This is a genomic window from Micromonospora sp. Mcm103 (assembly GCF_024519755.1).
GTDB lineage: Bacteria > Actinomycetota > Actinomycetes > Mycobacteriales > Micromonosporaceae > Micromonospora > Micromonospora aurantiaca.
Map to the genome: position 1 here is coordinate 1 of NZ_JALJRJ010000021.1, position 57,298 is coordinate 57,298.

General features: G+C 72.8%; 52 protein-coding genes, 1 tRNA gene and 1 pseudogene (1 of these 54 cut by a window edge). 29 read left to right on the forward strand and 25 right to left on the reverse strand.

Annotated features, from left to right (window positions below):
- Positions 1–215, reverse strand: a pseudogene (locus OC439_RS23470) (phosphatase); the annotation flags it as partial.
- Positions 216–384: 169 nt separating this feature from the next.
- Here OC439_RS23470 and OC439_RS23475 point away from each other — a divergent pair.
- Positions 385–954 (forward strand): sigma-70 family RNA polymerase sigma factor, encoded by a 570-nt coding sequence (locus OC439_RS23475; protein ID WP_013283619.1) that lies wholly within the window; start codon positions 385–387, stop codon positions 952–954.
- On the forward strand, positions 951–1,640 hold the full coding sequence (locus OC439_RS23480; RefSeq protein ID WP_262015326.1) for an anti-sigma factor family protein: 690 nt from the start codon (positions 951–953) through the stop codon (positions 1,638–1,640). Before OC439_RS23475 ends, OC439_RS23480 begins: the two co-directional genes overlap by 4 nt.
- A gap of 84 nt (positions 1,641–1,724) precedes the next feature.
- On the opposite strand, the gene rarD is transcribed toward OC439_RS23480, so the two are convergent.
- The 4 genes from rarD to eccE form a co-directional block, all read right to left on the reverse strand.
- Positions 1,725–2,651 carry an EamA family transporter RarD gene (rarD, locus tag OC439_RS23485; RefSeq protein ID WP_262015327.1) on the reverse strand — a complete coding sequence of 309 codons (927 nt, stop codon included), beginning with the start codon at positions 2,649–2,651 and terminating at the stop codon, positions 1,725–1,727.
- Complete coding sequence (locus OC439_RS23490) at positions 2,648–3,136, reverse strand: GNAT family N-acetyltransferase (RefSeq protein ID WP_262015328.1); 489 nt, start codon at positions 3,134–3,136, stop codon at positions 2,648–2,650. Before OC439_RS23490 ends, rarD begins: the two co-directional genes overlap by 4 nt.
- 104 nt (positions 3,137–3,240) lie before the next feature.
- Entirely contained in the window at positions 3,241–3,627 is a 387-nt protein-coding gene (locus OC439_RS23495; protein ID WP_013283623.1) for a phage holin family protein, read from the reverse strand.
- Positions 3,628–3,694: 67 nt separating this feature from the next.
- Positions 3,695–5,497: a type VII secretion protein EccE gene (gene eccE, locus OC439_RS23500; RefSeq protein ID WP_262015329.1), complete on the reverse strand. Its 1,803-nt coding sequence runs from the start codon at positions 5,495–5,497 to the stop codon at positions 3,695–3,697.
- Between the two features lie 245 nt (positions 5,498–5,742).
- Between eccE and OC439_RS23505 the strand changes: the two genes are divergently transcribed.
- Together OC439_RS23505 and OC439_RS23510 are read left to right on the forward strand one after the other, a co-directional pair.
- Positions 5,743–6,060 carry a WXG100 family type VII secretion target gene (locus OC439_RS23505; protein ID WP_262015330.1) on the forward strand — a complete coding sequence of 106 codons (318 nt, stop codon included), beginning with the start codon at positions 5,743–5,745 and terminating at the stop codon, positions 6,058–6,060.
- A gap of 20 nt (positions 6,061–6,080) precedes the next feature.
- Positions 6,081–6,374, forward strand: coding sequence for a WXG100 family type VII secretion target (locus tag OC439_RS23510; RefSeq protein ID WP_135242906.1), 294 nt, complete (start codon positions 6,081–6,083; stop codon positions 6,372–6,374).
- A 49-nt stretch (positions 6,375–6,423) separates the two neighbouring features.
- Here the strand turns inward: OC439_RS23510 and mycP are convergent, their stop codons facing one another.
- On the reverse strand, positions 6,424–7,647 hold the full coding sequence (mycP, locus tag OC439_RS23515; protein ID WP_262015331.1) for a type VII secretion-associated serine protease mycosin: 1,224 nt from the start codon (positions 7,645–7,647) through the stop codon (positions 6,424–6,426).
- Between the two features lie 152 nt (positions 7,648–7,799).
- Between mycP and OC439_RS23520 the strand changes: the two genes are divergently transcribed.
- Both OC439_RS23520 and OC439_RS23525 read left to right on the forward strand, forming a co-directional pair.
- Positions 7,800–11,114, forward strand: a complete 3,315-nt coding sequence (locus tag OC439_RS23520; RefSeq protein ID WP_262015332.1) for an SseB family protein — start codon at positions 7,800–7,802, stop codon at positions 11,112–11,114.
- Complete coding sequence (locus OC439_RS23525) at positions 11,111–11,476, forward strand: hypothetical protein (RefSeq protein ID WP_013283629.1); 366 nt, start codon at positions 11,111–11,113, stop codon at positions 11,474–11,476. The genes OC439_RS23520 and OC439_RS23525 overlap by 4 nt, the downstream gene beginning before the upstream one ends.
- Before the next feature lies 1 nt (position 11,477).
- On the opposite strand, the gene OC439_RS23530 is transcribed toward OC439_RS23525, so the two are convergent.
- The 5 genes from OC439_RS23530 to acs form a co-directional block, all read right to left on the reverse strand.
- Positions 11,478–12,410 (reverse strand): alpha/beta fold hydrolase, encoded by a 933-nt coding sequence (locus tag OC439_RS23530; RefSeq protein WP_194802020.1) that lies wholly within the window; start codon positions 12,408–12,410, stop codon positions 11,478–11,480.
- Positions 12,411–12,542: 132 nt separating this feature from the next.
- Positions 12,543–12,881 carry a hypothetical protein gene (locus OC439_RS23535; RefSeq protein WP_262015333.1) on the reverse strand — a complete coding sequence of 113 codons (339 nt, stop codon included), beginning with the start codon at positions 12,879–12,881 and terminating at the stop codon, positions 12,543–12,545.
- Between the two features lie 169 nt (positions 12,882–13,050).
- A complete protein-coding gene (locus OC439_RS23540; RefSeq protein ID WP_262015403.1) occupies positions 13,051–15,453 on the reverse strand; it encodes an immune inhibitor A in 2,403 nt (800 codons plus the stop codon).
- 356 nt (positions 15,454–15,809) lie between these two features.
- Positions 15,810–18,593 (reverse strand): immune inhibitor A, encoded by a 2,784-nt coding sequence (locus OC439_RS23545; RefSeq protein ID WP_262015334.1) that lies wholly within the window; start codon positions 18,591–18,593, stop codon positions 15,810–15,812.
- A 233-nt stretch (positions 18,594–18,826) separates the two neighbouring features.
- Positions 18,827–20,815, reverse strand: coding sequence for an acetate--CoA ligase (acs, locus tag OC439_RS23550; protein WP_262015335.1), 1,989 nt, complete (start codon positions 20,813–20,815; stop codon positions 18,827–18,829).
- 201 nt (positions 20,816–21,016) lie between these two features.
- Here acs and OC439_RS23555 point away from each other — a divergent pair, with 201 nt between their 5' ends.
- A complete protein-coding gene (locus tag OC439_RS23555; protein WP_135242913.1) occupies positions 21,017–21,763 on the forward strand; it encodes an oxidoreductase in 747 nt (248 codons plus the stop codon).
- Between the two features lie 13 nt (positions 21,764–21,776).
- Here OC439_RS23555 and OC439_RS23560 read toward each other — a convergent pair whose 3' ends face one another.
- From OC439_RS23560 to OC439_RS23580, 5 genes are all read right to left on the reverse strand, one after another.
- Positions 21,777–22,583 carry an HAD family hydrolase gene (locus OC439_RS23560; protein ID WP_262015336.1) on the reverse strand — a complete coding sequence of 269 codons (807 nt, stop codon included), beginning with the start codon at positions 22,581–22,583 and terminating at the stop codon, positions 21,777–21,779.
- Positions 22,584–22,930: 347 nt separating this feature from the next.
- Positions 22,931–23,395 (reverse strand): hypothetical protein, encoded by a 465-nt coding sequence (locus OC439_RS23565; RefSeq protein WP_262015337.1) that lies wholly within the window; start codon positions 23,393–23,395, stop codon positions 22,931–22,933.
- A gap of 206 nt (positions 23,396–23,601) precedes the next feature.
- Positions 23,602–24,012 carry a hypothetical protein gene (locus tag OC439_RS23570; RefSeq protein WP_262015338.1) on the reverse strand — a complete coding sequence of 137 codons (411 nt, stop codon included), beginning with the start codon at positions 24,010–24,012 and terminating at the stop codon, positions 23,602–23,604.
- 174 nt (positions 24,013–24,186) lie between these two features.
- Complete coding sequence (locus tag OC439_RS23575) at positions 24,187–25,152, reverse strand: phosphotransferase enzyme family protein (RefSeq protein WP_262015339.1); 966 nt, start codon at positions 25,150–25,152, stop codon at positions 24,187–24,189.
- Between the two features lie 42 nt (positions 25,153–25,194).
- Positions 25,195–25,890 carry a hypothetical protein gene (locus OC439_RS23580; RefSeq protein WP_262015340.1) on the reverse strand — a complete coding sequence of 232 codons (696 nt, stop codon included), beginning with the start codon at positions 25,888–25,890 and terminating at the stop codon, positions 25,195–25,197.
- Positions 25,891–26,137: 247 nt separating this feature from the next.
- Between OC439_RS23580 and ssd the strand changes: the two genes are divergently transcribed.
- From ssd to OC439_RS23615, 7 genes are all read left to right on the forward strand, one after another.
- Positions 26,138–27,241 (forward strand): septum site-determining protein Ssd, encoded by a 1,104-nt coding sequence (gene ssd / locus OC439_RS23585; RefSeq protein WP_123109990.1) that lies wholly within the window; start codon positions 26,138–26,140, stop codon positions 27,239–27,241.
- A complete protein-coding gene (locus OC439_RS23590; RefSeq protein ID WP_262015341.1) occupies positions 27,238–28,449 on the forward strand; it encodes a TadA family conjugal transfer-associated ATPase in 1,212 nt (403 codons plus the stop codon). The genes ssd and OC439_RS23590 overlap by 4 nt, the downstream gene beginning before the upstream one ends.
- 335 nt (positions 28,450–28,784) lie before the next feature.
- A complete protein-coding gene (locus tag OC439_RS23595) occupies positions 28,785–29,348 on the forward strand; it encodes a hypothetical protein (protein WP_262015342.1) in 564 nt (187 codons plus the stop codon).
- The gene (locus OC439_RS23600) at positions 29,348–30,076 is read left to right on the forward strand and encodes a type II secretion system F family protein (RefSeq protein ID WP_262015343.1); all 729 of its coding nucleotides are present in this window, start codon (positions 29,348–29,350) and stop codon (positions 30,074–30,076) included. Before OC439_RS23595 ends, OC439_RS23600 begins: the two co-directional genes overlap by 1 nt.
- A 23-nt stretch (positions 30,077–30,099) precedes the next feature.
- A complete protein-coding gene (locus tag OC439_RS23605) occupies positions 30,100–30,267 on the forward strand; it encodes a DUF4244 domain-containing protein (protein WP_013283643.1) in 168 nt (55 codons plus the stop codon).
- Positions 30,268–30,317: 50 nt separating this feature from the next.
- Positions 30,318–30,740 (forward strand): TadE family type IV pilus minor pilin, encoded by a 423-nt coding sequence (locus tag OC439_RS23610; RefSeq protein WP_410054950.1) that lies wholly within the window; start codon positions 30,318–30,320, stop codon positions 30,738–30,740.
- A gap of 44 nt (positions 30,741–30,784) precedes the next feature.
- Positions 30,785–31,216, forward strand: coding sequence for an Rv3654c family TadE-like protein (locus tag OC439_RS23615; protein ID WP_410054951.1), 432 nt, complete (start codon positions 30,785–30,787; stop codon positions 31,214–31,216).
- Between the two features lie 72 nt (positions 31,217–31,288).
- Here OC439_RS23615 and OC439_RS23620 read toward each other — a convergent pair whose 3' ends face one another.
- The 3 genes from OC439_RS23620 to OC439_RS23630 all read right to left on the reverse strand — a co-directional run bounded on the left by OC439_RS23620 (position 31,289) and on the right by OC439_RS23630 (position 34,922).
- Positions 31,289–31,867 (reverse strand): hypothetical protein, encoded by a 579-nt coding sequence (locus tag OC439_RS23620; protein ID WP_091414614.1) that lies wholly within the window; start codon positions 31,865–31,867, stop codon positions 31,289–31,291.
- A gap of 115 nt (positions 31,868–31,982) precedes the next feature.
- The gene (locus OC439_RS23625) at positions 31,983–32,189 is read right to left on the reverse strand and encodes a hypothetical protein (RefSeq protein ID WP_013283647.1); all 207 of its coding nucleotides are present in this window, start codon (positions 32,187–32,189) and stop codon (positions 31,983–31,985) included.
- Between the two features lie 255 nt (positions 32,190–32,444).
- Positions 32,445–34,922 carry a DEAD/DEAH box helicase gene (locus tag OC439_RS23630; RefSeq protein WP_262015345.1) on the reverse strand — a complete coding sequence of 826 codons (2,478 nt, stop codon included), beginning with the start codon at positions 34,920–34,922 and terminating at the stop codon, positions 32,445–32,447.
- Between the two features lie 135 nt (positions 34,923–35,057).
- Here OC439_RS23630 and OC439_RS23635 point away from each other — a divergent pair, with 135 nt between their 5' ends.
- The 6 genes from OC439_RS23635 to topA all read left to right on the forward strand — a co-directional run bounded on the left by OC439_RS23635 (position 35,058) and on the right by topA (position 42,835).
- Positions 35,058–35,408 carry an STAS domain-containing protein gene (locus OC439_RS23635; protein ID WP_013283649.1) on the forward strand — a complete coding sequence of 117 codons (351 nt, stop codon included), beginning with the start codon at positions 35,058–35,060 and terminating at the stop codon, positions 35,406–35,408.
- Positions 35,408–35,845, forward strand: coding sequence for an ATP-binding protein (locus OC439_RS23640; protein WP_262015346.1), 438 nt, complete (start codon positions 35,408–35,410; stop codon positions 35,843–35,845). The genes OC439_RS23635 and OC439_RS23640 overlap by 1 nt, the downstream gene beginning before the upstream one ends.
- 321 nt (positions 35,846–36,166) lie before the next feature.
- Complete coding sequence (locus OC439_RS23645; protein ID WP_262015347.1) at positions 36,167–38,515, forward strand: sodium-translocating pyrophosphatase; 2,349 nt, start codon at positions 36,167–36,169, stop codon at positions 38,513–38,515.
- A gap of 101 nt (positions 38,516–38,616) precedes the next feature.
- Positions 38,617–39,159, forward strand: a complete 543-nt coding sequence (locus OC439_RS23650) for a hypothetical protein (protein ID WP_262015348.1) — start codon at positions 38,617–38,619, stop codon at positions 39,157–39,159.
- Positions 39,150–39,758, forward strand: a complete 609-nt coding sequence (locus OC439_RS23655) for a hypothetical protein (RefSeq protein WP_262015349.1) — start codon at positions 39,150–39,152, stop codon at positions 39,756–39,758. Before OC439_RS23650 ends, OC439_RS23655 begins: the two co-directional genes overlap by 10 nt.
- A gap of 269 nt (positions 39,759–40,027) precedes the next feature.
- Complete coding sequence (topA, locus tag OC439_RS23660) at positions 40,028–42,835, forward strand: type I DNA topoisomerase (protein ID WP_262015350.1); 2,808 nt, start codon at positions 40,028–40,030, stop codon at positions 42,833–42,835.
- Between the two features lie 46 nt (positions 42,836–42,881).
- Here the strand turns inward: topA and OC439_RS23665 are convergent, their stop codons facing one another.
- Entirely contained in the window at positions 42,882–43,802 is a 921-nt protein-coding gene (locus OC439_RS23665; protein ID WP_262015405.1) for an endonuclease domain-containing protein, read from the reverse strand.
- Between the two features lie 112 nt (positions 43,803–43,914).
- Complete coding sequence (locus tag OC439_RS23670) at positions 43,915–45,231, reverse strand: D-arabinono-1,4-lactone oxidase (RefSeq protein WP_262015351.1); 1,317 nt, start codon at positions 45,229–45,231, stop codon at positions 43,915–43,917.
- 219 nt (positions 45,232–45,450) lie between these two features.
- Between OC439_RS23670 and OC439_RS23675 the strand changes: the two genes are divergently transcribed.
- Positions 45,451–46,026: a TetR family transcriptional regulator gene (locus tag OC439_RS23675; RefSeq protein WP_030274442.1), complete on the forward strand. Its 576-nt coding sequence runs from the start codon at positions 45,451–45,453 to the stop codon at positions 46,024–46,026.
- Between the two features lie 77 nt (positions 46,027–46,103).
- On the opposite strand, the gene OC439_RS23680 is transcribed toward OC439_RS23675, so the two are convergent.
- On the reverse strand, positions 46,104–47,312 hold the full coding sequence (locus OC439_RS23680) for an amino acid deaminase/aldolase (RefSeq protein ID WP_262015352.1): 1,209 nt from the start codon (positions 47,310–47,312) through the stop codon (positions 46,104–46,106).
- A 148-nt stretch (positions 47,313–47,460) separates the two neighbouring features.
- Between OC439_RS23680 and tmk the strand changes: the two genes are divergently transcribed.
- The 6 genes from tmk (at position 47,461) to OC439_RS23710 (ending at position 53,485) form a co-directional block, all read left to right on the forward strand.
- On the forward strand, positions 47,461–49,686 hold the full coding sequence (gene tmk, locus OC439_RS23685; RefSeq protein ID WP_262015353.1) for a dTMP kinase: 2,226 nt from the start codon (positions 47,461–47,463) through the stop codon (positions 49,684–49,686).
- Complete coding sequence (locus OC439_RS23690) at positions 49,683–50,951, forward strand: DNA polymerase III subunit delta' (protein WP_262015354.1); 1,269 nt, start codon at positions 49,683–49,685, stop codon at positions 50,949–50,951. Before tmk ends, OC439_RS23690 begins: the two co-directional genes overlap by 4 nt.
- A gap of 128 nt (positions 50,952–51,079) precedes the next feature.
- Positions 51,080–51,409, forward strand: a complete 330-nt coding sequence (locus OC439_RS23695) for a YbaB/EbfC family nucleoid-associated protein (RefSeq protein WP_013473591.1) — start codon at positions 51,080–51,082, stop codon at positions 51,407–51,409.
- Position 51,410: 1 nt separating this feature from the next.
- Positions 51,411–51,716 (forward strand): hypothetical protein, encoded by a 306-nt coding sequence (locus OC439_RS23700; RefSeq protein ID WP_018788783.1) that lies wholly within the window; start codon positions 51,411–51,413, stop codon positions 51,714–51,716.
- Positions 51,716–52,384 carry a hypothetical protein gene (locus OC439_RS23705; RefSeq protein ID WP_262015355.1) on the forward strand — a complete coding sequence of 223 codons (669 nt, stop codon included), beginning with the start codon at positions 51,716–51,718 and terminating at the stop codon, positions 52,382–52,384. The genes OC439_RS23700 and OC439_RS23705 overlap by 1 nt, the downstream gene beginning before the upstream one ends.
- 258 nt (positions 52,385–52,642) lie before the next feature.
- Positions 52,643–53,485 (forward strand): stage 0 sporulation family protein, encoded by an 843-nt coding sequence (locus OC439_RS23710; RefSeq protein ID WP_262015356.1) that lies wholly within the window; start codon positions 52,643–52,645, stop codon positions 53,483–53,485.
- A 126-nt stretch (positions 53,486–53,611) separates the two neighbouring features.
- On the opposite strand, the gene OC439_RS23715 is transcribed toward OC439_RS23710, so the two are convergent.
- On the reverse strand, positions 53,612–55,342 hold the full coding sequence (locus tag OC439_RS23715) for a metallophosphoesterase family protein (RefSeq protein WP_262015357.1): 1,731 nt from the start codon (positions 55,340–55,342) through the stop codon (positions 53,612–53,614).
- A gap of 132 nt (positions 55,343–55,474) precedes the next feature.
- Between OC439_RS23715 and OC439_RS23720 the strand changes: the two genes are divergently transcribed.
- Positions 55,475–55,548: transfer RNA gene (locus OC439_RS23720), tRNA-Thr, on the forward strand.
- Between the two features lie 52 nt (positions 55,549–55,600).
- Here OC439_RS23720 and OC439_RS23725 read toward each other — a convergent pair.
- A complete protein-coding gene (locus OC439_RS23725) occupies positions 55,601–56,257 on the reverse strand; it encodes a hypothetical protein (protein ID WP_262015358.1) in 657 nt (218 codons plus the stop codon).
- Between the two features lie 82 nt (positions 56,258–56,339).
- Complete coding sequence (locus OC439_RS23730; protein WP_262015359.1) at positions 56,340–57,200, reverse strand: helix-turn-helix transcriptional regulator; 861 nt, start codon at positions 57,198–57,200, stop codon at positions 56,340–56,342.
- A gap of 96 nt (positions 57,201–57,296) precedes the next feature.
- Between OC439_RS23730 and OC439_RS23735 the strand changes: the two genes are divergently transcribed.
- Positions 57,297–57,298 carry a 2-nt sliver of an SDR family oxidoreductase gene (locus OC439_RS23735; protein WP_262015360.1) on the forward strand. The gene runs 721 nt beyond the window's last position, so just 2 of its 723 coding nucleotides fall inside the window; only part of the start codon is in view: it crosses the right edge, with 2 bases visible at positions 57,297–57,298; its stop codon lies off the right edge, out of view.

Sequence of the window (57,298 nt, forward strand, 5' to 3'; positions counted from 1 at the left end):
CCGAAGCCGAGCACCAGTGCGCCGACCGCGCCGGCCCGGACCACGCCGCGCCGGGAGATCTCGGTGCCGACCACGTCGCCGAAGTACGGGTTGTCGGTCGGGTTCGGCACCGGGTGGTCGCACGCGTTGCCGCACCGGTACAGACAGGTCATCGCGTCGCGGCTGCCGTGGCGGGTGCCACCCAGCAGCGGAAGCAGGCGAGGCCGGTCGCTCATGAGGTGGAGCCTCCTGATCTCAACGTCGGAAGGCGCGCGGGTGATCGGCTCGCGCGCTCACCCGCCGGACGCTGCCAGGGCACGGTGAGCGGGGATCGGCCCGGACCTGAACCGGACGTGAACAGCTCCGCGTTGACCTGCGGATGAACCGTTCGGCGTCACGGCACGTATGGAAGGGCGAACGCATCGCCGGTTTCCCCGCCGCCGGAAGCGAGGTACCGCCATCAGCGACCACGACGCCCAACTGCTGCGCGCGCTGCACGACGAGCATGCCGACGCGCTGTACGCGCACGCCCTGCGGCTCGTCAACGGCGATCGGCCCCGCGCGGAGGACCTGGTGCAGGAGACGCTTCTGCGCGCCTGGCGGCACCCCGAGTCGCTGGACCCGCGGCGCGGCTCGGTACGCGCCTGGCTGTTCACCACCGCGCGGAACCTCGCGATCGACGCCTGGCGGCGGCGTTCGGCCCGGGTCGGCGAGGTCTACACGGACGAACTGCCCGAGACGGCGGAGACGGTCGACGAGACGGAGCGTGCGGTGGAGGCGTGGACCGTCGCCGAGGCGCTCAACCGGCTCAGCCCGACTCATCGGGAAGTGCTTGTCGAGTGCTTCTACCAGGGGCGTTCGGTGGCGGAGGCGGCGGCGCGGCTGGGCGTTCCACCGGGGACGGTGAAGTCGCGTACCCACTACGCGCTGCGCTCACTACGGTTGGCGCTGGCCGAGATGGGGGTGACCGGGTGACAGGCTGCGAGTTCGCGCACGACGACGGGGCGTACGTGCTCGGTGCCCTCGCCCCGGCGGACCGGGTCGCCTACGAGCGGCACCTGGCCGGGTGCGCGCAGTGCCGGGAGGCGGTGGCCGAGATCGCCGTGCTGCCCGGCCTCCTGGGCCGGCTCGACCCGGCCGGGCTGGAGCAGTTCCTGGAGGTCGGGCCGGAGACGTCACGGGTACCAGCGCTGCTCGACGCCGCGCGCGAGCGCAAGCGCCGCGAGTGGTCCCGCTCCCGCCGACGGTACGCGCTGACGGCGCTCGCCGCCGCCGCGCTCGCGGTGCTGGCGGGCGTCGGCGTGGGGCTCGTGCAGTCGCCGGCTGAACCGTCCAAGCCGCCGGTGGCGCTGGCCTCGATGCGGCCGGTGGCCGGGACGGTGCCGGTGCACGCCGAGGTGGGGCTGACCGAGACGCCGTGGGGCACCGAGGTCACCATGCACTGCGGGTACGACAGGCGGGCCGGGCACCGGGAGGCGTACACGTTCCGGCTGGTGGCGCACGGCCCGGACGGCGCGACGGAGCAGATCGGCTCGTGGCTCGCCGCCCCCGGTGACGACCTGCGCTTCTCCGGCGTCACCCGCTTCACGAAGGGGGAGCTGGTCCGCCTGGAGTTGCTCCGAGGAACGAACGCCCCCGTCCTGGCCTACGACCTCCGCTGACCCTGCCCTTCTCTCCGTTGATCTTGTACTTGTGGCCCTCGGCGCGGGCGATTCACCCCTTTCGCCGGGGCGGAAAGTGCAAGATCAGCGAGACGGGATGGGGGTGGGGGCGGCGTGGGTGCGGGCGGCCTGGCGGGTGCGGTGGGAGTGGCGCAGGGCGTCGGCGGTGAAGACCACCAGCGCGAGCCAGACCAGGGCGAAACCGGCCAGCCGGGCCGGCGGCATCGGCTCGTGGAAGATCAGCACACCGCAGCCGAGCTGGAGGATCGGCGCGAGGTACTGCAGCATGCCGACAGTGGACAGCGGCAGCCGGTTCGCCGCCCCGGCGAACAGCAGCAGCGGGATCGCGGTGGCGGCCCCGGCCAGCACCAGCAGCGCGGTGTGCCCGGCCGACACGTGCCCGAACGTCGAGTCGCCGCGCGCCGACAGCCACCCCAGGTACGCCAGCGCGGGCAGTGCCAGCACCGCCGACTCGACGAACAACCCTTCCGTGGCGGGCAGTGCGAGCCGCTTCTTGACCAGCCCGTACCCGGCGAAGCTGAACGCCAGGGTGAGCGCCAGCCAGGGCAGGCGGCCGTAGTCGACGGTGAGCACCGCCACCGCGAGCGCGCCCACGCCCAGTGCCGCCCACTGCGCCCGGCGCAGCCGTTCCCGCAGCACGAGCACGCCGAACAGCACGGACACCAGCGGATTGATGAAGTAGCCGAGCGCCGTCTCCACCACCCGGTCGGAGTTCACGCCGTAGATGTACGTGCCCCAGTTGACGGCGATCAGCGCGGCGGCGAGCCCGATGCCGGCGAGCGCCCGGGGCCGCCGGGCCAGCTTGCGCAGGAAGCCCGCGTGCCGTGTGGCGGCGAGCAGCAACGCCACGAACGCCACCGACCAGAGGATCCGGTGCGCGAGGATCTCCACCGGCCCGGCCGGGCGCAGCAGCTTCAGGTAGATCGGGAAGAAACCCCAGATCAGGTACGCGCCGACGCCGTACAGGTAGCCGAGCCGGAGCTGGTTCACCGCTCCACCGTAAGTGGTGGATCCTTTTCTTGGTCCTTATCGGTGACCGGCGTCACCCGCTGATCCAGCTCCATCCACCGATCCGCCGCGACCGGCCTGAAGCCGATCTTCGCGTAGACCCCGTGCGCGTCGAGCGTGGCGAGCAGGATCCGGCGTACGCCCAGCTCGTTCAGGTGGTCGCGGACCGCGCCGGTCAGCCAGGTGCCCAGCCCGCCACCCCGCTCGGCCGGGTCCACGTACACGTCGCACAGCCAGGCGAACGTGGCCCCGTCGGTGACCACCCGGGCGACAGCGACCTGCCGGCCGTCACCCGGCCGGTAGACGCCGAAGCCGATCGAGCCGGCGAACGCGCGCGCGACAGTCTCCCGCTCGCGCCCCAGCGCCCAGTACGCGTCGGTGGAGAGCCAGTCATGCACCCGGTCCAGGTCGATCCGGTCCGGGTCGGTGCTGATCTCGTAGCCGTCCGCGCGGGTCACTGTGAACACGCGGCCGAGGCTAGTACCACCGCCCCGCCCTCTCGCCAGCCAATTCCCTCCTGCTGGCCTGGTGAGCCCGGCCGGCCGCCGGGGCGACCGGCCGGGGTCCGGCGTCAGTCGCGGTCGAGGACGGCGCCGAGGATCCAGGTGACGATGCCGACGAACAGCGCGCCCAGCACCGCCTCCGGCCAGAACCCGTCCACGTGGAAGGGCAGCCCGGCCTCACCGGCGATCCAGCTGGTGAGCAGGAAGAGCAGGCCGTTCACCACGAGCGCGATCAGGCCGAGGGTCAGCAGGTAGAAGCCGCACCCCACGGTCTTGATGATCGGCTGGAGCACCGCGTTCACCACGCCGAAGATGACCGCGACGAGCACCAGCGTGATCACCGTCTCGGTGGCCGAGTCGGAGTCGAGCGAGATGCCCGGGATGAGCAGGGTGGCGAGCCAGAACGCCACCGCCGTCGAACCCACGCGAATCAGAAGACCCTTCAGGAAATCCATGGCCGGGATCGTGCCACGGCCGTACCATCAGGGGAAGGCTCGACCTGGTACGCGGCGGCGCGGCTCGTCAGTGCCGGGCCGGGCGACCGACCAGTTGCGACTCGACGGGCGTGGGCGAGAGCAGCGCCCAGCGCAGGGCCCGCCGGTTGACCACCGCCACCATGTCGTCCCGGATCCGGGTCAGCCACTCCGCGGAGCCGCCCAGGCCCAGCGCCGCGCCCGCCAGCGCCGCTTCGTCCGGGTCGAGCGGCTGGAGGATCGCCAGGTCCGCGCGGGCCAGCGCCTGCGTGTCGGCCGGGGTCAGCTCGTCGCGGACCAGCAGGACCGACTGCCAGGCGGCGGCCGGGCCGGCCTCCGGCGGCACCGGGCCGGCGTCCACCACCACCAGCAGCGGGTGCAGCGGCGAACCGGGCGCGCCGCCGACCGGACGACCCGGCGGAAGCAGCGGTACGCCGCCACCGAGCGTCCCGACACCCCGTACGAACGGCTCCCAGAACCGGGGACGACCGGTCTGCACCACCACGCGCGCGCCGAGCGCCAGCGCCCGCAGCACGAGCAGTTGCGCCGCTGCGACGCCGCCGACGAGCAGCACCCGGGTCGTGGCCGGACGGAACAGGCGGACGGTGAGCGCGGCGCCGTGCCGGTTCGCGCCCACCATCAGGCCGGCGGTGGCAGGCGGCAGGTCCAGCGCGGGCGGAGGCGAACCGGCCGGGGACGCGACTCCGCCGGTCACCGCCAGCGGCAGCGTGGCGGCCAGCCCGGCCAGGTGCTCACCGTCGAGCCGGCGCAGTTCGCCGCCGACGTCACCGGCGACCCGGCGCAGCGTGCGCTCCGCGGTCGACAGCTCGGCCGCGCTCCCGGCCGCCACCCGTACCGCCAGCTCGGCCGGGACCGGCGTCGCGCCGACGCGCGGACCGGCGGTGAGCGCGACTGTGGTGGCGGTGGCCGGCAGCGCGAGCAGCCGCCCCACCAGCCCGCGGGCCGCCTCGCCGCGCGGATCCGGCCACCGGCGCAGACGCCAGGTGGCCTGCGCCAAGCCACCGACGGCGAGCAGCGGCCAGGTCTCCCGCACCGGGGCGCCGGGCTCGTGGTGGGCCAGTTCGGCGATCACCCGCAGCGCCGCGTCGCCGCCGAGCGGCCGTGCGGTGAGCGGGCCCAGCCGGCGGACGAGCCGCCGCAAGGTGCCGGACAGCGCCCGCAGCAGATCCTCGTCCGGCCAGCCGTCGGCGCGCAGCACCTGGACGGCCAGCACCACCCGGGTCCGCCCGGCCACCCGGCCGTCGGTGAGCTGACGGTACGACGTACCCGCCGGGCCCCCCGCGACGGCGGGCGCGGGTGCGGGCGACGCCGAGAACACCAGCTGCAACCGGATCGCGGGGGCGTCCGGGCCGGCCGGTGGAAGCAGGTCGAAGGGCGTGGGCAGCTCGGGCGCGTGGTCGCCGAGCAGGTCGTCCGGGTCGCCCAGCTCCAGCAGCGCGGTCAGGCCGGCGGCGTCGTGCACCACCGCCGCGCCGCCGGACGCCTCGGTCGCGCCCACCACCGTGCCCGGCCGGAGCAACTCCAGCAGCGCCGCCGGCTCGGCCGTCGCCGGCAGGGCGCGGCGCCGGGTCAGGTACGCGGCGGCGGTGACGAGCCACTCGTGCAGCCAGCGGCCACGCACCCGCACCCACGCGGCGGGCAGCAGCAGGGCCGCCGCCAGCAGCGAGACGGCCGTCGGCACGACACCTCGACCGGCGGACGCTACCAGTGCCGCCACCGCGACCTGGGTCGCCACGATCTGACCGGCGCGCAGCCGCGCTGCCGACCGGCTCGTCCACTGTGGTGCCCGAACCGGGACGGACGCGGGCCGCTCCGACGTGCTGGCGGTCACCGCACCTCCTCGCCGGGCCTCCGCGTGACGCTGCCGTGGCTCATCGTAGTGGGCGAGTTGTCCACAGGGGAGCCCGAAGGGGTAGCAGAACCGAAGTCGGACGGCTACCGTCAGCGACGAAATCGTCGAGTTGCGTGTCCGCCGCCGCCGGGCTTCCCCCTCCACCGGCCCCGGGCCCCCGCCGACGAGTCCACGGTGGTCACACGGTGGCCAGCCACGACCGAGGAGACGAGGTGACGTCCGGGATGTCCCAGACCCAGGCAGAAGCCGCGGTGATGCAGCAGACCGCCGCGAAGTTCGAGCAGGTCGACCAGTCGCTCCAGAGCATGCTCAGCGGCCTGATGGCCGAGCTGGAGGTGCTGCAGCAGGCCTGGCGGGGCGCCGGTGGGCGCTCGTTCGCGCAGGTCAAGCAACAGTGGGCGCAGGATCAGGCCGCCCTTCAGCGGGCGCTGCGCGAGACCGCCACCGCGATCCGCAGCGCCGGCCGCCACTACGACGTCTCCGACACCGAGGCCGCCGGCCGGGTGGCGGGCACCAACCGCGGCATCCAGCTGCCTCTCTGACAACCGGAAGGATCGAACTTATGGAGCACGGTGTGCTGGTCGTCAACTTCGCCGCCCTGCAACAGGCCGGCGCCGACATCCAACGGGCGCTGTCCACCCTGGAGAGCCAGCTCGGTCAGCTCGAACGCGACGCCGCCCCGCTGGTGGCGAGCTGGAACGGCGAGGCCCGCGAGGCGTACGAGGTGCGGCAGTCCCGGTGGCGGGCCGCCTCGCAGGACCTCCAGGCGATGCTGCGCGACATCAAGCTCGCTGTGGAGGATTCCGCGGCCGACTACCTCGACACCGAGAAGCGCAACGCCAACCTGTTCCAGTGAACCGACGCCGCGCGGCCCGGGCAGGTGACCCGGGCCGCGCGACTCGCCGTCATCTCGGCGCGACAGTGCCGGCCGGGTCGGCCGCCCGCCAGCGTCGCCGCGCGCCGCGCGGCAGCACCAGGGCGAGCGCCGCCACGAGCACCACCGCCCCGCCCGCCACTGCGGCGGCCAGCAGCGCCCGGTCCCGGGCCGAGTCCCGGCGGGACTGGCGGGCCAGTGCGGCCGGATCCGGGCGGTCCTCGGGAAGCGCGGCACCCGGCCGGGTACGGGAATCCGTCGCGCCGGCCGACTCGGTCACCGCCCGGTACGGGTTCAGCACCCCCGCGCCGTAGCCCGCGTCCCGCCCCGGCGCGGGGTCGGCGGCGGCCACGATCCGCCCGGCCACCTCGTCCGCGCTCAGCCGGGGCCGGTACTGGCGCAGCAACGCCGCCGTACCCGCCACGAACGGGGTGGCGTAGCTGGTCCCTTCCGCCCGCTGATGCCCCGACCGGGGCGCCGCCATCAGCACCTCGCTACCCGGGGCGACCACGTCCACGTACGAGCCGGTCTGGGAGAACGCGGAGCGTGTCCCGTCACGCCCGATCGCGCCGACGCCGAGCACCCCGTCGTACGCCGCCGGGTAGGGCCGGGGGTCGCCGTTGTCGTGCAGGTTCCCGGCGGCGGCCACCACCACCACGTCCCGGCGCACCGCGTAGGCGACGGCGGCGCGTACCGCCGGGTCGTCCGCGTACAGGACGACCGAGAGGTTCAGCACGTCGGCGTCGTGGTCCACGGCCCAGCGGATGGCCCGGGCGAACCCGGCCGCGTCGACCGTACGCCCCGACTCCCGTCCCTCGACCACCTGCTGCTCGCTGACCCGTACCGGCAGGATGCGCGCGTCCGGCGCGAGGCCGCGGAACGCGACGCCGGGCTGCGGGGCGGCGGCGATGATGCTGGCCACGCCGGTGCCGTGCCCGGCGCAGTCCCGGGTGCCGTCCCCTCCGCCGTCGAGGAAGTCGGCGCCGTCGAGTACGCGGCCGGCGAGCTGCGGATGGGACCGGTCCACACCCGAGTCGACGACCGCGACCACGACTCCGGCGCCCGTCGCGAGCGGGGTGAGCCGGTCCGGGGCGTACCGCTGCTGCGGCCACGGCTGGTCCGCGACCGGGCGGGCCGGCGCGGGCGGCGAGGCGCAGCCGGCCGGCGCGCGAGCTGCGGCCGCGGCGGCCGGAACCCCGGTGACGAGGAGCGTCGCCAGGGCGGCCACGACGGGGTACGCGACTGGCCGAGACATCGACGACCTCCGTAGCGTGTCGGCTCCGGAACGGGATGTTAGCGCTTCGCTCACTCCGGGGCCGCCCGTCGATGGGCAGAAGTCCTGATCTTGCCGCCACCTTGTAGGTTGTATGCGATGCCTGTGGCCTGTTCGCGGAAGGAGAGGTGGCCGTGACCGGATGGGAGCCGGCCACCGAGGCCGAGGTGGCGATGCGGGATGCGCTGCGCGCGCAGGACCAGCAGCAGTACTTCCGCGTGCTGACCCGCGTCGATCTCCTGCTTCCGATCGCGAGCGGGCCGTCCGCCGGGTGGGGCACCTGGACCGCCGGGGGTCGTACCCACGTCCTGGCCTTCACCTCCGTCGCCGCGCTGCGCGCGAGCCTGGGGGAGAACGCGGGTGCCACCCGCCGCGTCCCCTACCCGGATCTGGCGGCCGGCTGGCCCAACCCCGAGTGGTGGCTGGCGGTCAATCCCGGCCTGCCGATCGAGGGCTACCTGCCCGCCTGGTACGTGGCTCAGCTCTCCCGGGGCGACGTCCGCCTCCCCGGCCGCACCATGGGCGCCCGCGCCCGGCTGGAACGGGTGGAGAACGCCACCCGGGGAGCCCGGAACACGGTGCCCGAGGCCGCGCCCCGCCCGCCTGCCGTCCCCGTCCCCCCGGCCGTCGTCACGCCCGCGACCGTGCCCCATGCCGCCGTCCCGCCGGCCGCTGTTCCGCCCCCGGCCGTGCCGCCGCCCGCGGCGCCGCCCCCGGCCGTGCCGCCGGTCGCCGGTTCGCCCGGCCGGGACGAGCGGCTGACGGAGGCCGGTGAGCCGCCCACGGTGCCGATGCGGGCCGCCTCGGTCCTGGGGCGACGGCTGCCCACCATGCCGCCCCGCCGCCGAGGGCCGGCCGGCGACGTCCGGAGCCGGACCGCTCCCGGCGCCGAGCCGGACACGGACGCCCTCGACGGCTGGCTCACCGACCTGCGCCGCCGCCCGGACGAGCCGGACCCGTTCGCCGCCGCCCCGGCGGCACCCGCCGACGAGCCACCGGCCGCCGCCGCTCCGCCGCCGGCCCGCTCCTTCTTCGAGCCCTCGTCCGGCGGCCGCTCGGCCCGTCGCCCGTCGCCGCTGGACCCGTCGCGCCGGGCCGGTGAGCGTGCCGCCCCGCCGACCCGGTTCGCCGGCGGACAGCCGTTTCCGCGCCGGCGGCCGCTGAACGAGCCGGTACGCGAGGGGCCGACCCAGGCCTTCCCGACACGGACGGACGAGCCGTCGACCGCGCCCCGGTCGGAGGAGGCCACCCAGGCGTTCCGGCCGACCCGCCCGTCCGAGGACGCGACCGAGGCGCTGCCCCGGCGGCACACCGGCCCGGCCCCGGCTGCGCACACCGCACCGGCCGCTGCGGCGCAGGCCGGACCGGCCGCCGCGCACGCCGGACCGGCCACTGCCGACGGGTGGGGAGCCGCGCCGGGCAGCACGGAGGGCGACACCGCGCGGTGGGAGACGATCGACGAGCCGGTGGAGGAACTGCCGCCGTCGATCGCCGAACCGGTGTCCGCGCCGCCCACGTCGCGCCGCGACTTCACACCCATCGTCATCGAGGGCACCGTCATCGAGGCCCGTGACCTGACCGAGCCGGAACCGGTCCGGTCCGCGCAGCCGACCAGCCCGGTGCGTGCGGAACCGGCCGAGGGTGCGCCCTGGGCCGGCACCGCCGACCCGACGATGCCGCTCTCCGTGGACCGGCCGGTCGCCGACGACACGGTGAACCTCGCCGAGCCGGCGCCGACCCACCTCGGCGCGCCGGACCGGAGTTCGGAGCCCGACGACTCGACGGTGTCGCTCGCGTCGGCATCCGAGCCGACGACGTCGCTGTTCGAGCCGTCGTCCTCGGCAGGCGAGGCCACGGCACCGCTGTTCGCGTCGTCGTCGGCCGAGCCGACGGTCTCGTTGTTCGACCGGGTGCCGGCCGAGCCGACAGCGCCGCTGTCCGGTCCGGCTGAGGGCGAGCCGACGGTGTCGCTCGCGTCGGCATCCGAACCCACCACGTCGCTGTTCGAGTCGCCGGCAGCCGAGGCCACGGCACCGCTGTTCGCGTCGTCGTCGGCCGAGCCGACGGTCTCGTTGTTCGACCGGGTGCCGGCCGAGCCGACAGCGCCGCTGTCCGGTCCGGCTGAGGGCGAGCCGACCGCGCCGCTGTCCACGTCGCCGGCTGAGGCCGAGCCGACGGCGCCACTTGCTTCGGCGTCCGAGCCGACCACGTCGCTGTTCGAGCCGTCGTCCTCCGCAGGCGAAGCCACGACGTCGCTGTTCGCGTCGTCGTCGGCTGAGCCGACGGTCTCGCTGTTCGACCCCGCACCGACCACGCCGCTGTCCGATCCCGCTCCGGCAGAGCAGCCGACCGTCTCCCTCTTCGAGCCGCCGACAAGCGACGACGAACCGGTCACCACGTCGCTGTTCGCGTCCAGCGACGCCACCGTCGCGCTGTCCCCGCCGACGGCGGAGCCCGCGGCACCCGCCACGACAGACGACCCGCCGGCCGCCGAGTTCGTACCGGCGAACGACGTCGAGGAGGAGCTGCTGGCCGCCGCGGGCAGCGGCAGCACCGACGGTTTCCTCACCACCCTGCTGCTGGCCCGGGTGCTGCTGCCGGTCGCGCCCGACTCGGTCGCCGGCAGCCGGCCGGGCGACAGCGGCTTCGTCTGGCACGCCGACCAGGTCGACGGCGAGCGGTGCGTCTCGGTCTACACCTCGCCGGAACGCCTGGCCGAGCACACCGAGGGCCAGATCGAGACGGTACGGGTCAAGTTCGTGCAGCTCATCCGCAGATGGCCGGACGTGGCCTGGTCGTTCCGGGTGAACCCGGGCAGCCCGGTCGGCGCGACGTACCCGGGGGAGCAGGTCCTCGCGCTCGCCAACTGGGCGGCCGAGGTGGGCCTCGGCGACGACCCGGAGCCGGCCGCCGCGCCGCAGCCGGCGGAACGACAGCGCCCGGAGGCGCCCACCATCGCCGCGAACCGGCCGGTGACCATGCAGAAGGTGATCGCGGCGAGCCAGCTCGCGTACTACCTGGAGCGAGGCTACGACCGGGTCTCCGGCTTCGTGCACCGGGCCGGGGAGCTGGCGCATCTGCGTACCCCGGCGGAGCTGCACGGCGCGCTCGGGCTCAGCCACCCGGGTTCGCCGTTCTCCCCCGACGACGAGGAGATCTACCTGCTGCGCTGGCCCGCCTACCGGCCGAGCCTCTACCGGATCCCGTACGGCGGACCGAACGAGGCGGCGATGCGGGCGATGGAGGGCTGGGTGATCGAGCGGCCCCCGTTCCGCGGCAACGGCTTCGCGCCGGGGGAGAGCAGCGATGTGATCGCCGAGTTCAAGGTGGACAGCGCCCGGCTTCCGCACGGCGCCGAGCTGTGGCGGGTCGGTGCGGACGGCGACAGCAGGCTGGTCGCGGTCCTGGACACCGACGAGCTGCTGTGGCGCAAGGCGGACGAGGCGTGAGCCGCGACGGCTACGTGGCCCGCTGGCGGGGCCGGGAGTACCAGGCCAGCCCCGACGGCGACGACATCCGCCTGTACCAGCCGGGCCCGGACGAGGGATTCACCGAGGTACGCCCCGGCCGGTACGTCCGGGTGGTGCCGGCCGCCGAGGTCGACGATCTGGCGTACGTGCGGACCACCTGCACCTGGCAGGGGCAGCCGTTCATCGTGCTGGCCGAGCACGAGGGCTGGCTGCGGCTGGAGTACACCGGTGGGCGCTGGCCGGTGGCCGAGGCGATGGGACTGGAGGCGTTCGACTTCGGCGTCTACCAGGGCTGGGCGCCGGCGGCCGAGGTGGCCGACCTGGGCGAGCAGCGGGTCTGAGTCAGGACTTCGCCCAGCGCAGGATCTCGCCGAGCACCAGATCGCGCGCCTCCACGTGCGGGAAGTGACCCACGTCGTCGAGCAGCCGCCACTCGTACGGGGCGGTGACGTAGCGGCCGGAGCCCTGGGCGGTACGGGGAAGTGAGGCCCGGTCGAGGGCGCCGTGCAGTTGCAGGGTCGGCGTGACCAGTGGCTTCTGCATGAGCTTCACGAAGCGGTAGCCGTGCAGCCGCAGCACCGAGCGGAACGCCCAGCGGTAGCCCTCCATCGCGCAGAACGCGGCCTGCGGGATCTGCATCGCCACCCGGCAGCAGTGCGCGTAGTCGGCGAAGTCGGGACCGGACACCCAGCGCGGCCCGCCCCACCGGCGCAGGATCTCCTCCACCTCGGCGGCGTCGTCGCGGGTCAGCACGTGCTCGTAGCGGGGGAGCTGGAACTTCAGCGTCGCGGTGGCCGAGGTGAACTGGCCGCGCGGGTCGGCGAAGATGGCCGCCCGCAGCCGCAGCGGGTGCGGCGCGCCGAGCACCACGAGCCGCCGGACCAGGGTCGGGTGGAAGGAGGCGGCGGTCCAGCCGATCAGCCCGCCCGCGCCGGTGCCGACAACGGTGGCCGACCGTTCACCGAGCGCCCGGATCAGGCCGGCGACGTCGGCGGCGAGCGTGTAGCCGTCGTACCCCCGGGGGGGTTTGTCGCTCGCGCCGTAACCGCGCAGGTCGACCGCGACCGCCCGGAAGCCCGCGTCGGCGACCGCCGGCAGCATCTCGTGCCAGGCGTACCAGTATTCGGGGAAGCCGTGCAGGAAGAGCACCATCGGACCGGTGCCCGCTTCGACGACGTGGAACCGGCTGCCGTTGGCGCCGACGAACCGGTGCGTCCACGGCCCTTCGGGCAGGACGCAGGAGTCGTCGACGGGTCCGCCGCGCTGGTCGGTCATGGGGCACAGCCTAGGGCCGCCGGTCACCCACCGGACCCGCAGGTGACGAGGATCAGGGATTTCTCCGGGCGGTCACCCGGAACCGCGCACCCGGGCCGACTCCCGGCGTCGTGAGCGGCCTGCCACCGGCTGTCACTCCTCGATGATCCGCATGGGGATGCCCGGTCCGCAGTCGACGGAGCGGTCCCGCGCGGTGAGCCGCAGCGTGACCAGGTCGCCCTTGCGCAGCTCACCGGCGTTCGGGCCGTACACCGCGTACTCCGTGCCGTTCTCGTCGATCAGGCCGTAGCACGGCCCGGAGCCGCCCCGGGTGATCCAGCCGGCGACGACGCCCGTCGGCCGGTTGTCGGTCGGCGTCTTCGGCGGCCCGGTGGGCCGCCGAAGCGTCGGCAGGTCGGTGGCGGACGAAGGCGTGGGGCGATCGGCGGGCGAGGCGGGGCCGCTCGCGGCCGGCTGGTGGTCGTCGGACACGGATCCTCCGTCTCGGCCGCGCCGGCGATCAGCGCCCTCGCGGGGCGCCCGCCGGCGTGGTGCGGGTGTCGAACGGATGGGACGCGGGCGGGGTACGCCGGGTTCCCGGAAAGGGCGATGCCCGGGCGGGTGAACCGCCCGGGCATCGTGTGGTGCGTCGATCAGTGGATCAGGAGAAGCGGACCTTCAGCGAGGTGCCGTTCTGCTCCAGAACCTTGATCTTGGTGCCGGTGGCCGGGAGCTTCACGCCGTGGTTCGGCAGCTCCGGGAACCAGTACTGCTTGGTGTCGTCGAACAGCGGCTGCGCCGCCTGGCCGCGGATGTACTGCGGCTGGCTGTTGAGGTGCAGCGTGAACGAGTCGGCCTTCTTCAGGCTGAACGGCGCGTCGTAGACCTGGACGCGGGCCCGCCAGGGCGCCCCGGTCAGGTTGTAGATCGGCCGCGGGTGCGCGTCGATGATCATGTTCCGACCCTCACCCGGGTGCGCGAACGTGTCGTTGTCCGCGAACCGGAGGTTCCAGTAGGAGATCAGCAGACCCTCCTGGTACGCGTAGTGGTCCACGTAGTCCGGGCGGGTGTTCGCGTAGCCGAAGAAGTACGGGCCGGTCTTGAGGTACTTGTCGTACGAGACGTACGACCGGTTGCCGGCGATGTAGTAGTTGTCGAACTTACGGGTGTAGGTCTCCTCGACGATGCTGTAGCCGCTGAGGGTCCAGCCGTTGGCACCGGCCTCGGCGCCGTCGGTGAGGAGGGTCTGACCGTCGGCGGTCACGGTGATCGCGTCACCGTAGAAGCCGCCCTCGGAGACACCGCCGTCCGTCTGGTAGCGCAGCCGGAACTGCACGACGTTTCCGGCGACCGCGTCCATCGGGATGTTGACGTCGACCCACTGGTCGTTGCTGGAGCCGTCCAGGGCGTAGCGCCCGGGGGAGATCTCCTTCAGCGGGGTGCCGTTGGCCGTACCGGGCAGCGAGGTCCAGGTCTGGCCACCGTCGGTGGACGCCTCGAAGAACAGGTAGTCGTAGTCCGCCTCGATGCTGTAGCGACCCTTCATCGACAGCGCGGCGCTGGTCTTCCCGGTGAGGTCGACAGTGCGCGTCATCGTGGTGTTCAGGTCGTCGTCGTTGCCCGAGAAGAACTGCTTCGTACCCTCGAACGGCTTGCCGTTCTGGAACGTGTACTCCCGCTGCGGCAGCACCACCACGGCGCCCTGGGCCTTGTTGGAGTTGTACTCCTGCGGGCCCAGCTCCAGGGTGCGCTTCTGGCCGGCCACGACGACCTCGTAGTCGAGCCAGCCGAGCTGGAGCTTGTTCCAGGCGCCGAGGTCGCCACCGCGCTCGCCGATGCCGCCGTCGTTCTTGGCGCCGAGCCGGCTCTGGGCCATCAGGGTCCAGTGCTCGTTGTTGTTGTCCCCACCGCTGACCACGTTGTAGTCGTCCGGCAGACCGAGGTCGTGGCCGTACTCGTGGTAGAAGACGCTCCGGCCACCGTTCTCCGGCTGGATGGTGTAGTCACCGATCCAGACGCCGGTGTTGCCGATCTGGGTGCCGCCGGCCGGGAAGTTCTCCGGGCCGGTGTTGCCCTGGTCGCTGGCGAAGGCGTACCACCGGTGGCTCCAGATGGCGTCCTCACCCTGGTACGGGTCACCGTCGGCCTGGTCGCCGCCGGCGTGGACGATCTGGAAGTGGTCGATGTAGCCGTCCGGCTCGTTGAAGTTGCCGTCGCCGTCGAAGTCGTACCGGTCCCACTCGTCCATCGCCTTGACGTCCGCGGCGATCTCCGCGTCGGAGCGGCCCTGCGCCTTCTGGTCGGCGACCCACTGGTTGGCGGCGTCGCGGACCAGCGCCCAGGTGTTGGTGCAGACGTTCGAGGCGCACGGGTAGCCGTCGGAACGGCCGTAGCGGGCCTCGTTGTACCGCACCTTCACCCAGTTGGTGACCTCGCCGTCGACGCTGTACCGACCCGAGGACTGGGCCTCGTAGTACTGCTTCAGCGACTCGTCACCCGGGTTGGTGCCGAAGTACAGCTGCCGGAAGTGGTCGGCGCTGTAGTCGGCCTGCCACACGGTGGAGTTGTCCACCGCCCGGTTGGGCTGCGGGATCTGGTTGCGGAGCGGACCGTCGAACCGGGTCGGGCCCGGGGTGTCCGGGTCGGTGTCCTGGTCCGGGTAGTTCGGGTGCCGCTCGTCGCCGAACTCCGCGAGGATGACGAAGATCTTGTCGGTCCGCTCGCGGGAGAGTTCGACGTACTGGTCCTTGGTCGGACCCTTGCCGGCCTTGGTGCTCTTGGCGGACCTGCCCGCCGCGGCACCTTCGGCAGCCCGCTCGCCGACCTTGACGACCGTGCTGCCGTTGATCTTCTGGGCCTTCGCCCTGCCGGACAGGACCTCGCTCAGGCCCTCCTGGCGCAGCGCGCGCCGCTTCTCCTCGAGCGGGTTGGGCAGGTCGTGCTCAGCCTGCGCAGGCTCGGCCACCGACGGGGCGGCGGCCGGCAACTTCGGCGTCGGCGCGGCGCTGGCGGCCGTGCCTGCCATCAGCCCCGTCGCGGTCAGCGAAAGCCCGAGCAGACCCACTGCGACTTTGCGCACGTGGTACCTCCGGTGTGAGGGAACCGGCCCAACTGGGGGTACGGGCCGGTGGAACGTCCCACTAGTGGGACCAAGGGTGAACATAGACACTGCTGCGACTGGTGGGAAGATGTGTGCGTCGATTTGTAGCAACTTTTTGTTGGGGATGCTTTTCACCGTCACACGTCGGTCCGTCACCGAGCCGTTGACCAGCAGCGATGCGTCGATCATGTAGTGCAGTGACAGTCATGGATCAATTGGTTACGCGGAAGGGCCGGGAGCACTCACGCTCCCGGCCCTTCCCCCATCGACACCGTTCAGATCATTTTTCGGTCATTCCGGTTCCGCTTTGACCGTACCGTTCAGTTGCGCGGCGGAACCACGTACACCCGGGCGTACGAGTTGTCCTTGGCGGCTCGCTTGATGATGATCGAGACGCCGTACTGGACGCCCGCGTCACCCGGGTTGCCGGTGCCGAGCACGATCGCCCCGCCACCCAGCGTCGAACCGTAGTAGTCCGTCGCCGGAGTGCCGTCCGGGTTCACCACCCGGGTCGTGTACTGCTGGTTGCCCCGCGACGGGATGACCACCGAGGCGTCGTTGTCCCGCGAGTACGCGGCACCGTCACGGATCTCGATGCCCGGGTACCAGCCCTTGGCGTCGGTGAAGCCGCGCACCGGAGCCTGCGGGCCGAACTTCGTGCAGTACTCGCTGTACGGCTCGTCCGCCGCCTCCAGGCACTCCTTGAACGGGTACGTCGGCTTCAGGCCGAACGCGGCGTTGGAGGACTGCGGCCGGCTGGGCAGGTTCTTCAGCACCGACGGGTCCTTCTCGGCCGCGACGCCCTTGCGGCGCAGCGGGTCGTTGTGCGAGTCGACGATCAGCAGACCGCCCTTGGCGCCGTAGCTGGGCAGCGCGGTCATCTGCGCGGTGACGTGGTTGACGTCGCCGAGCTGGGTGTCCCGGTACCAGACCAGCATGCCCGGCGCGTTGTACGCGATCCGGTCGACCTTCCAGGCCTCGTGCGAGTAGACGGTGTCGTAGGTGTACTTCAGGCCCTTGTCGAAGCCGTCGAAGTTACGCCACTCGGCCAGGTAGTAGTGCGACTTCACCTGAGTGCCCGAGTCGATGTACCAACCCGCGCCGCTGGTGTCGGTGAAGGTGCCGCCGGTCTGGGTCCAGCCCGCCGCGCCGCTCTCCACGTCGTCGCTCCAGGTGGTGGCGCCGCCGCCGGTCACCGAGAAGTCGTCGGCGAACCAGCCGCGCTCCACGAACGCCTCGTCGGTGGCGTACCGCAGCCGCACCTGCACGGTCTGCCCGGCGTACGACGACAGGTCGACGTAGTCGTGCCGCCAGCCGTTCGTGCTGCCGGTCAGGCCGTACTTCTTGTTGCCGAAGTCGACCATGCGGCCGTTCGGGTCGGCGTAGCCGTCGTTCGTGGAGACGAGCGCGCCGCCCTCGGCGTACACCTTCTGCTCGTTCCAGGTGGCGCCGCCGTCGGTGGAGACCTCGACGAAGCCGAAGTCCCAGTCCGCCTCGATGACGTAGTTGTTCCACATCCAGAACTTCGCGTCGGCGGCGTTCGGGACGGTCACCGTGCGGCTGAGCTTGACGTCGGCCCAGTTCTGGTCGGCGCCGGAGTACCACATGTTCCCGCCGCTGTGCGGCGTCGCCAGTGAGATCACCTTGTCCGGCAGGTCGATCTTGATGCCGTCCTCGGTGCCGACCGGCGTACGCGACGTCTGTCCGAGGTTGACCAGCTTGGACCGGTCACCCGGCCCGAACGTCTTCGGCTCGGCCCAGCCCAGCACCCACTTGTCCCAGAGGCCCATGTGGGTGGGCAGCGCCTGGAAGATCTCGCCGGAGTGCGAGCCGGACGCCATCAGGTCCCAGAAGTCCACGTCCGAGTCGGCGTTGCCGGAGGTGTCGTAGAGGTCCGGCAGGCCCAGGTCGTGCCCGAACTCGTGGGCGAAGACGCCGACGCCGGCGTCCTCCGGCTGCACGATGTAGTTCGACACCTTCAGGTTGGTGCCCGGAATCGTGTAGCCACCGGCCACGGTCGAGGAGTGCGCCCAGACCGAGTAGATGCCGACGTCGCCGCCACCACGGGACTTGCCCTGGTTGGCGTGCACCAGCACGAGGTGGTCGATCACGCCGTCCGGCTCGTGGTAGTTGCCGTCGCCGTCGCGGTCGCTCTGGTCCTCGATGTCGTAGTCGGCCCAGGGGAAGTCCGGGTCGGCCGCGGCCAGCGCGTCGATCGCGTCGGTGGCGAGCCGGCCGGCACCCTGCGGGTTGTCCGGGTGGCCGTTCATCGACTGCTCACGCCCGGCGACCCAGTTGCCGTTCTCGTCCTGGAAGCAGCGCGAGGCGGCGTACCAGCCCTCCGAGTGCGGCACCGTGATCCACGGGCTGGCCTGCCCGTCCACGGTGTACGCGTTCTTGGACATCTCCAGGTACATGTTGTGCATGGTCCGCCCGGCGAGGCTGATGCCCGGCTTGCCGTCCGGCCCCTTCAGGTCCTTGCGGACCCGCTCGGTGATGCCCTTCTTGCTGTACAGCATCTTGTCGTAGTGGGCCGGCGAGAAGTCCGGCACCCACATCGAGTTGTTGTCCTTGTGCGGCAGCGTGGCCGGGTTCGGGATCGTGTTGTGCCGCGGCCCGTTCTGCACGGTGCCGGGCACGCAGGTGCGGTCCTCGAACACCGTCTTCGGGACCATCACGTTGGTGAAGTCGTCGTTGGCGTTGTCGTTGAACTCGACGAGCAGCGTCAGCAGCTTGGCGGTCTGCGTACTCTTGGCCTTCTTGATCTTGCGAGGACTCTGGCCGGTCCGGATGGACTTGGCCTCCAGCTTGGCCAGCTCGCGCGCCGCGATCGGGTTGCCCCCGGCGTACTTGCGGTCGTAGGCGCGGGCCTCGTCCGCCGGCGAGGAGAAGATGCCGTCGCGGCCCTTCACCTCCTTGCCGCCGGTGTCCGGCTGGACCTCGGGCTCGGCGTAGTTGATGTAGTGCTCGTCCGCCCCGATCGTGACCGGTGCGGACCGGGCCGGCTGAGCCGCCGCGCTGCCCGTCACGGTCAGCGACGTGGCCGCGAGCGCGATGGCGGGCAGTGCGACGAGTAAGCGTCGCCGTGCCCTGTGCTGCGACATGGGGAGCATGCCACTCCGTTCGTAGGGAATGGTGAGGAACCGGCCGTCTCAGTGACGCTCGTCGAAATCCGCCGGTCGGCTGAACGTAACCGACGACGAGCGACATCGACAGAGTTGATCAGGCCCTCTGGCCGATCAGATCAGTCCCGGATCCCCCGATCGACCGGCGCGGATCCCGGATGCGACGAGGGGGCGGACCGCCCGGCGGCCCGCCCCCTCGTCGTCAGTCGGCGTCAGTCCTCGTCGGACTTCCCGCCGCTCATCCCGGACGAGATCAACTCCATCACCGAGGAGTCCTGGAGCGTGGTCACGTCGCCGAGCGACCGGTTCTCCGCCACGTCCCGCAGCAGCCGGCGCATGATCTTCCCGGAGCGGGTCTTCGGCAGCTCCGGGACCAGCATGATCTGCCGCGGCTTGGCGATCGGGCCGAGCGTCTTCGCCACGTGGTTACGCAGCTCGGCGATGAGCTGCTCGCCCGCGTCACCGGAGATCTCCGCGCTGCCGCGCGGGATGGCGAACGCGACGATCGCCTGGCCGGTGGTCGGGTCGGTCGCGCCCACCACCGCCGCCTCCGCCACCGACGGGTGACTGACCAGCGCCGACTCCACCTCCGTGGTGGAGATGTTGTGGCCCGACACCAGCATCACGTCGTCCACCCGGCCGAGCAGCCAGATGTGCCCGTCGTCGTCCTTCTTCGCGCCGTCACCGGCGAAGTAGACCCACTCGTCGCCGGTGTTCGCGCCCGCGCCGAACCGGGACCAGTACGTCTCCAGGAACCGGTTGTCGTCGCCCCAGATGGTCCGCAGCATCGACGGCCACGGCTCCTTCAGCACCAGGTATCCGCCGCCGCCGTTCGGCACCGACTGGCCCTGGTCGTCGACGACGTCGGCGACGATGCCGGGCAGCGGGCTCATCGCCGAGCCGGGCTTCGCCTCGGTCACGCCGGGCAGCGGCGAGATCATGATGGCGCCGGTCTCGGTCTGCCACCAGGTGTCCACCACCGGCAGCTCGCCGCGGCCGACGTGCTGCCGGTACCAGATCCACGCCTCCGGGTTGATCGGCTCACCGACGCTGCCGAGCAGGCGCAGCGACGACAGGTCGTACCCGGCCGGGATGTCCTCGCCCCACTTCATCATGGTGCGGATCAGCGTCGGCGCGGTGTACAGGATGGTCACCTTGTACTTGTCGACGACCTCCCAGAACCGGCCCTTGTGCGGCGTGTCCGGGGTGCCCTCGTACATGACCTGGGTGGCGCCGTTGGAGAGCGGGCCGTACACGATGTAGGAGTGCCCGGTCACCCAGCCGATGTCGGCGGTGCACCAGTAGACGTCCGTCTCCGGCTTCAGGTCGAACACCGCGTGCGTGGTGTACGACGCCTGGGTCAGGTAGCCGCCGGTGGTGTGCAGGATGCCCTTCGGCCGGGCGGTCGTGCCGCTGGTGTAGAGGATGAACAGCGGGTGCTCGGCGTCGAACGCCTGCGCCTCGTGCTCCGGCGACGCCGTCTCCACCGTCTCGTGCCACCAGTGGTCCTTCGCCGACCAGGCGACCTCCTCACCGGTACGCCGCACCACCAGCACGTGCTCCACCGACGGGCAGTTCGCCACCGCCTCGTCCACAGTCGGCTTGAGCGCCGACGGCTTGCCCCGGCGGAAGCCGCCGTCCGCGGTGATCACCACCTTGGCGCTGGCGTCCTGGATCCGGTTGGTGAGCGCGTCGGCGGAGAAGCCGCCGAAGACCACGCTGTGCGTGGCGCCGATCCGGGCGCAGGCGAGCATCGCCACCGCCGCCTCCGGGATCATCGGCAGGTAGATCGCCACCCGGTCACCGGCGGTCACGCCCAGCTCGGTCAGCGCGTTCGCCGCCTGACAGGTGAGCTTGTGCAGGTCGGCGTAGGTGACGGTACGGGTGTCGCCCGGCTCGCCCTCCCAGTGGATCGCCACCTTGTCGCCGCGGCCCGCCTCGACGTGCCGGTCCAGGCAGTTGTACGCCACGTTGAGCCTGCCCCCGGTGAACCACTTCGCGAACGGGGCGTTCGACCAGTCGAGCACCTGCTCCCACGGCTGGGCCCAGGCGAGCCGGCCGGCCTGGCGCTCCCAGAAGGCCAGCCGGTCACCGGCCGCCTCCTCGTACGCCTCGGCGGTCACGTTGGCGTTCGCGGCGAGTTCAGCCGGCGGCGGGAACTGGCGCGTCTCGTTCAGCAAGTTGGCCAATGCCTCGCTCATGCGGTGACTCCTTCGTCGCGTGACCTGCGTCTCCTGATGCGGGGAAGGTTAGTCCCGGCGTACCCCGGCCGCGACCGCCCGGCCCCTCACCGCGCGCCGAGCGGCCCCGTCCCCGCGCCGAGTGCACCGCGCGACGCCGACGGCGTCACTTTCCCGGCGGGCGGAGGCGGATACCGGCCCGGCGGTCGCTAGCGTGACGGGGTGACCACCGATCCGCTCGCCCCGCTGCTCGCGCTCGCCGACGTCGCCACCGCCGTCGAGCAGGCCCGCGAGCGGGTCGACCTGGCCCACCGGCACCGCGCGCTGCGCCGCCAGGGCGGCCAGGTCGCCGCCGAGGTCAGCCTCCGCTCCGCCGTGGCCAGCGCCGCGCTGGAGGGCCGCGTCCACGACCGCGAGGAGGTACGCGCCGGCACCGTCACCGACCCGGTGCTCCAGGGTGCGCTGCGGGTCGCCGGGGCACTGCCCGGCCTCAGCGACCTCTGGCCGAAGGCCCCCCGGCAGGTGATGGCCCGGCTGCACGTACTCGCCGCCCGCGACGTGGTGACCGAGGAGGAACTGGGTCGGCCGGTCGCCGACCCGGTGGTCGCGGCCCGCCTCGACGGCCTGGCCGCCCTGGTCGCCGGCGGCACCAAGGTGCCACCGCTGGTGCTGGCCGCCGTCGTACACGGCGAGCTGCTGAACCTGCGCCCGTTCCCGGGCCCGTCCGGGGTGGTGGCCCGCGCCGCCGCCCGGCTGGTGCTGATCTCCACCGGTTTCGACCCCCGCGGGCTGGTCGCGGTGGACGTCGGTCACCGCGAGCGCGAACCGGAGTACGTGGGCGCGGCCGGCGCGTTCGCCACCGGCACGCCCGACGGCCTGCGCTCCTGGCTGCGGCACTACATGACGGCGGTGGAGGTCGGCGCCGACCAGATCACGCTGATCGGAGACGAGATCCTCGCCGCGTCCTGACGGGCGCGAGGCGTCAGGCGGTGGGTGCGGCGGCGCGGGTGCGCCGGTGCCGGCCGTACCAGGCGATGCCGATGGCCACGCCGACGCCCACGCCGAGTGCCGCCGCCGCGACCGGCACCGCCGGCCGCTCACGCAGCCGGCGGCCCAGCGGGATCGGGTGCCGGAACTCCAGCACCGGCCACGCGTTCTCCACCGCCAGCTTGCGCAGCGCCCGGTCCGGGTTGACCACCGTCGGATGCCCCACGCACTCCAGCAACGGCCGATCGGAGTACGAGTCGGAGTACGCGTACGAGTCGGCCAGGTCGTAGTCGCGCTCAAGAGCCAGTTCGCTGACCGCCTCGACCTTGCTCGGGCCGGCGGCGTAGAACTCGACCTCTCCGCTGTAGCGGCCGTCCACCACGCCCATCCGGGTGGCGATCACGTCGGTGACCCCGAGCAGCTCACCGATCGGCCGGACCATCTCGTCGCCGGACGCGGAGACCAGCACCACGTCCCGCCCGGCGGCCTGGTGCTCCTCGATGAGGGCTGCCGCCTCGGCGTACACATAGGGGTTGATCAGTTCGTGGAGTGTCTCCGCGACGATCTGGCGGACCTGTTCCACCGGCCAGCCCTTGCAGAGCGTGGCGAGGTAGTCCCGGGTGCGGGCCATGGTCTGCTCGTCGGTGCCGCCCAGCCGGAACATCAACTGCGCGTACGCCGACTTGACCACGTCACGCCGAGTGATCAGCCCGTCCCGGTAGAACGGCCGACCGAACGCCAGGGCGCTCGACTTGGCGATGACGGTCTTGTCGAGATCGAAGAAAGCGGCGCTGCGGCCCACGGCGCGAAAGTCTAGCCCGACGAGAGGCGTCGAGGCGTCCGCCCGGGTCGCGAAAGCCGATGAGCACCCGGTGGAGTGACGGCGGTCACAGGCATCTATCGATGAATTTAGCTTTGCGTGGAGTGAACAACACTCGACGTATAAGGGTCGACTGCGGCATGCTTGTCCTCGCGGCGGGAGTTCGCATACCCGGCGTCGATGGGCCTCGGCGGTTGCACCCCCCGTAACCGCTGAGTCGGTTCGGCTCGACCCCCCCGGAGCCGAACCACAAGACGACCCCCGTCTCCCCCCGACGGGGGTCGTCCCTTTGCGCGGGGCGCTCCGCCGCGGGCCACAGCCCTTCCTCGTCATTCCAGGCCGAAATCGGCGGGCCTTTCGGCAGCTTTGATCCTGAACGCTCTCTCCAGAACCTCGCCTTGAAGGCCAGCCTCCAGATCATCATGCCTGGACCCAACGTGGCCGGTGTCCACGTCGTGCTCAATGAGCTCCACGACCAGCTCGGCGAGGTCCGCCAATCCGAAGTACCGCATCGCGTCCACGGCTCGTCTGAGACGGAATGCCTCGTTCACCTCGACAGCGAAGCCCACGCCACCACCCATCGCTGAGTTGTAGACGCGCAGCAGGTACGAAAGGTGCACGATGCCGAGTGGAGTGCCCTCGGGCGCCTCGCCATCAGCGCCGTAGTCGGCCGCGTCGTTCCAGATGACGTGTAGTTCATCCAGGCCGGCGGCCCTCCACCCCTCTTTCGCCTCGTCCGCGGCACGACCCAGCCCATGTGAGCGGCTTGCCTTATGAGGTGGCCGTCGGATCACCGACGCAGGGTATCGGGCGGACCACCTCCGTCGGTCGGCGCACGTCAACCGAGCCAACCGCACGATCCCGGCCCGGCTGGCGCGTGGCGCATATCAGTCGGCGGACGCGTGTCGATTCTGGGGTTCGGGGCTGGACTTTGTCGTTGGGCCTTCGGGCTTGTGGGGCGGAAGGGATCGGCAGCGGATGCACCCGTAGTGCGCGTCGGTCAGGTGTGGCCGAGCATCGACATGAGCTGCGTGAAGCTGGGCGCCACCAGCCGCCAGGAACATCGGCTCGGGTCGGTCCAGAAGTCACTGGCGACGACCCTCGGGTCGGTGACATCGGTTCGGTAGTCGAGCGCGAGGGCGACGTCGTCTCCGGGGTCTCGGTTGACCGCGATGAGGACCGCACGCTCAGCATCCAGCCACGGCAGATCGGAAGGGCGATTCATCCGGCTGCCGCGGGTCACTCGAAAGAGCTGCGACAACGGTGCGTCGTCGGCGAAGAGATCCAAGGCTTCGTTCTCGAACCGCATCCGGTCGAGACTGCCGGGAAACATCAGGGGATCTCTGAACCATGGCATGACCTCTTGGAGCACCTCGGCACCGGGGTTTCGCCAAAGGCCCTGCTCCAGCAAGTTGACCAGCGTCGCGGGTAGGGAAAGACCTCGGACTGTCCCTTCGCGTGGCCGAGAGCTCTGGTGCACCGGCACTCCCTCAGCGTCAGCCATCATGCAGGGCGACAGAGTAATCGTCAGCCGGGCGAAGGCACTCCAGGCGATGCCACCCCCGCTGAGCGTTCCGCAGTGAGATCAGGGCGTGTAGCCGGGGCCGGCGACCGCCTCGGCGATCCGGGTGAGCCAGTGCAGATCGGTGGCCCGGGACTCCGCACTGGCCTCCGGATCGAGGATGCTGCCCAGAAACGCCGCGACGTCGTCGAGGTGCCGCTCACTGCGGTAGTAACTCAGCAGGACCGGGTCCGGCTCCAGCGGTCCGTAGCCTTCGCGGAAGAGTTCGGCCCGGCGCGCGTTGATCGGGTGATCGCCGAAGTCGGTGCTGTAGACAAACATCAGGTCCCGCTCGCGCGGCGCGAGGATCGGTGCGTCCCAGTCCACGATGTATAGCGGCCCGTCGCCGTCGGCGATCAGGTTGCCCGGATGGATGTCCGCGTGGCAGATGACGTGCTGCCCCGGCGTCACGCGCGACGCCAGGTCGTCGACGGTCTCCGCCAACCGGTGCAACGCGGGACCGTACCGCTTCCAGAAGGCACCCAGAACCTCGCTCGTCGCGGCCCGCCGGCCGAGGGTCCGCAAACGCTCGCCCGCGCTCGACCGGTACGTCTCGACCGGCAGGACGGCTGCTACCTCCGCGCTCGGCGTGACCCGGTGCAGCCGGCCCAGGAACTCGCCGTACTCGATCCACTGGCGGTCAGTGAGGCCGCGCCCCCACAGGCTGCCGCCGTCGTGGAACGGGTAGAGCAGTAGTCGATAGTCCCCGAACCCGCGCCCGGCGCCACCGTCGGGAAGGTCCAGCGGCGCGACCACCTGCCGAAGGCCCTGCGCCCGGAGGAAGCCGGGCAGCAGGACGGCGGCCGGCGTGAAGTCGCCCCTCCGCACCTTCAGGAAGTAGCGCCCGCCGTCGGACGTCTCCACCCGGTACGCCCACGCCTGCCCGTCGAGTCCGACCGGCATGAACACCAGGTCGACGACGTCCACCGACCAGGCGGCGGCGACCTCGGCCGCCAGCGTCCGCTCGTCGATGTCCGGCTTGTCGATCACCCGACGGAGCGTCGCAGCCGCCGGTCGGGCCCGGCAAGGGAGTTACCGGATCACCGCGCGCAGCGTCCGCCGGTCCGGCTCGAAGCACACCAAGCCTCGGCCTCGCTCATCGGCCACGACCCACGGATGACCGACGTACGTCTGCTGCCGGTAGGGCTGCCCGGGGCGCAGAACCGCGTACTGCTGTCGACGGCCGTCGTAGTTGATCCAGTGGACCACGACTGTCGACTCCCGGGCGTTGACGAAGTCGATGAAGGTCGACGGACCACCGCCGTGCGAGCGCAGCCGCGACTCGCGCGAGGCCGGCAGCGGGGCCAGTTCCCCGGGCCCGACCACCGGCGGCTTCGGCCGGGGAGGCGTGGGCTTCGACGAGGTCGGCCGGCTGCTCGGGGTGGGGCGGCGGGTCGGTGCGGCGGTGCGGCTGGGCGGCACGGCACGGCTGGAGAACGACACCGACGGCGGCGCGTAGGACTCGGCGGGCGTCTCCGTCACCGACCCCGCCCTCGTCGGGGATGCCAGGATCGCCTGGCCTTCGAGCGGCGGCGGGAGGTCGGGGCGACGGGGTGCGGCGAAGACGCTGACGATGCTCGCCAGCACCACGACCACGAGTCCGATGGCGATGGCGGCGAGCAGTGTCGGCGACGGATCGCGGAGCCAGATCTCGCTTGCGGCCGTGTGGGCGGACCGTGAGTGGGGTCGTACCGAGGAGGGCGTGAGGGGGTGCGGTGAATCGGTCATGGCCTCGATTCCGCAAGCCGGTGCCGTTCATCGAGCGGCGAGGGGCCCCGATTATCCGTTACTGATCGTCCCCGTCGTCAATGGCCGACGGGCCACTCGTTGTTCCCGTCTCCGGCGCATAGCAGATCAACCGGGCCACCGAGGTCTGTCCACAACGCCCTCCGTTGTCCACAGGGCACCTGTCACACCTCCCCCGGCCGGGCAGGCTGCACCGCGGCACGTCCGAGTTCGACTGATGGAGGCCGCCATGCCGCCCCGTACCCCGCTCCCGCCGTACCGTCGCCTGCCCCTGCTCGTCACCTCCGACGGCGACCTTCTCGACGAGCTGTTGCGACTCGCGGCGGCCGGCGGCACCGAGGTCGAGCTGGCGGCCGATCCGGCCGCCGCCCGGGCCCGCTGGGCCCCGGCGCCGCTGGTGCTCATCGGCGCCGACCAGGCGGCGGCCTGCCTGCGGGCGCGCCTTCCCCGCCGCGCCCGCACGGTCCTGGTCGGTCGCTCCGGAGAGCTCGACCCGGGTACGGAGTTGGCCGAACTCATCGGCGCCGAGCACGTGGCGACGTTGCCGGCGGCCGAGCCCTGGCTGGTCGACCGGTTCGCCGAGTGCGTGGCCGGTCCGGCGGGCCCGGGTCAGGGCCGGGTGGTGGCCGTCCTCGGCGGCCGGGGCGGCGCCGGAGCCAGCGTGCTGGCAGGTGGGCTCGCCGTCAGCGCGGCCCGGTCCCGGCTCCGCACGCTGCTCGTCGACGCCGACCCCCTCGGCGGTGGTCTCGACCTGGTGCTCGGCTGGGAGCAGCTCGACGGGTTGCGCTGGCCCGAGCTGGCCGGCACGGACGGGCGGGTCGACCCGCCGTCGCTGATCCGTGCGCTGCCCAGCCGGGGCGACCTGGTGGTGCTCTCCTGGGATCGGGGCGACCTGCGGCACCTGCCGGCCGAGGCGATGGCCGCCACCGTCGACGCCGGCCGGCGCGGGCGGGACCTGGTCGTGCTCGACCTGCCCCGGCACCTCGACGACGCGGCGGTGGTCGCGCTCCAGGCCGCCGACCGCGCGTTGCTCGTCGTACCGGCCGAGCTGCGGGCGGCGGCCGCCGCGGCCCGGGTCGCCGCCGTCGCCGCGCCGCACTGCGTCGACCTGTCTGTCATCGTGCGAGGTCCGGCGCCCGGTCGGCTGCGCGCGGCTGAGGTGTCCCGGGCGCTGGGGCTGCCGCTCGCCGGCACGCTGCGACCCGAGCCCGGGCTGTGCCGTGGGCTGGAGCGGGGCGAGGCGCCGGGCGCGAGTGGGAAGGGGCCGCTCGCCGCGCTGTGCCAGCGGCTCGTGGACGAGCTGGTCGGGTCGTCCGCCGCGGGTGCGGCGTGACCACGCCCGCCGACCCGGGGGAACTGGCCGCGCGGGTCCGGCACCGGTTCGCCGCCGAGGCCACCTCGGTCACGCCCGCGGCGATCGTCTCCGCGGTTCGCGCCGAACCGGCGACTGCGGTCCTTGGTGACACCACGCTGCTGCGGATCGCCGAGCGGGTGCACGACGACCTGGTCGGCGCCGGGCCGCTGGCGCCGCTGCTCGCCGACCCGCAGGTCACCGACGTACTGGTGAACGGGGTGCGGGTCTGGGTCGACAGGGGACGGGGACTACAGCAGGTCGCCGTGCCGCTGGGCACGCTCGACGACGTACGCCGGTTGGCGCAGCGCCTCACTTCGGCGGCCGGTCGCCGGCTCGACGACGCCTCGCCGTACGCCGACGCGCGGTTGCCCGACGGCACCCGGCTGCACGCGGTGCTGCCTCCGGTGGCGACCGACGGGCCCTACCTGTCGCTGCGTACCTTCCGGCAGCGGCCGTTCACCCTCGACGAACTCGTCGAGCGGGGCACAGTGCCCCGGCCGGTCGCCCCGCTGCTTGCCGCACTCGTGGCGGGCCGCCTCGCGTACCTGGTCAGCGGCGGCACCGGCTCCGGCAAGACGACGCTGCTGAACACGTTGCTCGGGCTGGTGCCCGGCACCGAACGGATCGTGCTGGTGGAGGACGCCGCCGAGCTGCGCCCGGTGCACCCGCACGTGATCGGCTTGCAGGCGCGTACGGCGAACGTCGAGGGCGCCGGAGCCGTCGGTCTCGGTGACCTGGTCCGGCAGGCGCTGCGGATGCGGCCGGACCGGCTGGTCGTGGGCGAGTGCCGGGGTGCCGAGGTGGTCGATCTGCTGGCCGCCTTGAACACCGGCCACGACGGCGGGGCGGGAACGTTGCACGCCAACGCCCCGGCGGACGTCCCGGCCCGGCTGGAGGCGCTCGGGATGCTCGGTGGCCTGCCCCGGCTCGCGCTGCACGCCCAGGTCGCCGCCGCGTTGCAGGTCGTCCTCCAGCTCCGCCGTACCGGCGAAGGGCGGGTGCTGGACTCCATCGGCCTGCTGCTGCCCGACGGGCCCGACCGGGTGGTGAGAGTGGTGCCGGCCTGGGTGCGAGGCAGAGGTCTCGGTCCGGCGGCCCGGGCGCTCGCCGACCTGGTGCGCGAGCGGGGAACGCCGGTGCCCCCGATCCTCCAGGCGGCGTGGCCCAACCCGGCGGAACCGTCGTGACCGGCCACCTCTGGCCTGCGGTCCTGCTCCTGGCCGCTGCGGCGGTAGCCGTCGGCTGGCCGGTACGGGCCGGTCGCGCTCGGCGGCTGGCGGTCCTGGGCGAGGCGGGCACCTCGGCCGAGCGGGCGAAGGGCGCGCGTTCAGCGTCCCCGGAAGCCCCACGGCGGCCGCTCGACTCCGGGCCGAATGCGTCCGCCCGTCCGCCCGGCCGGGGCCGGGAGCGACGTCGCCCCGGGCACCAGATACGGCGGTGGACCGAGCTCGTGCCGCTTCCGGTGACACCCGCTGCGGCATCGTCTCCTGCTCCGGCGCTCTCCGCCGGTCGTGTGCTGCCGGTGGCGGCGCTGTGTGGCGTCGTGACCGGGGCGCTGCTCGGTGGCCCGGTGGCAGCCGTGGTGCTCGCCGCCTATGGCGTGCTCGGGGCCCGGGCGGTGCTGCGCCGGCGTACCCACCGGACGGCCGCCCTCGCGCACCGCCGCGATCTCGACCGGCTCGCCGCCGTCGCCGCCGACCTGCGGGCCGGGCTACCCGCCGACGGCGGTGTCGACGACGGCCCGGGACGCGTCGCGCGGCTGGCCCGAGCCGCCGGAAGGCTGGCTGACCGGACCGGCGCGCCGCTGGCCGATCTGCTGGAACGGATCGAGGCCGACGCCCGCGCCGCCGACCGGGGACTTGCCGCTGCCGCCGCCCAGGCCGCGGGGGCGCGGGCGACCGCCTGGCTGCTCGCCGCGTTGCCGCTCGGCGGGATCGGGCTCGGCTACGGCATCGGGGTGGATCCGGTGGCGGTGCTCCTGCACACGCCGGTGGGTGCGGGTAGCGCGGTGGCGGCAGTCGTGTTGCAGGTCGGCGGTTTGCTCTGGGCCGAGCGCCTCGGTGTCACGCCCGGGCGGGCCGCCTGATGTCGCGCCAGGTGCTGGCCGCCGTCTGCCTCGGCGGCGCCGCGTCGCTCCTGGTCGTCGCCGGTCCGGTCGTCCGCCCGGTACGGCGGCTGCGCCGGCTCGCCCCGGCACCGCCGCCGACTCGCCCGGCGTGGTGGCCGGATCGGGTACGCCTCGGCGCAGCGCTGGCCGGGGTCGCCGTGGCCGTGGTCGTCGGCGGGGTGACGGGCGTGGTCCTCGGGCTGCTGGCCGGTGTCGTCGCCGACCGTCTGCTGCGCCGGATCGAGCCGCGCGCCGCCCGGGAACGGCGACTGCGGGAGACCGCCGACCTGCCGCTGGCCGCTGACCTGCTGGCCGCCGCGCTGCGGGCGGGCGCACCGGTCGACCGCTCGGTGCTGGCCGTCGCCGAGGCGCTCGGCGGGCCACTCGCGGACCGGCTCGGCCGGGTCGGCCGCACGCTCCGGCTCGGTGGCGGCCCCGGCGAGGCGTGGGCGCACCTGGACGGTGTCGCCGGTGCCGAACCCGTGGTCGCGGCGGCCGTCCGCTCGTCGAACAGCGGCGCCGCCCTGGCCCGCGCGCTGACCCGGCTGGCCGACGACCTGCGTGCCGAACGGTCGACCGCGGCCGAGGCGGCGGCCCGTCGCGCGGGTGTGCTCATCGTGCTGCCGCTCGGGCTGTGCTTCCTGCCCGCCTTCATTCTCGCCGGTCTGGTGCCGGTGATCGTCGCCGTTCTCGGCGACGTGCTGTGAACCATCGAGAAGGGACGTACGACATGCGCAAGCTCCTCACCCGCCTACGAGGTGACGCGGGTATGAACACCGCCGAGTACGCGGTGGGCACCCTCGCGGCGGTCGCCTTCGCCGGGATCCTGCTGAAGGTGCTGACCTCCGGCAACGTGCAGTCCGCGCTGACCGCCGTCATCGACCGGGCCCTGAAGTGACCGGGCGCCGGCGGGCCGGCCGTGGTGGCCGGTCGCTCCAACCGCCCGACGTGTCGACCGAGCCCGCCCGGGACACCGTCGGCCGCCGGGCCGGGGCGGTGTGGCGCGGGTGGCGCTCGCGGGTCGCGTGCGAACGGGGCTCGTTCACCGCCGAGTTGGCGGCCGGCCTGCCGGCGCTCATGCTGCTCCTCGTCGCCGGGCTGACCGCGGTGAACGCGGTGGGTACCCGGGTCGCGTGCGTCGACGCGGCCCGGGAGGCGGCTCTCGCCGCGGCCCGGGGCGAGTCCGGCACGGTCGCCGGAACCCGGTACGCCCCGGACGGCGCCGAAGTGGCCGTGACGGTGGCCGGTGATCGGGTCACGGCGACGGTCCGGGCACCGGTCCGGACGTTCGGTACGCGGCTGCCCCGGCTGGTCGTGTCGGCGGAGGCGGTGGCCGCCGTGGAACCCGGCGCGCCGGGCCCGGTGCCGTGAGAGCCGGCAGCTCTACGGCCGACCTGCCCTCACGTCGGTTGATCATGGAAGGGCTGCCGGTCACGAGCAGGCTCGGGGCGAGCGGGCCCGTGGGGAGAGGGGAGTGCAGGGAGCCTGTCGTGAGGACGTCCTCGGCCGACCGAGGCGGCGCGACCGTGTGCCTGCTCGCGATCGGACTGGTGTTCGTGCTGGTCGGGGTGTTCGGCGCCGCGGTCGGGGCGGCCCGGTGCGCGCGGCATCAGGCCCGCAACGCGGCGGACTTCGGTGCGCTGGCCGGTGCCGGTCGGGTACTCGACGGCGTGGACGCCGCCTGCGCTCGCGCGGCCGACCTGGTCTCGGCCAACGGCGGCCGGATGACCGGGTGCCGGGTCGACGGACTGGACCTGATCGTCACGGCGCGGGTACGCGTCGCGCCGCTGCCGGGACTGACCCGGGACGCCACCGCGACGTCCCGGGCCGGCCCGGCCCGGTCCTGACACGCGAAAACCGCGTCTGAGCCGAGAGCCGGGCCAGGCCGAGAGCCAGGCCAGGCCGAGAGCCGGGCCAGGTCAGCGGGACTGGAGGGCGTCCAGTCCGACCGCCATGGCGATCACCAGCCGGCGGTCGATCTGCGGGTGCTGGATCTCCACCGAGTACCGGTCCCGCAGGCCCCACTTGCGGTCGACCGAGAACACCGGCTGGCCGCCGGCCATGAAGTCGAAGTGGTACGGCAGCCAGGAGAGCGAGTCGACGAACCGGCGCAGCAGCGCCACCGGCAGGCTGCGCTCCTGCCCGGTGGCAGGCGGCAGGCCGGGCTGCTCGACGTGCCACGTCGAGCGCAGCAGCGACTGGGCGAAGTCCTTGCGGAACAGCCCGATGGGGTTGCCCGCATGATCGGTCACGTCGTAGGTGGCACCGAGGTCGAGCCGCTGACGGGCCTTGAAGCCGAGGAGGGGGTACTGCTTGGAGTCATCGGTGTAGATGGTCACCTGCTCCTTGAAGGCGAGCCGCTTCTGCTGCGCGAACGCGAGCAGCCCGCCTTCGGAGCCGTCGGGCGCGACCGAGTGCACCTCGTACTGGTTGACCATCATCCGCAGCCGCTGACGGATGATGAACCGGTGCTGGGCCTGCAGGTTGTCGGGCGACATGGGATCTCCTTCGAGGGGTCGCCGGAGTCTTGCACAGCAGACCGACCACCGCTCACCCGATCGCACCCACACACCACGCCGCCGGCACACCGGGCGAGGCGCAAGGTCAGCGAGGTCAACGACCGCCGTCGACCGTGGCCTTCATCGCCCAGCTGTTCAGCACCTGATGGATGCCGCGCAGGCGCTCGTTGATCTGCTCCAGCCGTTCCGCCTGGGCGAGCGTGGCCATCGCGGTGCCCAGCGCTATCTGCTGGTCGGGCGTGAGGTTCTCCTGGTCGATGGTATAGAGCAGCTCGACGGTCTCGGCGATCGTGTCGGCCACGGCGGCACCTCCGGCGGGACGGGTCTCGGGTCACCTGTGCGCTACCGGAAATGATGCATGGAAGCGCTCCCATACATCAATGCCCCGACGGCCCTACCCTCATGCACCCGTCCCACCAACCAGACACCCCGGCCTCTGGAAGGCCGTCCGAGCCAGCTTGATCGACACCAGCTCGGGGAAGTGGCTGGGTCCAACACCCGCCGATACCGCAACCTCCCCGAACTGGCGGACGGGCAGGCCACCCACCCGGCCTGGTCACGCGGGTGGGCCACCGGCTGGCTGGGCCGGGCGGGCCACCCGGTCGCCCTGCCGGGGCAACACCTCGCCTCGCCCCGGGTCGACGCCCGCTTCCGGGTCGACGCCCGCCTCCGGGCCGGTGACAGCGGCGAGGTTGGTCAGCACCACGTCGAGGACCTGCACCGCCTCCGCCTTGGCCAGCGGGTTGTTGCCGTTGCCGCACTTCGGGGACTGGACGCACGACGGGCACCCGGTCTCGCACCCGCACTCGGCGATCGCATCCCGGGTGGCGCGCAGCCAGGCGGCGGCGGTGCCGTACGCCCGCTCGGCGAAACCCGCGCCGCCGGGGTGACCGTCGTAGACGAAGACGGTGGGCGCCTCGGTGTCCGGGTGCAGGGCGGTGGACAGCCCACCGATGTCCCACCTGTCGCACGTCGCCGTCAGCGGCAGCAGACCGATGGCGGCGTGCTCGGCGGCGTGCAGCGCGCCCGGCACGTCCGCCGCCTCGACACCGGCGGCGGTCAGCGACTCGGGGGAGAGCGTGAACCACACCGCGACGGTGCGCAACTCCCGGGCGGGCAGGTCGAGCGGCCGGGTGTCGATCACCTCGCCGGTGGCGATGCGCCGCCGCTGGTAAGACACCACCTGGCTGGTCACGTCCACCTCGCCGAGGAACAGGCCGACCGGCCCGGCGTCCACGTACGAGCGGACCGACACCACCGACAGCGAGGTCACGTCGCGGGCGTGGGTGGACCAGTCCGGCTCCTCGGCGTGCACCAGCGCGCACCCGTCGGCCAGGTCGAGCGAGTCGACCACGTACGAGACGCCCTGGTGCAGGTAGACCGCGCCGGTGTGCAGCAGGAAGTGCGCCGACCCGCCGTCGACGGTGCCGAGCAGGCGGCCGGTGGACACCTCCACCACGCACACCGGGGCGCCGCCCTCGCCGCGCAGGTCGACCTCGGGGCGTTCCCGGTGCCGCCAGTACCAGCCGGTGGGCCGCTGCCGCAGCGCCCCCGCCTCGACCAGCGAGTCCACCGCCTCCTTCGCACCCTCGCCGAACAGGTCCAGGTCGGCCGGGGTGAGCGGGGACTCGTGGGCGGCGCAGGCGAGTTGCGGCGCGAGCACGTACGGGTTGGCCGGGTCGAGCACCGTCGCCTCGACCGGCCGCCCGAACAGTGCCTCCGGGTGGTGCACCAGGTAGGTGTCGAGCGGGTCGTCCCGCGCCACCAGCACGGCGAGTGCCTCGTCGCCGGAGCGCCCGGCCCGCCCGGCCTGCTGCCACAGTGACGCGCGGGTGCCGGGCCAGCCGCAGATCAGCACCGCGTCCAGCCCGACCAGGTCGACGCCGAGTTCGAGCGCGTTCGTGGAGGCGAGCCCGAGCAGGTCGCCGTGCAGCAGCGCCCGTTCCAGCTCGCGGCGCTCCTCGCGCAGGTAGCCGGCCCGGTAGGCGGCCACCCGGTCGCCCAGCCCGGGCACCGCCTCGTCGAGCGACCGCCGGGCGTTCGCGGCGACCACCTCGGCGCCCCGGCGGGACCGTACGAACGCGAGCGTGCGTACCCCCTCGACCACGCTGTCGGCGAGCAGGTCGGCGGTCTCCCGCAGCGCCGAGCGCCGGACCTGGACGAGGTCGGCGTCGACTGACGAATCGGTGGGCGGCAGCAGCGGCGGCTCCCAGAGCGCGAACGTCACCCCGCCGCGCGGCGACGTGTCCTCGGTGACGGCGGTGACTGGCAGGCCGGTGAGCCGCCCGGCCGCCGCCGCCGGGTCGCCCGACGTGGCGGAGGCCAGGAGGAAGGTCGGGGTGCCGCGCGAGCCTGCGAGCGCCTGACCGGGGGTATGCCCGAAGCGCGCGCACTGCCGCCGCAACCGCCGCAGTACGTGCGCGACGTGTGAGCCGAAGACGCCCCGGTAGGTGTGGCACTCGTCGACCACCACGTACGCGAGCCGTCGCAGGAACCCGGACCAGTGGGCGTGCCCGGGAAGGATGCCGTGGTGCAGCATGTCCGGGTTGGTCAGCACGAACCGGGAGTGCCGGCGGATCCACTCCCGCTCGGCGCGCGGAGTGTCCCCGTCGTAGGTGGCGGGGCGTACCCCGTCGAGTTCGAGACCGGCGACGGCGCGGAGCTGGTCGGCGGCGAGCGCCTTGGTCGGCGCCAGGTAGAGGACCGTGGCGCGCGGGTCGGCGAGCAGCGTGCTCAGTGCGGGAAGCTGGTACGCCAGGGACTTGCCGGACGCCGTGCCGGTGGCGACCACCACGTGCCGGCCCGCGTACGCCAGCTCGGCGGCCTCGGCCTGGTGCCGCCACGGGGCGGTGACGCCGCGCCGCGCGAACGCCGCCCGCAGTTCCTCCGGCGCCCAGCCGGGCCACCCGACCGGCTCGCCGGCGCGGGCCGGGACGCGTTCGACGTGGGTGACCGGGTCGGTGGGGTGACGCAGCCGCAACCGGCGCAGCAGCTCGCCCGGCGCACGCCGCGGGCCGGGGCTGTGGTCGGTCACGTCCTGCACTCTCGCACTGGTGTTCGGAATTGGGAACCGCAGGGTGGGGGTATGGGGGAGGGCGTGGCCGGTGACCCGAGAGGGCCGCACGGGGGGATGGTTAGATGCCCAGGAGAGTTTACCGAGGAGGGACCGATGGAGCTGTCGCTGGCGACCCGCGCCGTGGGGGAGCACACGGTGCTCGAGGTCGGTGGTGAGGTGGATGTCTACACCGCCCCCCGCCTGCGGGAACGGCTCCTGGAGTTGATCGACGGCGGGGCCCGCCACGTGGTGGTCGACCTCGGCCGGGTGGATTTCCTCGACTCGACCGGGCTGGGTGTGCTCGTCGGCGCGCTCAAGCGGCTGCGCTCGGCCGGTGGCTCGTTCGCGTTGGTCTGCGACAAGGAGCCGCTGCTCAAGATCTTCCGGATCACCGCCCTGGACCAGGTCTTCCCGCTGCATCCGACGGTCGACGCGGCCATCGCCGCCGACTCCACCGGCGCGTGATGGCGACCGTCAAGCTGTCCTTCTCTCCGGCCCCGGTGCACGTGCGCACCGCCCGCCTGGTCGGCGTCGCGGTGGCCCGGCGGGCCGGCGTACGCGAGGACCTGCTGGACGAGGTGCGCCTGGCCATCGGTGAGGCGTGCACCCGGGCGGTGGCGCTGCACCGGCAGTACGGCCTGGCCGACCCGGTGTACGTGGAGATGTCCGACGGCGGCGGCTACACGGTCCGGGTGGTGGACCGGGCTCCGATCGAGGCGGGTCTCGGCCTGGCCGCGCTCGGCCCGGACGAGCTGGCCAAGGAGTCGCTCAGCGAGGACGCGCTCACCACCGGCGTGGGCTTCGCGCTGCTCGCCGGTTTCGTGGAGGACCTCCAGGTCCGCCCGGTCGAGGACGGCGTCGGCACCGAGGTACGGATGTCCTGGCCGGCCGGCCGCGCCTGACCCGATTCGCACACGCAGGCCGCGTTCCCCGAGAGGGGAGCGCGGCCTCGTCGTATTGGCCGCGCCATATATCAGATTTCTTCGCATAACACAGTTACGAAGATCATCGAGACACGGTGCCCCCTCGGTGTGACCTCCGCCACGCCGGAGGGCTACAGTACGCGGGTTGTCAGCAAGTGATCCCATCCCGTAGCCAGCGGGAACGGGAGTTCATCGCTGGTCCGCCGGGGTGGGTTGGCGCGCGCTTGCGAGTCCGCATCCAGGCGTCGGCCCGTGCGTCTCCACAGGTCGGCGCGAGTTGTTCGGTACAGGAGGACATAGATGTCCGGGACCTTGGCCGCCGACGGCGGCGCACTGTCCCTTACCGGAGCCAACGTGACGTACGTCGTCATCGCCGCGGTCATCGCGCTGGTGGCGCTCGTCTTCGCGGCCGCCCTCACCAGGGCGGTCCTGGCGGCCGGTAAGGGAACCACAAACATGCAGGAGATCTCCGGCGCGGTGCAGGAGGGCGCGTCGGCGTACCTGCTGCGGCAGTTCCGCACCCTGGCGATCTTCGTGGTGATCGCCGTCGTGCTGCTGTTCCTGCTGCCGGTGCACGACACCGACGGCAACGAAACGCTGGTGAAGCTCGGCCGCTCGGCGTTCTTCGTGGTGGGTGCGCTGTTCAGCGCGTTCATCGGCGGCGCCGGCATGTGGCTGGCCACCCGCGCGAACCTGCGGGTGGCGGCGGCCGCGCGGGAGCGGGAAGGCGGGCGCGAGGGCGCCATGAAGATCGCCTTCCGCACCGGCGGCGTGGTCGGCTTCCTCACCGTCGGCCTCGGCCTGTTCGGTGCGGCGCTGGTCGTGCTGATCTTCCGGGGTGACGCACCGACCGTGCTGGAGGGTTTCGGCTTCGGCGCCGCGCTGCTCGCCATGTTCATGCGGGTCGGCGGCGGCATCTTCACCAAGGCCGCCGACGTCGGCGCCGACCTGGTCGGCAAGGTCGAGCAGGGCATCCCCGAGGACGACCCGCGCAACGCCGCCACCATCGCCGACAACGTGGGCGACAACGTCGGCGACTGCGCCGGCATGGCCGCCGACCTGTTCGAGTCGTACGCGGTCACGCTCGTCGCGGCGCTGATCCTCGGCCGGGCCGCGTTCGGCGAGACCGGCCTGGTCTTCCCGCTGATCATCTCCACCATCGGCGTGCTCGTCGCGATCGTCGGCGTGTTCATCACCCGGCTGCGCACCAGCGACCGCAACGGCCTGACCGCCATCAACCGGGCCTTCTACCTGTCCGCGCTGCTCGCCGCGGTGCTCGTCGCGATCGCCGCGTTCGCGTACCTGCCGGCCACGTTCGCCGAGCTGGAGGGCGGGCTGACCGACGTCGACCGCAACCCGCGGCTGGTGGCCATCGGCGCGGTGGTGATCGGTATCGTGCTGGCCGCCGCGATCCAGGCGCTGACCGGCTATTTCACCGAGACCAACCGGCGCCCGGTGCAGGACATCGGCAAGAGCTCGCAGACCGGCGCGGCCACCGTCATCCTCGCCGGCATCAGCGTCGGCCTGGAGTCGGCCGTCTACTCGGCGCTGCTGATCGGCGCCGGCGTCTTCGGCGCGTTCCTGCTCGGCGGCAGCTCGATCACGCTGTCGCTGTTCGCCGTCGCGCTGGCCGGTACCGGCCTGCTCACCACCGTCGGCGTCATCGTCGCGATGGACACGTTCGGCCCGATCTCCGACAACGCGCAGGGCGTGGCCGAGATGTCCGGCGACATCGACGAGCACGGCGCGCGGACGCTCACCGAGCTGGACGCCGTCGGCAACACCACCAAGGCGATCACCAAGGGCATCGCGATCGCCACCGCGGTGCTGGCCGCGACCGCGCTGTTCGGCTCGTACACCGACACGCTGCGCTCCGCCTACGAGGACGCGGGAGTGAACGACGTGGGCAGCGAGATCCTCAACTCGCTGAACGTGTCGAACCCGCGCAACCTGGTCGGCCTGATCATCGGCGCCGCAGTGGTCTTCCTCTTCTCCGGCCTGGCCATCAACGCGGTCTCCCGCTCGGCCGGTGCCGTGGTGATGGAGGTACGCCGGCAGTTCCGCGAGATGCCGGGCATCATGGACCGCACCCAGCGGCCCGAGTACGGCAAGGTCGTGGACATCTGCACCCGGGACGCGCAGCGCGAGCTGATGACCCCCGGCCTGCTGGCCATCCTGGCCCCGATCGCTGTCGGCTTCGGCCTCGGCCCGGGCGCGCTGGCGGCGTACCTGGCCGGCGCGATCGGCGCGGGCACGCTGATGGCGGTGTTCCTGGCCAACTCCGGTGGTGCCTGGGACAACGCCAAGAAGCTGGTGGAGGACGGCGCGTACGGCGGCAAGGGCTCCGACGCGCACGCCGCCACCGTCATCGGCGACACCGTCGGCGACCCGTTCAAGGACACCGCCGGCCCGGCGATCAACCCGCTGCTCAAGGTGATGAACCTGGTCTCGCTGCTGATCGCCCCGGCCGTGGTGGCCTGGAGCGTGGGCGACGACCAGAACAACCCGCTGCGCATCACGATCGCCGTGGTGGCCGCGCTGATCATCGCGGCGGCGGTGGTGTTCAGCAAGCGCAAGGGTGTGGCGATGACCGACGAGGACAGCGACGCCGGCACCCCGGACCAGCGTCCGGAGACGGTGAACGCCTGATCGCACGCGACGGTTCCCGGCCGGCCCCGGCCGGCCGGGAACCCGGTGCCCGGCAAACCTGACCGGTGGCGGTTCCGCCCGGAGGTCGTACGCTGCTTCGCATGCGTACGCGCCGGGCGGCAACCGCCGGAAAGCTCACGGTGGTCCTGGCCACGCTGGTCCTCGTGGTCACCGGGTGCGGTGGCGGTCCCAGCCCTCGGGTCTGGGCCGCGTCGGTGTGCCAGGCGCTCACCCCGTGGCGCGCGGAGATCTCGAAGCTGACCAGTAGCACCCAGCAGCAGATGACCGCGCAGACGACTCCGCCGCAGGCCAAGGAGAACCTGGTCCGGCTCTTCGCCGGCGCCGAGCAGGCCAGCGAGACGGCCCGGCGCAAGGTCGAGGAGGCGGGCGTGCCCGAGGCCGAACGCGGCGCCGAGGTGTCCGCCGGGTTCCTCGGGTCGCTGAGCAAGATGCGCGACGCGTACGGCCGGGCCCGGGGCGCCATCGACCGGCTCGACACCGCCCAGGCCGGGCCGTTCTACGACGGCGTGCGCGCCGCCGTGGACACGCTCAACAAGGAGTACGACGCGAGCGCGCTGGACACCAGCAAGCTCAACTCGACCGAGCTGAAAGAGGCCTTCGACGAGGTCCCGGAGTGTCGCTGACCCCTCCCACCCCGAACCCCGCCCGCCAGCCCTCACTGTTCTCCACCGAGGCGGCCGATCCGGCCCTGGCGGATCTCGCCGGCCTGCTCGCCGGGCCGGGTGAGGTGGGGCGGATGGGCGGCACGGCCCGGATCTCCGTGGTGGTCGACGCCGCCTGGCGGGTGCACGTGCTGGTGGCCGAACTGGGTGCCCGGGGCGTGCCGGCGAGCTGGGAGCCGACCGAGGACGGGCGGCACCGGGTGCGCACCGCGTACACGAGCATGCTGGCGCCGCTCGCGCGGGCCTGGCTGCGCGGCGGTGTGAAGCGGCCGCCGGCCCGCTTCCACCTGGACGGACGGCGGCTGCGGCTCTGGGCGGCCGCGGCCGGCACGGCCGAGCCGGCCGGGTTCCGGCTGCGGCTCGGACCGGCCGACGAGCCGTCCTGGCCGGTGGTCCGCGCCGCGCTGGCGGCGGTCGGCCTGCCCGCCGCGTTCGTGGAACCGGACGAGGGCGGACCCGCGTTCCGGATCGGCGGGCGGCGCATGTCGCGGCTCGCCGAACTGGTGGGGGAACGGCCGGCCACGGCGCCGGCGGCGGAGTGGCCGGGCTCGCCCGGCTGACCGCCGGGTGTCCGAAGCCGGACACCCGGAGACGGCTCCGCCGGGTGTACGCGATCGTCACAGTGACCCGCCTGTCGCCCTACCCACGGTGTACCGTGACGCCGTCCGGCAGGGTGCGGCCGGCGGTCGCCGGGAGGGCGGCCCGTTTGCCGCCCACGAAACCCGGAACGCGGACGGCGCGTTACGTTGGACATCCGGACCGCCTCTGGTCCGGGTGGCGCAACAGGGCCCGAAGCGGGCATGGCGTAGGAGTGAGGTCGGGGAGAGACGTGCCGAGCAACGCTGGAACCACCCGTCTGGTCATCGTCGAGTCACCGGCGAAGGCCAAGACGATCTCGGGCTACCTCGGCCCGGGGTACGTCGTGGAGGCCAGCTTCGGCCACGTCCGGGACCTGCCCCGCAACGCCGCCGACGTCCCGGCGAAGTACAAGGGTGAGCCGTGGGCGCGCCTCGGCGTCGACGTCGACAACGGCTTCCACGCCCTCTACGTGGTGTCGCCCGACCGTAAGCAGCAGATCAGCAAGCTGGTGAAGCTGGCCAAGGAGGTCGACGAGATCTTCCTGGCGACGGATGAGGACCGCGAGGGCGAGGCCATCGCCTGGCACCTGGTGGAGACGCTCAAGCCCAAGGTGCCGGTCAAGCGGATGGTCTTCCACGAGATCACCAAGCCGGCCATCCAGGCCGCGGTGGCGAACCCCCGGGAGATCGACCGCGACCTGGTCGACGCCCAGGAGGCGCGGCGCATCCTCGACCGCCTCTACGGCTACGAGGTCTCGCCGGTGCTGTGGAAGAAGGTCATGCCGAAGCTGTCGGCGGGCCGGGTGCAGTCAGTGGCGACGCGGATCGTGGTCGAGCGGGAGCGCCAGCGGATGGCGTTCCGCACCGCCGAGTACTGGGACATCCTGGCCACGCTCGCCGTGGCGAAGCCGGGCGAGGGCCCGCGCACGTTCAACGCCACGCTCGTCGCGCTCAACGGTGACCGGATCGCCACCGGCAAGGACTTCGAGCCGACCACTGGTCGTGTTCGCGCCGGTGCGGGTGTCGTCCACCTGGACGAGGGCGGGGCCCGGGGGCTCGCCGCCCGCCTGGCCGACCGGCCGTTCACCGTCACCCGGGTCGAGGAGAAGCCCTACCGCCGCCGCCCGTACGCGCCGTTCATCACCTCCACGCTCCAGCAGGAGGCGGCCCGCAAGATGCGGTTCTCGTCGCAGCAGACGATGCGCACCGCGCAGCGCCTGTACGAGAACGGCTACATCACCTACATGCGTACCGACTCGGTGAACCTGTCCGAGACGGCCATCGCGGCGGCCCGCCGGCAGATCGTCGAGCTGTACGGCGAGCGCAGCGTGCCGCCGGAGCCGCGCCGCTACACCGGCAAGGTGAAGAACGCGCAGGAGGCACACGAGGCGATCCGCCCCGCGGGCGACAACTTCCGCACCCCGGGCGAGGTGGCCAAGGAGCTGTCCGCCGAGGAGTTCAAGCTCTACGAGCTGATCTGGCGGCGCACCATCGCCTCGCAGATGACCGACGCGGTCGGCTCCAGCGTGTCGGTGCGCATCCGCGCCGTCTCCTCCGCCCAGGAGGAGGCCGACTTCGGCGCGACCGGCAAGACCATCACCGACCCGGGCTTCCTGCGCGCGTACGTCGAGTCCAGCGACGACGAGAACGCCGAGGCCGAGGACGCCGAGCGGCGGCTGCCCACGCTGGTCAAGGACCAGCCGCTGACCGCCGACGAGCTGGCCGCGCAGGGCCACCACACCCAGCCGCCCGCCCGCTACACCGAGGCGTCGCTGGTCAAGGCCCTGGAGGAGCTGGGCATCGGCCGGCCCTCCACGTACGCGTCGATCATGCAGACGATCCAGGACCGCGGGTACGTGGTGAAGCGCGGCCAGGCCATGATCCCGTCGTTCCTGGCGTTCGCGGTGATCGGGCTGATGGAGCGGCACTACCCGCGCCTGATCGACTACGACTTCACCGCCAGCATGGAGAACGAGCTGGACGAGATCGCCGGTGGTGACCACGCCGCCGTCGACTTCCTCACCTCCTTCTACTTCGGCAGCACCAACGGCACCGGCGACCAGGCCATCGCGCACGCCGGTGGCCTGAAGAAGCTGGTCACCGAGAACCTCAGCGAGATCGACGCGCGCAGCGTCAACTCCATCCCGCTGTTCACCGACGACGAGGGCCGCGAGGTCGTCGTCCGGGTCGGCCGGTACGGGCCGTACCTCCAGCGGGCGCTGCCCGGCTCGGCCTCGGCCTCGGCCTCGGGTGAGGGTGAGGGAGAGGAGGGCGGCTCGCAGGGTGACCGGGCGCCGATCCCGGAGGGCCTGGCGCCGGACGAGCTGACCCCGGAGAAGGTGCACGAGCTGTTCCTCGGCGGCGGCGGTGAGCGCAAGCTCGGCGACGACCCGTCGACCGGCGAGCCGATCGTGCTCAAGTCCGGCCGGTTCGGCCCGTACGTGGCGAGCGGCGAGCGCAAGTCGTCGCTGCTGCGCTCGCAGACGCCGGACAGCCTCACCCTTGAGCAGGCGCTGCAGCTGCTGCGCCTGCCCCGGCTGATCGGCGTGGCCCCGGACGGCGCCGAGGTGGTCGCCAACAACGGCCGCTACGGCCCGTACGTCAAGCGCGGTGACGAGTTCCGCTCGCTGGACTCGGAAGACAAGATGTTCACCGTCACGCTGGACGAGGCGCTGGCGTTGCTCGCCGCCCCGAAGACGCGTCAGCGCCGGGCGGCCGCTCCGCCGCTGCGGGAGATGGGCAACGACCCGCTCACCGAGAAGCCGCTGGTGATCAAGGACGGGCGCTTCGGGCCGTACGTGACGGACGGCGAGTTCAACGCGTCGCTGCGGCGCGGGCAGACGCCGGAGGAACTGACGCTGGAGCAGGCGTCGGAGATGCTGGCCGAGAAGCGCGCGAAGGGCCCGGGGCCGAAGAAGAAGGCCGCGAAGAAGGCCGCCCCGGCGAAGAAGACGACGGCGGCCAAGAAGACGACGGCCGCGAAGAAGACCACGGCGGCCAAGAAGACGACGGCCAAGAAGGCCGCCCCCAAGAAGGCGACCTCAACCCCGAACGAGTGATCTTGGTACGGAGGCGCCCTTCCAGGGGCGGGTCCGTACCAAGATCTCAGCCCGGCCAGCCCGCGGATCGCAGGGCGGCACGCAACTGGGTCACGACTCGGGTGGGGTCGTTGCGGACGGCCCAGGCGGGGAAGCGGAGCACCCGGTCACCGGTGGCCCACACGTCGTTCTGCCGCTGCATGTCCGCCCAGGCGGTCCTCGGGTCGAGGTGCTGCCCGCCGTCGATCTCGACGTGCACACGCCACCGCTCGAACCAGACATCCAGGTAGCGCCGCCGCCCGGTGGCGTCCCGCCGCACGACCTGGAGGGACGGTTCGGGCAGCCCGGCCCGCCGGACGAGATCGAGGAAGTCGAGTTCGGCGAGGGAGTGGGCGCCGCCCGCCGCGTCGGTGGCAGTCGTCATGATCAGGCGGCGGCGACGAGCCCGGGGAAGCCGTTCCAACACCCGGTGCAGGTCGTCGCCCCACACCAGGCGTTGCTGGAAGCCCGCCGCGACGACGGCACGTGCCTCCTCGTCGGTCGCCGCCCACTGCGCCGCGTCGACGAGCGAGCGGGCCGGCATGGTCCGGCGGGGCCGGCCGACCGCGAGCACGTCCTCCGACGGCAGCACTGTGGTGCGGTGGATCCGTACGCCAGGTGGCAGCGCCCGGGTCTGGTGCCGCGCAGGCAGCAGCAGATGCACCAGCCGGCTCTCGTAGCGCCTGAGTCCCCAGCACTGGGCCGCGGTGAGCCCGCCCAACGTCGCGGCCGGTCCAGCCGCCAGCACCGCGATCCAGCGTCGCTCATCCGGGCCGACGGGACCGTCGTGCGTGACGTAGACCCTGGGGTGCACCTGCCGCCAGCGCCCGCTGGCGATGCGGTGCCGGACCGCCTTCTCGGACAGGAACCGCCGAGCCTGCGCCGCACCCAGCACGCGCGCCTGATGGAAGAGCAACCAGCTCAGTTCGCCCGCGTCGTCCCCTGGCATCTCCACACCGGCAACCTCACCCGAACAGCGCCCGTCGTCGCTGTCCCTGTGGACAACCGCCGAGATCTTGGTACGGAAACGCCCCTCAAAGGGCGTCCTCGTACCAAGATCTTCAGGCGCCCAGGACCTGGGTCAAGTAGGGGTTCTGGAAAATGTTGTGGGGGTCCAGGCGGGTGCGGACGGACTGGAAGTCGGCGAATCTCGGGTAGGCCGCCGCCAGGGAGTCGGCGGTACGCCAGTGCAGCTTGCCCCAGTGCGGGCGACCACCCAGCTCCGCCGCCACCTCCTCGAACGCGCGGAAATAAGGCTCGTACGGCATGCCCACGTACTGGTGCACGGCGATGTACGCCGAGTCCCGCCCGTACGAGTGGGACAGCCAGATGTCGTCGGCGGCGGTGAACCGCACCTCGACCGGGAACAGCACCTTGAACGGCAACCGGTCCACGATCCGGCGCAGCTCGGCCAGCGCGGTCGGCAGCGCCTCGCGCGGCAGGCCGTACTCCATCTCCACGAAGCGGACCCGGCGCGGCGTGCAGAACACCCGGTCGGAGCGGCCGGTGTAGGTGCGTTCGGTGAGCGCGCGGGCGGAGACGGCGCTGATAGTGGGTGCGAGGGCGGGTACGGCGCGGCCGAGGCGGCAGGCGCCGGCGAAGACGGTGTTGGAGAGGAACTCGTCGTCCAGCCAGCCGCGCCAGCCGGGCAGTGGCTGATCGTCGGCGGGTACCCGGTCGTTGGTCTTGACCTGCACCCGGTCGGTGTACGGGAACCAGTAGAACTCGGCGTGGTCGTGCGCGTCGTAGAGGCCGGGCAGGTCGCCGAGCACCTCGGCGAGCGGGGCCGGGCGTTCGTGCGCGCGCAGCACGAAGGCGTCCACGCAGCGCAGCGTGACCTCGACCAGCACGCCGACCGCGCCGAGCCCGACCCGGGCGGCGTCGAACACGTCGCGGTTCTCCTCGGCCGAGCAGCGCAGCACCTCGCCGGTGCCGGTGACGAGCGTCAGCCCGGCCACGAAGGTGGACAGGCAGCCCAGTTTCGCGCCGGTGCCGTGGGTGCCGGTGGAGAGCGCACCGGCGATGGTCTGGGCGTCGATGTCGCCGAGGTTCGGCATCGCGAGGCCGTGCCCGGCGAGCAGTTCGTTGAGCGTGTGCAACGTCATCCCGGCCGGTACGGTGACCAGGCGGCGCGCCACATCGACTTCGACGTCCGTCTCCAGCGCGGCGAGGTCGATCCGGTGCCCGTCGGCGACGGCGGTGGCGGTGAAGGAGTGGCCGCTGCCGGTGGCCCGGATGGTCCGGCCCGCCGCCGCGGCCTGGCGCACCGCCTCGGCCACGTCGGAGACGCTATGCGGGCGCACGGTGAGGAGCGCGGTGCTGTGCTGGTTGCCGGCCCAGTTGGACCAGGTGGCGGTGGTACCGGTCATCGCGGCCACTCCTCGACATGAATATGAACTGAATTCATATCAGGAACGTTGTGCCTGGTAAATACCGCAATCGAGCCCGGCTCGTTGTACCGGTAGTCACAGACTCGTGACGTGCAGATATGTTCATCCGTCGAAGGGGGGTGGCGCCGAGTGTCCACACCAGCCGCCACGACCGGGCCGCTGCGTCGGGTACCGGTGCAGGGTCGAAGTGTCGCGCGGGTCCAGCGGATGCTGGACGCCTGCGCCGAGCTCGTCGACGAGGTGGGGTACGAAGGGCTGACCACTACCCTGCTCGCCGAGCGTGCCGAGGTGGCGATCGGGTCGGTCTACCAGTTCTTCCCGGACAAACGGGCGATCGTGCAGGCGCTGACGCTGCGCACCATGGAGTCCTACCTCCAGCGGCTCGACGAGCGGTTCTCCTCGGACGACCTGACCCACTGGTGGGACGGCGTCGACGCGGCGATCGACGAGTACATCTCGATGCACCGCACCGTCCCCGGCTTCCGTACCCTGCACTTCGGCGACGTGGTCGACCTGCACCTGCTGGACGACCAGCGGGACAACAACGGGGTCATCGCGGAGCAGCTCGCCCGCGTACTCACCGAGCGTTTCGGCCTGGCCGGTGTACCCGACCTGCGGTTCCACCTGGAGGTCGCGGTGGAGGCCGCCGATGCCCTGATCAAGCTGGCCTTCCGCCGCCGCACCGACGGCGACGAGCGGGTGCTGGTCGAGGCCAAGGCGCTCATCCGGGAGTACCTGCACCGGCAGGTGAACGCCCCCACGGAGGCCGTCCACCAGGGCTGAGCGGCACGCCGAGCGGCGGGTTCCCGGGTGCGCCGGGGCCCGCCGTCGTCACGTGGTGGGCGGAGCCGCGGGGCGGCTCAGAGGAAGGCGTGCCCCTCGCCCCGGTAGGTCGGCACGGTGGCGACCACCGCGTCCCCCTCGATCAGGTGCACCTCGTTGACGTGCTCGCACAGCTCGCCCGCCTTGGCGTGACGGAACCACACCCGGTCGCCGACGCGCAGGTCGTCGGCGGCCTTCCCGGCCAGCGGGGTCTGCACCTCGCCGGCGCCCTCCGCGCCGAGCAGCTTCAGCCCGTGCGGCAGCCAGGGCCGCGGCAGCCGGCTGCTCGCCGCCTGGCCGGAGGCGATCCAGCCGCCGCCGAGCACCGTCGCCAGCCCGGGTGCCGGGCGACGGACCACCGAGCAGGCGAAGAACGCCGCCGGGGTCGGCCGCCAGGCACGGTACGCGTCGAACAGCGTCGGCCCGTACAGGCCGGAGCCCGCGGTGACCTCGGTGACCGCGGGGTCCGCGCTGGTGGCGGCCACGCTGCCGGTGCCGCCGCCGTTGACGAATTCCAGGTCGGCGTGCTCGCGTACCGCACCGACCGCAGCCGAGCGGCGCGCGAGCAGTTCCCGGTACGACCCGCGCTGCGCGACCCGGATCGCCGAGCCGAGCATCGCCTGTCCGGGCGGCGCGTCGCCGAGGCCGGCGATCTGTGCCTCGTACGACATCAAGCCGACCAGCCGGAAGCCCGGCCGACCGGCGACGGCCGAGGCGAGCGCACCGGCCGCCGTGGCGCTGTGCACCGGGGAGCGGCGCACGCCGACGTGCACCCGGCCGCCCAGCGGGCGCCAGGAGGCGTCCAGGTCGAGGCAGATCCGCAGCGCGGGGCGGCGCGCGGGCGGGCAGACCGCGTCGATCAGGTCGAGCTGCGCGGTGTCGTCGATCATCAGCGTCACCGCGTCGGCGAGCGCCGGGTCGGCGGCCAGCTCGGCGAGGCCGCCCCGGTGGGCCGTCGGGTACGCCACGAGCACGTCGTCGCTGACCCCGGAGCGGACCAGCCACAGCGCCTCGGGCAGCGTGAAGGCCATCACGCCGTGCCAGCCGGGCCGCTTGAGTGCCCGGGTCAGCAGCTCGCGGACGCGTACCGACTTGCTCGCCACGCGCAGCGGCTTGCCGCCGGAGCGGCCGGCGAGCGCCTCGGCGTTGGTGTCGAACGCGGTGAGGTCGACCACGGCGTACGGCGGGTCGAGGTGAGCGGTCGCCCGGTCGAGACGCTCGCGAAGTTTGTCACGGTCGATGGCCACGTCTGCACGCTAACTGTCTGGACGGCAATGCGAAATACCCTCGCGTCTGTCCGGGCTGCGGGCGGTGGTCCCGGCGGCCTAGGCTCGGCGAGCAGGTGAATGTCGCGGGGGACGACCCTTCCTGCGCGACTAGAGTGTTCCACCGGGGATGCCCAGACCTGGGCCGGCACGTGGAGGTACGGCCATCGAAAGCCAGAACAACGGCGAGTCGCCCGGCGTGTCGTCGTCCGGGACAGCCGCCGACCACTCCGGCGTCGCCGCCATCCGCTCGGTGCTGCGCATCCGGCCGTTCCGCAGGCTGTGGATCGTGCTCAGCGCCGCCTCCTTCGGCGACTGGCTCGGCCTGCTCGCCACCGCGCTGTTCGCCGCCTCCCAGGTCTCCGGCAGCACCGCCCAGGGCGCCGCGTTCGGTGGCGTGACCGCGATCCGGCTGCTCCCGGCGCTGGTGCTCGGCCCGGTGGCCGGCGTGTTCGCCGACCGGTTCGACCGCCGGTGGACGATGGTCATCTGCGACCTGCTGCGCTTCGTGCTGTTCGCCTCGATCCCGCTGTACGCGCTCACCGGCGCCGCGGGCGGGCTGGTGGTCGGCTGGGCGCTGATCGCCACGTTCCTGATCGAGTCGATCACCCTGCTGTGGATCCCGGCCAAGGAGGCGGCGGTCCCCAACCTCATCCCGCGTACCCGGCTGGAGGCGGCCAACCAGCTCACGCTGATCACCACGTACGGCCTGACGCCGGTGGCCGCGGCCGTCGCGCTGGCCGTGCTGACCCGCGGCCTGCCCGGCGCGTTCGGCGGCGACCTGCCGAACTGGGCCGAGCCGGCCCAGCTCGCGCTCTGGTTCAACGCCCTCTCCCGCCTGGCCACCGCGCTCGTGGTGGCGATCGGGATCAAGGAGATCAGCCAAGCCCAGCGCGCCGAGGCGGAGCGCACCGAGCAGAGCATGTTCCGGCAGTTCTCCGAGGGATGGAAATACATCGGCCAGACCCCGCTGGTGCGTGGCCTGGTGCTGGGCATCTTCGGCGCGTTCGCCGGCGGCGGCATCGTGGTCGGCACGGGCAAGTTCTTCGCGAACTCGCTCGGCGCCGGCGATGCCGCGTTCTCGCTGCTCTTCGGCGCGATCTTCGTCGGCCTGGCGCTCGGCATCGGCCTCGGGCCGATGATCGTGCGGGACATGTCCCGCCGCCGCTGGTTCGGCATGAGCATCGTGCTCGCCAGCGCCTCCGTGCTGGTGCTCGCGTTCGCCATCCACCTGTCGATGGCCATCCTCGGCGCGATCCTGGTCGGCGCGGGCGCCGGCATGGCCTTCCTGGCCGGCACCACGCTGCTCGGCGGCGAGGTGGCCGACGAGGTGCGCGGCCGGGTCTTCGCGGTGGTGCAGATCGGCACCCGGCTGGTGCTGATCCTGGCCATCGCGCTCAGCAGCCTCCTGGTCGGCGTCGGCGGCTCCCGCCAGCTCACCATCGCCGACCTGGGCATCTCCATCTCCTCCACCCGCCTGCTGCTGCTCGCCGCCGGCGCGGCCGGCATCATCGCCGGAATCAGCGCGTTCGGCCAGATGGACGACAAGAAGGGCGTACCGGTCCTCGCCGACCTGTGGGGCTCGATCCGGGGCCGCCCGCTGATGCCGGCCGAACCGTTCGTCTCCAGCGGCCTGTTCGTGGTCTTCGAGGGCGGCGAGGGCGCCGGCAAGTCCACCCAGCTCGCCCAGCTCGCCGACCGGCTGCGCGCGCAGGGCCGCGACGTGGTGGTCACCCGCGAGCCGGGTGCCACGCCGGTCGGCGAACGGATCCGCTCCCTGGTGCTCGGCACCACTCCCGGCGAGGCGCCGTCGCCGCGCGCCGAGGCGCTGCTCTACGCCGCCGACCGGGCGCACCACGTGGCCACAGTCGTCCGCCCGGCGCTCGTACGCGGCGCTGTGGTGATCAGCGACCGGTACGTCGACTCGTCGCTCGCCTACCAGGGCGCCGGCCGGACGCTTCCGGTGGACGAGGTCTCCTGGCTCTCCTCCTGGGCCACCGGCGGCCTCAAGCCCGACCTGGTGGTGCTGCTCGACGTCGAGCCGCGTACCGGCCTGAGCCGGGTCGAGGACCGCGCCGAGGGCACCGACCGGCTGGAGGCCGAGTCGCTGACGTTCCACGAGCGGGTCCGGTACGCCTTCCTCGACCTCGCCGCCGGCGACCCGAAGCGCTACCTGGTGCTCGACGCGTCCCGCCCGATCGACGAGACCGCCGACGCGGTCGCCCGCCGGGTGGGCGAGCTGCTCGCCGATCCGGCCGGCATCGTGCACCCCCGTCCGGCGCAGGGCCCGGACACCTCGGTCCAGCCCGAGTTATCCGACGCGGAGCTGGTGACGATGGAGCAACCCCGACGATGACCGACGTCTTCGGCGATCTGGTCGGGCAGGACGAGGCGGTGGCCATGCTGCGGCGGGCCGCCGCCTCGGCCGCCGCCCTGCTGCGCGCGCCGGTGACGTCCCCCGCGGGCGGGTACGACGACCTCGACGCGCTCGCCGAGGAGCACGACGGCGACCCGGGTCCGGCGCCAGCCGATCCGGGCGCCGGCATGACCCACGCCTGGATCTTCACCGGGCCGCCCGGATCGGGCCGATCGGTGGCCGCCCGCGCGTTCGCCGCCGCCCTGGAGTGCGTGCACGGCACCGGGTGCGGCACCTGCCCCGGCTGCCACACCACGCTCACCGGCACCCACGCGGACGTCCGCCTCGTGGTGCCGGAGGGCCTGTCCATCGGCGTCAACGAGATGCGCGCGCTGGTGCTGCGGGCGGCCAGCGCGCCGTCCGGCGGCCGGTGGCAGATCGTGATCATCGAGGACGCCGACCGGCTCACCGAGGCCGCCGGCAACGCGCTGCTCAAGGCGATCGAGGAGCCGCCGCCGCGTACCGTCTTCCTGCTCTGCGCCCCGTCCACCCACCCGGACGACATCTCCGTGACCATCCGGTCGCGCTGCCGCGTCGTACCCCTGCGGCAGCCGCCCCCCGCAGCGGTGGCCGAGGTGCTGGTCCGCCGTGACGGCATCGCGCCGGACGTGGCCGAGTGGGCCGCCGCGGCGGCGCAGGGGCACGTGGGCCGGGCCCGGCGGCTCGCCCGCGACCCGGAGGCCCGGCAGCGGCGTGACGCGGTGCTCGCCGTACCGCGTCGGCTGACCGGCGTGGGCGCGGCGTTCGACGCGGCCTCGGCGCTCATCGAGGCCGCCGAGGCGGAGGCCGCCGCGTCCGTCGCGGAGATCGACGAGGCGGAGCGTACGGCGTTGCAGACCGCGCTCGGCGCGGGCGGCACCGGCCGGGGCGCGGCCGGCGCCATGCGCGGCGCGGCCGGTCAGCTCAAGGATCTGGAGAAGCGGCAGAAGTCGCGTGCCACCCGCGCCCAGCGGGACGCGCTCGACCGGGCCCTGGTCGACCTGGCCGGGTTCTACCGGGACGCGATCGTCATGGCGCTGCGGGCGCCGGTCGCCCCGGTGCACACCGACACCGCGTCGCTCGCCTCGGCGGGCGCGCAGAAGTGGGACGCCGAGGGCTCGCTGCGCCGCCTGGAGGCGGTGCTGGAGTGCCGCGCGGCGATCGAGGCCAACGTCAAGCCGCGGATCGCGGTGGAGGCGATGATGCTGGCCCTCTGGCGCGGCTGAGCCGACCCCTTCCGCACTGTCCACAGGGCATCGACACGCGCGATTGGCGTGCGGTACGGTCCGGTGATGCCGTGGTGACCGAGGCGGCACGCTCAGTGAAGGCCGGACCGGCCGGGAGGAGTCCGCCGATGCCGCGGGGCGAGATCGACGAGGCCTGGATCGAGGAGGCGGTGCGGCGCTACCGCCGGATCGAGAACCTGCAGGCCGAGTTCGACCAGGCGGTCGCGACGGTCGAGGTCACCGTCCGCTCACCCGACGGGCTCGTCGAGGTGGTGGTGACCGCCGGCGGACGCATCACCGACGTGCGTTTCCTCGGCCCGCTGCACCACCGCAGCCCGCGCGACGTCGCCGGTTCGGTGCAGGCCGCCGTCACCGCCGCCGCCGACGCGGCGCAGTGGGCGCGGGAGAAGCTGCACAACGAGACGTTCGCGGCCTACCGGCCGCTGGCGGGGGCCTGACATGGAGACGCTGCGTGCCCTGGCCGCCCGTCTCGACGAGGCGGGCGCGACCCTCGCCACCCTCTCCCGCACGGTGACCGCCACCGACCCGCCGCATCCCGCGTTCGGCGCGCACGCCACCGGCCGCCCCGGCGAGGTGGGCCGCGCACTGCACCGCCAGTGGACCCTTGCCACAGCCGACCGGGCGCGCGAGGCGCAGGCCGCCGCCGTCCGGCTCGCCGCCGCCGCGGCGGCGCTGCGCAGCGCCGCCGACCGCTACGCCGCCGCCGACGACGCGGTCGCCCGGCGGCTGGCCCGGGAGGCCTGATGGACGCGCTCGACCGCCTCGCCGAGCCGGGGCTCGACCTGCTCGCCCGCGTCGACACGCTGCTGGCCGCCGGTGCGCCCGAGGGGCACCGGCTCTGGCCGCTGCTGCGCCGCATGCAGGTGCTTCCCGGCGCGGCCGTGCGCGAGTTCCTCGACCTGCATCCCGCGCCGCTGACCGGCGCCGGCCACGCCGTGCGCCGGCTCGTCCGGGGGTACGACGACACCTGCGCGCTGCTGGCCGACCAGGTCGCCTGGTCCGGTGCCGCCGCGTCGGCGTACGACGAGGCACGTGCCGCCCTGCTGCGGCACCTGGACGAGGGGCCGGAGAGCCTGGTCGGGCGGCTGGAGTCGACGGCGGGCTACGCCGACGCGCTGGCCGGCTGGGTGGAGGGCAGCCGGGCCGCGCTGGCCCGGGCACTGGCCGAGGTGCTGGGCTCGGCCGAGGCGGTCGCGGTGCACGCGGCGACGAGGCCCGGCGCCGAGGCCGGACGGGCCGGGGCGTGGGCCGCGGCCGAGATCGCCACGAGGGTCCTGGGTGTGCTCGGGGTGGCCTACGACGGCGCCGAGACGCTGCTGCGCCAATGGGGGCCGAGCCTGGCCGAGACACAGTGGCGGGACCGCGCCACCACCGCACCGCGCTACGGCGGCACCACCCGGATCGGCTACTGACGGCCCACGGCGTCGCGCGCCGATCCGGCCGTGGCCGGGTGACGGCGGCGACGCCGTGGCCTTCCTGCACCCCCCGCAGGTATGCCTTCACTCAACGCGCCCGGGCGGTGTTTGTCAGGGGCCCCACGGAGATTCAGCCGTCCGGGCGAGGCGATGGGGCCGGTTCGGCCGGGTCGACGTCGATGATCGCTGCGGTGGGTGACCGGGCGGCGACAGGTGCGCCGTGCGGCGGTCGTCGATCCGCGTAGGGTGTGGCGTATGGGCATGCTCTGCGCGGTCAGCTTCAACCGGTACGGGCGCCTCTACTACCTCGACCCGGGCGAGCTACGCCCGCAGGTGGGCGACCGGGTGCTGGTGCCCACCGACGAGGGGCCCGAGGTGGCCGAGTGCGTGTGGGCCGCGCAGTGGGTCAGCGAGGACACCGACAGCTTCCCGAAACTGGCCGGGATCGCCGGCGACGACGACCTGCGCCGCGACGAGATGCTGCGCCGGCGCAAGGCCGAGGCGAAGGTCGCCGCCAAGCGGCTGATCCGCGAACACGGCCTGCCGATGAAGGTGGTCGCCGTCGACCACGTCCTGGCCACGCCCGAGAACGGCAGTGACCGCACCACCATCTACTTCACCGCGCCGCACCGCGTCGACTTCCGCTCGCTGGTCCGCGACCTGGGCGCCACGCTGCACTGCCGGGTCGAGCTGCGGCAGCTCTCCGCCCGCGACTCCGCCCGGGTGCAGGGCGGCATCGGTTCCTGCGGTCGTGACCTGTGCTGCGCCACGTTCCTGACCGACTTCGAGCCGGTGACCATCCGGATGGCGAAGGACCAGGACCTGCCGCTCAACCCGTTGCGCATCTCCGGGGCGTGCGGGCGGCTGATGTGCTGCCTGAAGTACGAGCACCCGCTGTACCAGAAGTTCCAGGAGTCGGCCCCGGCGGTCGGCAGCCGGGTGTCCACGCCGCAGGGCGAGGGCAAGGTGGTCGGCCACAGTGTCCCGCGCGACGCGGTGACGGTCCGTCTGGACGCGGACGGCTCCCGCTCGATGTGCTCCCGGGCGTCGGTGTGCGGCCCCAGGCAGGCCCACGACCAGTACTACCCCCAGCCCTGACCCGCTGCCCTCCCTCCCTCTCCCGGTCTTTCTCGTCGATCATGAAGTTAGCGGTCGAAATGGTGATCGACTTCGCCGCCAACTTCATGATCAACGGAGTGAGGTCCGGGTGTGTGCCGGGTGGGGTCAGCGGATGACGATGGGGGGCTCGGCCAGGCGGGGGGTCAGGGGGGTCTTCGGGGTCAGCCAGGAGGCGGTGGGGGACTGGTCGGGGTTCAACTGCCAGTCGTGGGACACCTTGTCGACGGCGATCGGGTAGATCGTCAGCGTGCCGTCCCTGTCGATCCGGAACCGCAGGAACGCCTTCGAATCCTCGATGCCCTGCGCCGCGAACAACTCGTTCAGGTTCACCCCGAACGCTCCAGCCACCAGCAGGTAGAGCGCCACGAGCTGGCTGGCCACCAGCCCGCTCACCGGCCCGTAGAGCACCACCGCGGCGACCGCCGGCATCGGCCACGGCCAGTCGTAGAACGGCAGCTGCAACCAGACCCACGTTCCCCCGGCGGCGAGCGCTATCTGGGCCAGCCCGTGCACCACCCCGAGGATCCAGTGCCGGGCGTGCCGTTTCCCGCCCGCCGTGGGCGGCTTGGCGAAGAACACCGCGCCCATCATCGCCACCACCAGCATGATCGCCAGCGGGACGCTGAACAGGCGCTGCTCGGTGGTGCCCACCCGCTGCACCGCCACCCCGGCCATCGCGAGCATCAGCAGCGTGTGCAGGGTGCCGAGCAGCGTGGTGAAGCCTGGATTGCGGAACGGTAGCCGGGCGAAGATCCCCCAGCCGTACCGGCGGGAGCGCGCCTTGTCGGGGTAGCGCGCGGCAAGGTCGTACTCCTGGGTGTTGCTGGCCCGGCGGGTCAGCGTGTCACGCGGCGGCACCTCAAGCTTCTCGGGCAGCCGGTGCGTGGGGTAGAGGTAGGCGCCGCCACCGCCGCACGTGATGAGCTGCCGGTCCGTCCCGGCATAGCGGGCGTAGTGGTGCAGGTCGCCGGAGATCAGCACCCGCACCTGCGCCCCGGTCGGTGCGACGAGGGTACGGATGAAGTAGTCGATCGAGTCGTACGCGTTGGGGTGGTCGACGGCCTTGACCCACGTCGGTGCCGGCACCGCCAGGATCACCTTGGACTCCGGGGTGAGCTTGCGGGCCACCTCGTCGAAGTACGTGAGCTGCGGGTCGTCCAGGTACGAGCCGGACTGGTCGTCGAGGCCGAGCAGCCACCAATCGGCCGGCAGCTCGACGGCGAAGTACGAGCGGGACTGGCCGGTGCCCCAGCCGCCGAAGTGCCGGTCCCGGGTGCGCACGAACAGGCGCAGGAACGCGGTCAGCCCGTCGTACCAGTCGTGGTTGCCAGGCACCGCGAACAGCGTCGGCTGCTCCGGCGGGGCGACCGGCAGCGCAGACTGGTACGGGCCCTTGCAGCGGTCCTCGTACGCCTCGTAGCCCGCCGCCGGGTAGACCTGGTCGCCGCCCATCACCAGCGTCTGCGCGCGGGGAAGGCGATGGCCGTCCACTGTCAGCTCCGGCTGGGCGAGCAGGTACGCCACCGAGTACGTGGCGTCGAAGCCGTCACCCAGGTCGGCCACGTAGTCGAGCCAGAGCCCGCCGTCCGGCCCGACCTGCCGGAACGTGCCGTCGCCGAACGCGTTCTGCAACTCGCGCTTGTCCAGGTACGCCCCGAACAGCATGGCCAGCAACGTCCGCAGGCCGGTGCTGATCAGCAGCAGCGGCGCGAGCCAGGGCACCGGCCGGCGCGGGGTGAAACCCAGCTCCCGGGGGTCGATGCTGCGGGGGCGGCGGGTGGCCCGCTCGCCGGGATGCGCCTCGGGAGCCGGTGGTCGCGGCGGTTCGTCGGTCACCCGCCGCAGGGTAGTCCGGACCGGGCGCGAAGTCTCTCCCGTAGCGGGGCGGATGTGGTCGGGTGTCCGGGTTCGGGGGTGGGGGATCCGGTTCGGCTTCCGGCAGGGAGTGCCGTACACTTGGCGATCGTTGCCGCCTTAGCTCAGTCGGCTAGAGCGACGCACTCGTAATGCGTAGGTCGACGGTTCGATTCCGTCAGGCGGCTCGGTACAGAAGCCCAGGTCATCGGCCTGGGCTTCGCCGTTTCCGAGGGCCGATCATCCCTCCACCGACGGGGTGCCGGTCCGCGAACGCGGCCGGCCGGACCAGCCTGCGGCAGCCGCCCAGGCCAGCAGTATGCCCATGGTCAGACCGGGCGGCAGGTACCAGAACGTGAGGAAACCGGCCGGTGGCGTCAACGGCAGTGCCGCGACGAGCGCCCACGCGACGCGGCGTGGCAGCACACCGCGTCGCAGCCCCTGCAGGCCACACCAGACGGTGCCCACCAGCGCCGTCAGCAGGGCCAGGAGGTCGAAAATCCACCCGTACCCGGGGCTGTTGTATTCCAGGCCGATCGCGATGGCCGCGGCGAGGAGCCCGTACCGCGTGAGGCGCCGAGGCGTCGCGGTGGCGTGGCCGGTCACCGTCCAGACGAGCGGCAGCGTCAGCAGCACCGACACGAAGAAGGGCCCACGCCAGATCCACGCCGGCTCCCCAGCGTCGAACAACGGCAGGTTCTCGGCCATCCATCGCGCCGGAGCGGGGAGAGAGCTGACGGCTCGGCCGCCGCCGACCTCCCACTGCGTGGCCATCGCGGCGCCGAGCACCGCGGCGACCAGCGGCGCGAGAATCGCAAGGGCGCGCCGCCAGCGGGCGACCGCCCATCTGCCCGGGTCGGCGCGATCGGGTACGTGCCGCGGATGCTCCTGTCGCATCGGATGATCGTCCTCGCGCCGCTGGGAAATCCCATCAGGAGAACAGTCGGGATCACCGGTGGCACGTCGGCTGTAGAGGCCGTTACGAGGCCGTACGGGCCGTTCTGCCCGGAGCGGGCAGTTCGGCGGCCACCGTCCCCAGCAGCGCCAGGGCCTGCGCCGAACGACTGCCCGGCTCGGCCTGGTAGACGACCAGTTGCTGGCCCGTCGCACCGGCGACGGTGAGCGAGTCGTACGTGAGGGTCAGCTCGCCGACGTCGTGATGGTGGAACAGCTTCGCCTCGTGCGTCTTTCCCCGTACGTCGTGACGGGCCCACAGCCGGCGGAACTCCGGGCTTTTCAGCGAGAGTTCGCCGACCAGTTCGGTGAGCCGCGCGTCGTCGAGCATGTCGGCCGCGGCGGCCCGCAGCGCGCCCAGGCTGGACCGCGCGACCCGGTCCCAGTGGGGATAGAAGGAGCGGGCCGCCGGGTCGAGGAAGACGAACCGGACGAGGTTGGGCTCGTCGGCCTCGAACACCTGGGCGAACAGGGCGCGTCCGAGCCGGTTGGCAGCAAGCACGTCCATCCTGCGGTCGATGATCAGCGCGGGTGTGTGCAGCCAGCCGTCCATCAGGCGCAGCAGGCTCGGCCGGACGGTCTCCCGCGTACCCCGGCGGACAGGCTTGCGGCCGATCCTGGCCAGCAGGTGCAGATGCGCCGCCTCCTCGGCGTCGAGCCCGAGGGTGCGGGCCAGGGCGTTCAGCATCTGTTCCGACGGATGCTGTTCCCGCCCCTGCTCCAGGCGCGCGTAGTAGTCGGTGCTGACCCCGGACAGCTGGGCGACCTCCTCGCGCCGCAGACCCGGCGTGCGGCGCCGGCCCGAGGAGACGATGCCGGCCTCCGCCGGACTGGTCGTCTCACGCCGGGCACGCAGGAACTCGCCGAGCGGATTGCTGCCGTCCACCACCCCAACATAACCGCGGCCGACCGGCCGCCAGGAGCCTCAGCCGGGGTGTGACGCACCCTGGTTGCAGCAGGCCGTACTCCGCACCGTGGAGTCAT

Excerpts from the sequence above, each read along its gene's own strand:
- OC439_RS23475 (WP_013283619.1), top strand. The coding sequence starts at position 385 with ATGGAAGGGCGAACGCATCGCCGGTTTCCCCGCCGCCGGAAGCGAGGT.
- OC439_RS23495 (WP_013283623.1), bottom strand. The coding sequence starts at position 3,627 with ATGGATTTCCTGAAGGGTCTTCTGATTCGCGTGGGTTCGACGGCGGTG.
- OC439_RS23505 (WP_262015330.1), top strand. The coding sequence starts at position 5,743 with ATGTCCCAGACCCAGGCAGAAGCCGCGGTGATGCAGCAGACCGCCGCG.
- OC439_RS23510 (WP_135242906.1), top strand. The coding sequence starts at position 6,081 with ATGGAGCACGGTGTGCTGGTCGTCAACTTCGCCGCCCTGCAACAGGCC.
- mycP (WP_262015331.1), bottom strand. The coding sequence starts at position 7,647 with ATGTCTCGGCCAGTCGCGTACCCCGTCGTGGCCGCCCTGGCGACGCTC.
- OC439_RS23530 (WP_194802020.1), bottom strand. The coding sequence starts at position 12,410 with ATGACCGACCAGCGCGGCGGACCCGTCGACGACTCCTGCGTCCTGCCC.
- OC439_RS23545 (WP_262015334.1), bottom strand. The coding sequence starts at position 18,593 with ATGTCGCAGCACAGGGCACGGCGACGCTTACTCGTCGCACTGCCCGCC.
- acs (WP_262015335.1), bottom strand. The coding sequence starts at position 20,815 with ATGAGCGAGGCATTGGCCAACTTGCTGAACGAGACGCGCCAGTTCCCG.
- OC439_RS23580 (WP_262015340.1), bottom strand. The coding sequence starts at position 25,890 with ATGACCGATTCACCGCACCCCCTCACGCCCTCCTCGGTACGACCCCAC.
- ssd (WP_123109990.1), top strand. The coding sequence starts at position 26,138 with ATGCCGCCCCGTACCCCGCTCCCGCCGTACCGTCGCCTGCCCCTGCTC.
- OC439_RS23600 (WP_262015343.1), top strand. The coding sequence starts at position 29,348 with ATGTCGCGCCAGGTGCTGGCCGCCGTCTGCCTCGGCGGCGCCGCGTCG.
- OC439_RS23605 (WP_013283643.1), top strand. The coding sequence starts at position 30,100 with ATGCGCAAGCTCCTCACCCGCCTACGAGGTGACGCGGGTATGAACACC.
- OC439_RS23615 (WP_410054951.1), top strand. The coding sequence starts at position 30,785 with ATGGAAGGGCTGCCGGTCACGAGCAGGCTCGGGGCGAGCGGGCCCGTG.
- OC439_RS23620 (WP_091414614.1), bottom strand. The coding sequence starts at position 31,867 with ATGTCGCCCGACAACCTGCAGGCCCAGCACCGGTTCATCATCCGTCAG.
- OC439_RS23635 (WP_013283649.1), top strand. The coding sequence starts at position 35,058 with ATGGAGCTGTCGCTGGCGACCCGCGCCGTGGGGGAGCACACGGTGCTC.
- OC439_RS23640 (WP_262015346.1), top strand. The coding sequence starts at position 35,408 with ATGGCGACCGTCAAGCTGTCCTTCTCTCCGGCCCCGGTGCACGTGCGC.
- OC439_RS23645 (WP_262015347.1), top strand. The coding sequence starts at position 36,167 with ATGTCCGGGACCTTGGCCGCCGACGGCGGCGCACTGTCCCTTACCGGA.
- OC439_RS23650 (WP_262015348.1), top strand. The coding sequence starts at position 38,617 with ATGCGTACGCGCCGGGCGGCAACCGCCGGAAAGCTCACGGTGGTCCTG.
- OC439_RS23665 (WP_262015405.1), bottom strand. The coding sequence starts at position 43,802 with ATGCCAGGGGACGACGCGGGCGAACTGAGCTGGTTGCTCTTCCATCAG.
- OC439_RS23675 (WP_030274442.1), top strand. The coding sequence starts at position 45,451 with ATGCTGGACGCCTGCGCCGAGCTCGTCGACGAGGTGGGGTACGAAGGG.
- tmk (WP_262015353.1), top strand. The coding sequence starts at position 47,461 with ATGCCCAGACCTGGGCCGGCACGTGGAGGTACGGCCATCGAAAGCCAG.
- OC439_RS23690 (WP_262015354.1), top strand. The coding sequence starts at position 49,683 with ATGACCGACGTCTTCGGCGATCTGGTCGGGCAGGACGAGGCGGTGGCC.
- OC439_RS23695 (WP_013473591.1), top strand. The coding sequence starts at position 51,080 with ATGCCGCGGGGCGAGATCGACGAGGCCTGGATCGAGGAGGCGGTGCGG.
- OC439_RS23700 (WP_018788783.1), top strand. The coding sequence starts at position 51,411 with ATGGAGACGCTGCGTGCCCTGGCCGCCCGTCTCGACGAGGCGGGCGCG.
- OC439_RS23705 (WP_262015355.1), top strand. The coding sequence starts at position 51,716 with ATGGACGCGCTCGACCGCCTCGCCGAGCCGGGGCTCGACCTGCTCGCC.
- OC439_RS23710 (WP_262015356.1), top strand. The coding sequence starts at position 52,643 with ATGGGCATGCTCTGCGCGGTCAGCTTCAACCGGTACGGGCGCCTCTAC.
- OC439_RS23725 (WP_262015358.1), bottom strand. The coding sequence starts at position 56,257 with ATGCGACAGGAGCATCCGCGGCACGTACCCGATCGCGCCGACCCGGGC.